Source organism: Leucobacter sp. BZR 635, assembly GCF_048061935.2.
Taxonomy (GTDB): Bacteria; Actinomycetota; Actinomycetes; order Actinomycetales; family Microbacteriaceae; genus Leucobacter.
Genome location: NZ_JBLUNZ020000035.1, coordinates 1 through 57,671, shown reverse-complemented (window position 1 = coordinate 57,671; position 57,671 = coordinate 1). Strand labels below are relative to the sequence as shown.

50 protein-coding genes (1 of these 50 running past the window's edge) are annotated in these 57,671 nt (G+C 65.3%); 15 read left to right on the top strand and 35 right to left on the bottom strand.

Annotated features, from left to right (window positions below; all coding sequences use genetic code 11):
- Positions 1 to 24, bottom strand: partial view of a hydrogen peroxide-dependent heme synthase gene (hemQ, locus tag ACI1US_RS06910; protein ID WP_461639281.1) — the beginning only. Its footprint begins 705 nt before the window's first position; only the first 24 of its 729 coding nucleotides appear in the window; it begins with the start codon at positions 22 to 24; its stop codon lies off the left edge, out of view.
- Positions 25 to 47: 23 nt separating this feature from the next.
- A complete protein-coding gene (locus ACI1US_RS06905) occupies positions 48 to 1,160 on the bottom strand; it encodes a ferrochelatase (protein WP_461639279.1) in 1,113 nt (370 codons plus the stop codon).
- Between the two features lie 126 nt (positions 1,161 to 1,286).
- Between ACI1US_RS06905 and ACI1US_RS06900 the strand changes: the two genes are divergently transcribed.
- The 4 genes from ACI1US_RS06900 to ACI1US_RS06885 all read left to right on the top strand — a co-directional run bounded on the left by ACI1US_RS06900 (position 1,287) and on the right by ACI1US_RS06885 (position 5,004).
- On the top strand, positions 1,287 to 2,297 hold the full coding sequence (locus ACI1US_RS06900; RefSeq protein ID WP_461639277.1) for a FecCD family ABC transporter permease: 1,011 nt from the start codon (positions 1,287 to 1,289) through the stop codon (positions 2,295 to 2,297).
- Positions 2,294 to 3,067, top strand: a complete 774-nt coding sequence (locus ACI1US_RS06895; RefSeq protein WP_461639275.1) for an ABC transporter ATP-binding protein — start codon at positions 2,294 to 2,296, stop codon at positions 3,065 to 3,067. The genes ACI1US_RS06900 and ACI1US_RS06895 overlap by 4 nt, the downstream gene beginning before the upstream one ends.
- A gap of 38 nt (positions 3,068 to 3,105) precedes the next feature.
- A complete protein-coding gene (locus ACI1US_RS06890; protein WP_461639273.1) occupies positions 3,106 to 4,128 on the top strand; it encodes an ABC transporter substrate-binding protein in 1,023 nt (340 codons plus the stop codon).
- 81 nt (positions 4,129 to 4,209) lie between these two features.
- Positions 4,210 to 5,004, top strand: a complete 795-nt coding sequence (locus ACI1US_RS06885) for a FadR/GntR family transcriptional regulator (protein WP_416549810.1) — start codon at positions 4,210 to 4,212, stop codon at positions 5,002 to 5,004.
- A gap of 854 nt (positions 5,005 to 5,858) precedes the next feature.
- Here the strand turns inward: ACI1US_RS06885 and ACI1US_RS06880 are convergent.
- From ACI1US_RS06880 to ACI1US_RS06855, 6 genes are all read right to left on the bottom strand, one after another.
- The gene (locus ACI1US_RS06880; RefSeq protein ID WP_416549811.1) at positions 5,859 to 7,112 is read right to left on the bottom strand and encodes an alpha-hydroxy acid oxidase; all 1,254 of its coding nucleotides are present in this window, start codon (positions 7,110 to 7,112) and stop codon (positions 5,859 to 5,861) included.
- Positions 7,109 to 7,840, bottom strand: a complete 732-nt coding sequence (locus ACI1US_RS06875) for an ABC transporter ATP-binding protein (protein WP_461639270.1) — start codon at positions 7,838 to 7,840, stop codon at positions 7,109 to 7,111. The genes ACI1US_RS06880 and ACI1US_RS06875 overlap by 4 nt, the downstream gene beginning before the upstream one ends.
- A 2-nt stretch (positions 7,841 to 7,842) precedes the next feature.
- Positions 7,843 to 9,585 (bottom strand): branched-chain amino acid ABC transporter ATP-binding protein/permease, encoded by a 1,743-nt coding sequence (locus ACI1US_RS06870; protein WP_416549812.1) that lies wholly within the window; start codon positions 9,583 to 9,585, stop codon positions 7,843 to 7,845.
- A 3-nt stretch (positions 9,586 to 9,588) separates the two neighbouring features.
- A complete protein-coding gene (locus tag ACI1US_RS06865; RefSeq protein ID WP_416549813.1) occupies positions 9,589 to 10,464 on the bottom strand; it encodes a branched-chain amino acid ABC transporter permease in 876 nt (291 codons plus the stop codon).
- A gap of 29 nt (positions 10,465 to 10,493) precedes the next feature.
- On the bottom strand, positions 10,494 to 11,666 hold the full coding sequence (locus ACI1US_RS06860) for an ABC transporter substrate-binding protein (RefSeq protein ID WP_416549814.1): 1,173 nt from the start codon (positions 11,664 to 11,666) through the stop codon (positions 10,494 to 10,496).
- Between the two features lie 169 nt (positions 11,667 to 11,835).
- A complete protein-coding gene (locus tag ACI1US_RS06855) occupies positions 11,836 to 13,416 on the bottom strand; it encodes an ATP-binding cassette domain-containing protein (protein ID WP_461639267.1) in 1,581 nt (526 codons plus the stop codon).
- Positions 13,417 to 13,615: 199 nt separating this feature from the next.
- Between ACI1US_RS06855 and ACI1US_RS06850 the strand changes: the two genes are divergently transcribed.
- The 6 genes from ACI1US_RS06850 (at position 13,616) to ACI1US_RS06825 (ending at position 19,493) form a co-directional block, all read left to right on the top strand.
- Complete coding sequence (locus ACI1US_RS06850) at positions 13,616 to 14,401, top strand: helix-turn-helix transcriptional regulator (protein WP_461639265.1); 786 nt, start codon at positions 13,616 to 13,618, stop codon at positions 14,399 to 14,401.
- Between the two features lie 128 nt (positions 14,402 to 14,529).
- Positions 14,530 to 15,543: an ABC transporter substrate-binding protein gene (locus ACI1US_RS06845; protein WP_461639263.1), complete on the top strand. Its 1,014-nt coding sequence runs from the start codon at positions 14,530 to 14,532 to the stop codon at positions 15,541 to 15,543.
- Positions 15,540 to 16,415, top strand: coding sequence for a siderophore-interacting protein (locus ACI1US_RS06840; protein WP_461639262.1), 876 nt, complete (start codon positions 15,540 to 15,542; stop codon positions 16,413 to 16,415). Before ACI1US_RS06845 ends, ACI1US_RS06840 begins: the two co-directional genes overlap by 4 nt.
- Positions 16,412 to 17,542: a FecCD family ABC transporter permease gene (locus tag ACI1US_RS06835; protein WP_461639260.1), complete on the top strand. Its 1,131-nt coding sequence runs from the start codon at positions 16,412 to 16,414 to the stop codon at positions 17,540 to 17,542. The genes ACI1US_RS06840 and ACI1US_RS06835 overlap by 4 nt, the downstream gene beginning before the upstream one ends.
- Positions 17,539 to 18,594, top strand: a complete 1,056-nt coding sequence (locus ACI1US_RS06830) for a FecCD family ABC transporter permease (protein WP_461639258.1) — start codon at positions 17,539 to 17,541, stop codon at positions 18,592 to 18,594. The genes ACI1US_RS06835 and ACI1US_RS06830 overlap by 4 nt, the downstream gene beginning before the upstream one ends.
- Before the next feature lie 23 nt (positions 18,595 to 18,617).
- Positions 18,618 to 19,493, top strand: a complete 876-nt coding sequence (locus ACI1US_RS06825) for an ABC transporter ATP-binding protein (protein ID WP_461639256.1) — start codon at positions 18,618 to 18,620, stop codon at positions 19,491 to 19,493.
- Positions 19,494 to 19,663: 170 nt separating this feature from the next.
- Here ACI1US_RS06825 and ACI1US_RS06820 read toward each other — a convergent pair whose 3' ends face one another.
- The 3 genes from ACI1US_RS06820 to ACI1US_RS06810 form a co-directional block, all read right to left on the bottom strand.
- Complete coding sequence (locus ACI1US_RS06820) at positions 19,664 to 20,677, bottom strand: aldo/keto reductase family protein (protein ID WP_461639254.1); 1,014 nt, start codon at positions 20,675 to 20,677, stop codon at positions 19,664 to 19,666.
- 37 nt (positions 20,678 to 20,714) lie between these two features.
- On the bottom strand, positions 20,715 to 21,545 hold the full coding sequence (locus ACI1US_RS06815) for an SDR family oxidoreductase (RefSeq protein ID WP_461639252.1): 831 nt from the start codon (positions 21,543 to 21,545) through the stop codon (positions 20,715 to 20,717).
- Between the two features lie 322 nt (positions 21,546 to 21,867).
- A complete protein-coding gene (locus ACI1US_RS06810; RefSeq protein ID WP_461639293.1) occupies positions 21,868 to 24,699 on the bottom strand; it encodes an FAD-binding and (Fe-S)-binding domain-containing protein in 2,832 nt (943 codons plus the stop codon).
- A 124-nt stretch (positions 24,700 to 24,823) separates the two neighbouring features.
- On the opposite strand from ACI1US_RS06810, the gene ACI1US_RS06805 reads away from it, so the two are divergent.
- The gene (locus ACI1US_RS06805; RefSeq protein ID WP_461639250.1) at positions 24,824 to 25,534 is read left to right on the top strand and encodes a GntR family transcriptional regulator; all 711 of its coding nucleotides are present in this window, start codon (positions 24,824 to 24,826) and stop codon (positions 25,532 to 25,534) included.
- Between the two features lie 59 nt (positions 25,535 to 25,593).
- Here ACI1US_RS06805 and ACI1US_RS06800 read toward each other — a convergent pair whose 3' ends face one another.
- The 6 genes from ACI1US_RS06800 to ACI1US_RS06775 all read right to left on the bottom strand — a co-directional run bounded on the left by ACI1US_RS06800 (position 25,594) and on the right by ACI1US_RS06775 (position 31,348).
- Positions 25,594 to 26,424, bottom strand: coding sequence for an SDR family NAD(P)-dependent oxidoreductase (locus ACI1US_RS06800; RefSeq protein WP_461639248.1), 831 nt, complete (start codon positions 26,422 to 26,424; stop codon positions 25,594 to 25,596).
- A 21-nt stretch (positions 26,425 to 26,445) separates the two neighbouring features.
- Entirely contained in the window at positions 26,446 to 27,345 is a 900-nt protein-coding gene (locus ACI1US_RS06795) for a PCC domain-containing protein (protein WP_461639246.1), read from the bottom strand.
- Between the two features lie 76 nt (positions 27,346 to 27,421).
- Positions 27,422 to 28,201, bottom strand: coding sequence for an SDR family NAD(P)-dependent oxidoreductase (locus ACI1US_RS06790; RefSeq protein WP_461639244.1), 780 nt, complete (start codon positions 28,199 to 28,201; stop codon positions 27,422 to 27,424).
- The gene (locus ACI1US_RS06785) at positions 28,198 to 29,673 is read right to left on the bottom strand and encodes a TRAP transporter large permease (protein ID WP_461639242.1); all 1,476 of its coding nucleotides are present in this window, start codon (positions 29,671 to 29,673) and stop codon (positions 28,198 to 28,200) included. The genes ACI1US_RS06790 and ACI1US_RS06785 overlap by 4 nt, the downstream gene beginning before the upstream one ends.
- Positions 29,666 to 30,262 carry a TRAP transporter small permease gene (locus tag ACI1US_RS06780; protein WP_461639240.1) on the bottom strand — a complete coding sequence of 199 codons (597 nt, stop codon included), beginning with the start codon at positions 30,260 to 30,262 and terminating at the stop codon, positions 29,666 to 29,668. Before ACI1US_RS06780 ends, ACI1US_RS06785 begins: the two co-directional genes overlap by 8 nt.
- 66 nt (positions 30,263 to 30,328) lie before the next feature.
- Entirely contained in the window at positions 30,329 to 31,348 is a 1,020-nt protein-coding gene (locus tag ACI1US_RS06775) for a DctP family TRAP transporter solute-binding subunit (RefSeq protein ID WP_461639238.1), read from the bottom strand.
- Positions 31,349 to 31,668: 320 nt separating this feature from the next.
- Here ACI1US_RS06775 and ACI1US_RS06770 point away from each other — a divergent pair, with 320 nt between their 5' ends.
- Together ACI1US_RS06770 and ACI1US_RS06765 are read left to right on the top strand one after the other, a co-directional pair.
- Positions 31,669 to 32,832, top strand: coding sequence for an acetyl-CoA acetyltransferase (locus tag ACI1US_RS06770; protein ID WP_461639236.1), 1,164 nt, complete (start codon positions 31,669 to 31,671; stop codon positions 32,830 to 32,832).
- An 8-nt stretch (positions 32,833 to 32,840) separates the two neighbouring features.
- Entirely contained in the window at positions 32,841 to 34,409 is a 1,569-nt protein-coding gene (locus tag ACI1US_RS06765; protein ID WP_461639234.1) for an AMP-binding protein, read from the top strand.
- A 37-nt stretch (positions 34,410 to 34,446) separates the two neighbouring features.
- Here ACI1US_RS06765 and ACI1US_RS06760 read toward each other — a convergent pair whose 3' ends face one another.
- Positions 34,447 to 36,288: an ABC-F family ATP-binding cassette domain-containing protein gene (locus ACI1US_RS06760; protein WP_461639232.1), complete on the bottom strand. Its 1,842-nt coding sequence runs from the start codon at positions 36,286 to 36,288 to the stop codon at positions 34,447 to 34,449.
- 186 nt (positions 36,289 to 36,474) lie between these two features.
- Here ACI1US_RS06760 and ACI1US_RS06755 point away from each other — a divergent pair, with 186 nt between their 5' ends.
- The gene (locus ACI1US_RS06755; protein ID WP_461639230.1) at positions 36,475 to 38,247 is read left to right on the top strand and encodes a lipase family protein; all 1,773 of its coding nucleotides are present in this window, start codon (positions 36,475 to 36,477) and stop codon (positions 38,245 to 38,247) included.
- A 557-nt stretch (positions 38,248 to 38,804) separates the two neighbouring features.
- On the opposite strand, the gene ACI1US_RS06750 is transcribed toward ACI1US_RS06755, so the two are convergent.
- From ACI1US_RS06750 to ACI1US_RS06720, 7 genes are all read right to left on the bottom strand, one after another.
- Positions 38,805 to 38,990, bottom strand: a complete 186-nt coding sequence (locus tag ACI1US_RS06750; RefSeq protein ID WP_461639229.1) for a hypothetical protein — start codon at positions 38,988 to 38,990, stop codon at positions 38,805 to 38,807.
- 80 nt (positions 38,991 to 39,070) lie between these two features.
- Positions 39,071 to 39,748: a DsbA family oxidoreductase gene (locus ACI1US_RS06745; protein ID WP_461639227.1), complete on the bottom strand. Its 678-nt coding sequence runs from the start codon at positions 39,746 to 39,748 to the stop codon at positions 39,071 to 39,073.
- 363 nt (positions 39,749 to 40,111) lie between these two features.
- Complete coding sequence (locus tag ACI1US_RS06740) at positions 40,112 to 41,044, bottom strand: 4-(cytidine 5'-diphospho)-2-C-methyl-D-erythritol kinase (protein ID WP_461639225.1); 933 nt, start codon at positions 41,042 to 41,044, stop codon at positions 40,112 to 40,114.
- 21 nt (positions 41,045 to 41,065) lie between these two features.
- Complete coding sequence (gene rsmA, locus ACI1US_RS06735; RefSeq protein WP_416549817.1) at positions 41,066 to 41,926, bottom strand: 16S rRNA (adenine(1518)-N(6)/adenine(1519)-N(6))-dimethyltransferase RsmA; 861 nt, start codon at positions 41,924 to 41,926, stop codon at positions 41,066 to 41,068.
- Positions 41,919 to 42,857 carry a TatD family hydrolase gene (locus ACI1US_RS06730; protein WP_416549818.1) on the bottom strand — a complete coding sequence of 313 codons (939 nt, stop codon included), beginning with the start codon at positions 42,855 to 42,857 and terminating at the stop codon, positions 41,919 to 41,921. Before ACI1US_RS06730 ends, rsmA begins: the two co-directional genes overlap by 8 nt.
- Positions 42,854 to 44,449, bottom strand: coding sequence for a methionine--tRNA ligase (metG, locus tag ACI1US_RS06725; protein ID WP_416549819.1), 1,596 nt, complete (start codon positions 44,447 to 44,449; stop codon positions 42,854 to 42,856). The genes ACI1US_RS06730 and metG overlap by 4 nt, the downstream gene beginning before the upstream one ends.
- 41 nt (positions 44,450 to 44,490) lie before the next feature.
- Positions 44,491 to 44,994 carry an OsmC family protein gene (locus tag ACI1US_RS06720; RefSeq protein WP_416549820.1) on the bottom strand — a complete coding sequence of 168 codons (504 nt, stop codon included), beginning with the start codon at positions 44,992 to 44,994 and terminating at the stop codon, positions 44,491 to 44,493.
- 45 nt (positions 44,995 to 45,039) lie between these two features.
- Between ACI1US_RS06720 and ACI1US_RS06715 the strand changes: the two genes are divergently transcribed.
- Positions 45,040 to 46,380, top strand: coding sequence for an aminotransferase class III-fold pyridoxal phosphate-dependent enzyme (locus ACI1US_RS06715; protein WP_416549821.1), 1,341 nt, complete (start codon positions 45,040 to 45,042; stop codon positions 46,378 to 46,380).
- Between the two features lie 311 nt (positions 46,381 to 46,691).
- On the opposite strand, the gene ACI1US_RS06710 is transcribed toward ACI1US_RS06715, so the two are convergent.
- From ACI1US_RS06710 to ACI1US_RS06665, 10 genes are all read right to left on the bottom strand, one after another.
- Positions 46,692 to 47,489 (bottom strand): triose-phosphate isomerase family protein, encoded by a 798-nt coding sequence (locus ACI1US_RS06710; protein ID WP_461639221.1) that lies wholly within the window; start codon positions 47,487 to 47,489, stop codon positions 46,692 to 46,694.
- Positions 47,482 to 47,955 carry a ribose-5-phosphate isomerase gene (locus tag ACI1US_RS06705; RefSeq protein ID WP_461639219.1) on the bottom strand — a complete coding sequence of 158 codons (474 nt, stop codon included), beginning with the start codon at positions 47,953 to 47,955 and terminating at the stop codon, positions 47,482 to 47,484. Before ACI1US_RS06705 ends, ACI1US_RS06710 begins: the two co-directional genes overlap by 8 nt.
- A gap of 23 nt (positions 47,956 to 47,978) precedes the next feature.
- Positions 47,979 to 49,712, bottom strand: a complete 1,734-nt coding sequence (locus ACI1US_RS06700) for a dihydroxyacetone kinase family protein (protein ID WP_461639217.1) — start codon at positions 49,710 to 49,712, stop codon at positions 47,979 to 47,981.
- Between the two features lie 61 nt (positions 49,713 to 49,773).
- Positions 49,774 to 51,300 carry a four-carbon acid sugar kinase family protein gene (locus ACI1US_RS06695; RefSeq protein WP_461639215.1) on the bottom strand — a complete coding sequence of 509 codons (1,527 nt, stop codon included), beginning with the start codon at positions 51,298 to 51,300 and terminating at the stop codon, positions 49,774 to 49,776.
- A 145-nt stretch (positions 51,301 to 51,445) separates the two neighbouring features.
- Positions 51,446 to 52,798 (bottom strand): MFS transporter, encoded by a 1,353-nt coding sequence (locus tag ACI1US_RS06690; RefSeq protein ID WP_461639213.1) that lies wholly within the window; start codon positions 52,796 to 52,798, stop codon positions 51,446 to 51,448.
- 195 nt (positions 52,799 to 52,993) lie between these two features.
- Complete coding sequence (locus ACI1US_RS06685) at positions 52,994 to 53,764, bottom strand: SDR family NAD(P)-dependent oxidoreductase (RefSeq protein WP_461639211.1); 771 nt, start codon at positions 53,762 to 53,764, stop codon at positions 52,994 to 52,996.
- A gap of 30 nt (positions 53,765 to 53,794) precedes the next feature.
- The gene (locus tag ACI1US_RS06680; RefSeq protein WP_461639209.1) at positions 53,795 to 54,784 is read right to left on the bottom strand and encodes a 3-hydroxyacyl-CoA dehydrogenase family protein; all 990 of its coding nucleotides are present in this window, start codon (positions 54,782 to 54,784) and stop codon (positions 53,795 to 53,797) included.
- A gap of 25 nt (positions 54,785 to 54,809) precedes the next feature.
- A complete protein-coding gene (locus tag ACI1US_RS06675) occupies positions 54,810 to 55,757 on the bottom strand; it encodes a sugar phosphate isomerase/epimerase family protein (protein ID WP_461639207.1) in 948 nt (315 codons plus the stop codon).
- 253 nt (positions 55,758 to 56,010) lie between these two features.
- Positions 56,011 to 56,754, bottom strand: coding sequence for a GntR family transcriptional regulator (locus tag ACI1US_RS06670; RefSeq protein ID WP_461639205.1), 744 nt, complete (start codon positions 56,752 to 56,754; stop codon positions 56,011 to 56,013).
- A gap of 178 nt (positions 56,755 to 56,932) precedes the next feature.
- Positions 56,933 to 57,671, bottom strand: a 739-nt coding sequence (locus ACI1US_RS06665; protein WP_461639203.1) for a TetR/AcrR family transcriptional regulator, incomplete at its 5' end; no start/stop codon positions are given.

Genomic DNA, 57,671 nt, shown 5'->3' with positions numbered 1-57,671 from the left:
GACGGGGCGAGCGTTCTCAGTCATTGTCGATCTCCTAGATCCTTCAATTAATCCTGGGTCCCGGCGATCACCGGGATTCCGGTGACCTCTCCGTGACGCATCCGGCAGCTCCCGGGGGGAGCGACGTCTGGGAGCGCGGGGAACGCGCCCACGGTGCGAGCGGGGGCGTCTTCGCCGCGCTCGCGAGCCGCACGCTCAACCACCATGTCAACGAGTCCGCTCACGAAGCGGTCGCGCACACCCACGGTGTCTGCCCGGACGGCCTGGATGCCGTGTTCGGTAGCGGTCTCGAGCGCCTCGGTGTCGAGGTCGAAGGCGACCTCCATGTGATCGGAGATGAAGCCGATAGGCGCGATAACGACCTTGCGCACGCCGGCCTGGGCGAGCGCCTCGAGGTGATCGTTCACGTCGGGTTCGAGCCAGGGGGTGCGGGGGTCACCGGAGCGCGAGCAGTACGCAAGCGAGGACTCGAAGGTCGGCGCGACGTCGCCTGCGAGCAGGGCGTTGATCGTGGCGAGCACGTCTTCGTGCTGCTCGCGGTAGCCGGGGCCGGTCTCGGCCGAGGCATCCTGCATCGCGTCGGGAATGGAGTGGGTGACGTACACGATGTGGGCACCCGCGAGTCCCCCATCGAGCTGCTCGGCAGCTTCAGCTACGGCGTCGGCGTTCGCGATCACAAAGCCGGGGTCATTGAAGAACGGCCTGACGATATCGATTTCGGGGGCGATGTCGCCGAGCTCTGCTACTGCGGCGGCGAGGTGCTCGCGATACTGGCGGCTGCCCGAGTACGAGGCGTAGGCGCTCGTCACGATCGTGAGCACGCGCTTCGCGCCGAACGCCGCGGCATCGCGAAGCGTGTCGACGGTGTAGGGGTGCCAGTTGCGGTTGCCCCACACGACGGGCAGCTCGATGCCACGGCGGGCAAGCTCTGCCTGCAGCGCGGCCATGAGCTCGAGGTTCTGCTCGTTGATCGGGCTCTTCCCGCCGAAGTGACCGTAGTGCTCACCGACCTCGACGAGACGGTCCTCGGGGATGTTCTTCCCGACGGTGACGTTGCGCAGGAACGGCAGTACGTCGTCCGGGCCGTTCGGGCCACCGAAGGAACACAGAAGCAGGGCATCGTAAGGAGCCGCGAGCGCGGCAGGCGAAATCTCAGTCACGCTCCGTACGCTATTCGACCGAACCTGAACGTCTGATGTGAAAGGTCTGACTTATCACGTCAGACCTATGGCTAGAGTAGTTTCGGCGCCAACCGACGCCCAGCCCCAACTCGCAGCAGGAGAACCGTGAGCCGCACGCGACACCCCGTCATGTGGACAGCCCTCGTCGGCGTACTGGCGCTCAGCGTCGCCGCGGTCCTATCCCTCATGCTCGGTATCGTACGCCTGAATCCTGCAGACACCTTCATCGCGCTCTTCACCCCGCAGCACGCCGACATCCAGGCGTCAACGGTGGTGTGGTCAATTCGCCTCCCCCGCATCGTGGTGGCGGCGCTCGTCGGTGCCGCCCTCGCGGTTGTCGGCACGGTCATGCAAGCGATCCTCCGTAACCCCCTCGCCGAACCCGGCATCACCGGCGTCTCCGCGGGAGCCGCGGTCGGCGCGGTCGCCGGCATCACCCTCGGTTTCTCGGGCACGAACCAGTGGGGGATCCCCCTCGCCGCCTTCGCGGGGGCCGCAGCGGTCGCCCTCGTGCTCCTCGGGGTGCTCCGCAGCCGGCGCGACCTCGGCCCCGGCACCATCATTCTCGTGGGCGTCTCCATCAGCGCCCTCGCCGGGGCCCTCATCAACATTCTCATCGCGAACGCGAAAGACGATTCGCTCGTACGCAGTGCAATGTTCTGGCTCGCCGGCGACCTCGAACTGCGCAGCTGGGATCACGTACTCCTCGCCGTCGTGCCGATCGTTGTCGGGCTCGCGATCCTCGCCACCCGCGTCCGCGCGCTCGATGCCCTCGCCCTCGGAGAAGAGATCGCAGCAACGTCCGGGGTGAACGTCACCCGCGAGCGCACCGTGCTGCTGCTCGTGGCGGCACTCGTGACCGGGGCGGCGGTCGCCGTCAGCGGCATCATCAGCTTCGTCGGCCTCGTCGTGCCTCACTTCCTCAGACTGCTCGTCGGGGCATCGCACGCCCGCCTGCTGCCGCTTGCGGCACTCGGCGGCGCCCTGTTCCTCATCGTCGCCGACACCATCGCCCGCACCGCGTTTGGTGCCGTCGTCGTGCAGACCGGCGTGGTCGCGGCGCTCGTCGGGGCCCCGGTATTCCTGTCGCTGCTTCTCCGAAAGAGTCGCGCATGATCCCCGCCCCGCAGACACTGCTGCCGCTCACCCTCACCGACTTCGGTGCGGTGCGCGGAAGCGTCGCGCTCAGCGACCCCCTGACGCTGACCCTCACGCCCGGAACCGTGCTCGGCATCGTCGGCCCCAACGGCGTCGGCAAGTCGTCACTGCTCGGCGCGATCGCCCACTCAGGGGTCGCGAGCTACGGTTCCGCGGCGTTCGGTGACGAGGAGATTTCGAAGGCCCCTGCCAGGCGTCGCGCGCAACTCGTCTCGCTCATGGCACAGGATCACGGTGCCCCCGGCGAACTTCGGGTCCGCGAGCTCGTGGGCGTGGGTGCGTGGGCGTCGGGACGAGAGGATCCGGCGGAGGCCGTCGATTCCGCGCTCGCGCGCGCCGGCGTCGCTCATCTCGCGGACCGCCGCTACAGCGTGCTCTCCGGCGGGCAGCGCCAGCTCGTGCAGCTCGCGCGCGTGCTCGCGCAGAACACCCCCCTGGTGGTGCTCGACGAGCCGACAAGCGCGCTCGACCTCTCCCATCAGCGGGCCGTCGAGCAGATCATGCGCGGCCTCGGAAACCAGGGGCGCATCGTGATCGCCGCGATCCACGATCTCAGCCTCGCACTCAACGCGTGCACCCGCGTGCTGCTGCTCGAGCCGGGCGGCACCTCACACAACGGCACGCCACACGAGGTGCTCGGGCCAGACCGCGTATTCGCCGCCTACGGCGTCCGCACCACAATCCACACCACCCCGCAGGGTCGCCGCATTCTCGCGGCGGATGACTAGCCGACGGGCGCAAGACGCGCACCTCGCGAAAGGAAAAGATGTCCATCACCAAAGCATCGACCGCGTCCGTGCTCGCGGCTCTCACGCTGCTCGCGCTCACGGGCTGCTCGCCGACAGCCGAGGCGCCCGCAGCGCCCGCCGCTGCGGAGCCCAAGGTTGAGGTAGCCGAGCAGGGCTTCCCCCGGACAATCGAGGTGCCAGCGGGCCGGGGCGGCGCAGGCTACAGCCTCACCGTCGAGGCCGAGCCGCAGGCGATTGCGGCGCTCGACTACGAGAGCGCCGAGGCCATAGCCGAACTGGGTCTCGCAGACCGGCTCGTGCTCGTTCCCGAGGCGGTATTGAACCCCGCGCTCGGCGGTCACGTCGAGGAGATGGCGAAGGTGCCCGCAACCTTCCCGGTGGCGATGAACCTCGACACCGAGACCGTCATCACGACCTCCCCCGACCTGGTCGTCATGAGCCCCCGTCACGGTGCCGAAGACTCCATCGGTGCAGTGCTCCAGCAGGCGGGCCTCACGACGCTGCAGTTGCCCGACCCGTGGTCGAGCCCCGAGATCCTCTCCCAGAACGTCGAACTCATCGGCCAGACCACCGGCACCGAGACCGAAGCAACCGCGCTCATCGACGATATCGAGGCAGGGTTCACGAAGCAGGCGGCGAAGACCGCCGGCGCAGACAACCCCGACGCGCCCCGGGTGCTCGTACTCACCAACCAGGCCGGGCGACCATTTGCGACCGCGGGCGGTGCGTTCCCGCTGCACCTACTCAACCTCGCCGGCGCCCAAAGCGTCAGCGACGAGCTCGGCATGGAAACGACCGGCCCGATCAGCGCCGAACAGATCGTCCAGGCGAACCCCGACGGCATCGTGTTGATCGACATGAACGGCTCGGGAGACCGGATGTATTCGGAGATGCTCGCGAACCCCGCAGTCGCCACTGTCCCCGCCGCGGCCGAAGATCGCCTCATGCGTGTCACTGGCCGCGACGTGCAGGCCCTCGGCCTCGGAGCGACAGTCTCCGGGCTTGAACAGCTCACCGAATGGGTGTCGACACTCGGCTAACCCGCCATACTGCCGACTTTCCCCGGCACTCCCTGAGCGCGCGCCGCCCCTGATTCGGCGCGCGCTCGATACACTCGGTGCATGTCCTCCACACAGCTCGGTTCGCACAAGGTGCGCGAGGCTCATGTTTTTCTCCGCTCCCGCATCAGTAGCGGCGAGTGGGCTATCGGCCAGCTCATTCCGAAAGAGCCCGAACTCATGGACCTCATCGGCGTCGGCCGATCAACCGTGCGCGAGGCAGTCCGCTCCCTCACGACCCTCGGCATGCTCGAGCCCGTGCCCGGTGTCGGCACCTTCGTTCGCGCGCGCACACCCGTGAGCTCACTGCTCACCGAGTTTCTCGGCGAGCAAGATCTCGAAGAGGTACTGATCTACCGCCGCTCGCTTGAGATTGAGGCGGCGCAGACCGCGGCCGTGAAGCGCAGCGACGAGCAGCTCGAGAGGCTGCGGGCAAGCTACCAGCGCAGTCTCGCCTTCGACGAGGCACCCGAGGGTGCCGCAATGGATCCTGCGAACTGCGAGCGCTGCAACGACATCACCAGGCCAGATTCCTTTCACCGCCTCATCGTCGAAGCCAGCGGCAGCAAGCTCCTCCTCGACCTTTACACCGGGGTGATGACGGTGCTCGGCCGCGCCGTTGCGAGCGGAGTCGTGTTTCTCGGGATCTCCTCTGACACGATGCACCTCGACCACGGCGCTCTTCTCAAAGCGATCGAGGAGCGCGACGTGCGCGATGCGGCGCACTCGATGGCGCTGCACGCCGACCGCGACCTCGGGGTGCACGCGGACATGCTCGACCTCAACCCGAACACGGAGCGGGCCGAGAGCCTCATTGAAGCGGGCTACGATCCGCAGACGGTGAGCGAAGAGGCCTAACTTCTGGGCCTCTTGGCCGGTGACCGCTGCTCGTCTTGAGGGGCCTGCCGCGGGGAGTCTGGCGCCGCTCCGACCAGGCGTTACCCCGACCCAGCGGCCCACATAACAGGCTCTGCACAATTGAGCGTGTAGACCTCCGTGATGCAGCACGCTCAACACCCATGACCTCAGCGAGGTCATGATGTTTTTCCGGTAAATCACTCCTGACTTCGCTGAAGCCATAGCTTGTGAGCGAATCAGGGGACGTTCGTGCTGCCGGCTGCCGCGGGCGCTTCGCGCCCTTGCCGGACAGGGCAGATGGGTGCGCGGCGTGTGCCTGGCGGAGCTCCCCATGTGCGTTCGTCGCGTCAGGTGGTTCTGGCCTTTCAGCGAGTGGGGAAATTCCGCACACGTTACGACTCCCCGCCGATGCTTTACATCTTCAACTGCGAAGAGCCACTTCACACGGCCTATCTCGCCGGAGCACCCTCTTCCTGCACGGGGCATCACACTTGAGGGTGCCCTGACAGGACAGAGCAGCAGACGTTTCCAGTCAACTGCGTGAGCGTGCGCAGATCGCTGGGAGCACCCGGCGGCGTCAGCTGCGAACCGACCGCGGGAGCCCCGCAGTGTTCCGGCCCGGAGGCGCCCCGCTTCAGTCGCGGAGCGAAACACCCGGGCGGGCGCTCGTGCTCCGGGCTGCTGCGCGAGGGTACGCCCCCATGCGAAGAGCCACAGCGCCCCGTGTGATCTATTCCACCCCGTATTTGGCCCCCGCAAGGGACGGTTTGAATTAATCGGGGCAGTGAGGATGCCAACGGGGTGCCGGGCGCACCGAGGCCAGCGACCAGCAGCCAGCAGCGCGCCCGCTACGCCTACCTGGCGTCGCGGAGCGAGACGCGGCCCCGCAGCTCCGAAACACTGTCCACGCCCGTGAGCTGCATAGTCCGCAGCGCCTCAGAGCGCATAATCTCGAACATCCGGTCGACGCCGCGCTCTCCCCCGGCCATGAGGCCGTAGAGGTACGCGCGCCCGACCATGCAGGCGTCGGCCCCGAGGCCCACGGCCGCGAGCACGTCAGCGCCCGACAGAATGCCGGTGTCTAGGAAGATCTGCGCCTGCCCGTTCACGGCGTCAGCGACCTTCGGGAGCAGCTCCAGCGGCGTTGGCGCGCGGTCGAGCTGGCGCCCACCGTGGTTCGACACCACGACCGCGTCGACGCCGAGGTCGACCACGCGCTTCGCGTCATCAACCGACTGGATCCCCTTCACGACGAGGGATCCCTCCCACTCGTCGCGCAGCCACTGCACGTCGTCGAGGCTCAGGCTCGGGTCGAACATCTGCCCGACGAGCTCGGCGACCGTGCCGTCGAACGACTTCAGGCTCGCAAACTCGATCGGTTCGGTGGTGAGAATGTTCGCCCACCAGTTCGGGTACATGGCGAAATCGATGAAGGTCTTCATGCTCAGCGACGGCGGGATCGTGAGCCCGTTGCGGGTGTCACGCAGCCGGTTGCCCGCGACGGGCGTGTCGACCGTGAGCACGAGCGTGTCGTAGCCAGCCGCGCGCACCTGCTCGATGAGCTGGCGGGTCGCGTCGCGATCCTTCCAGAGGTACAGCTGGAACCAGTTGTCGCCGCTCGGCACCGCGTCCTGCAGGTCACCGGGGGCGGTCGTGCCCATCGTCGAGAGCGTGTACGGAACGCCGGCGCGGGCAGCGGATCGCGCAACCGCGATCTCGCCCTCGTGCTGCATCATGCGGGTGAAGCCCGTCGGCGCGAGGATGAGCGGGAAGCTCGCCTCCTTGCCGAGGATCGTCGTGTTCGTCGAAACGTTTGCGACGTCGTGCAGCACGCGCGGCTCGAACTCGACGCGCGAGAACGCATCGCGCGCCCGCCAGATGCTCAGCTCGGCCTCTGCTGCCCCGTGCACGTAGTAGAACACCGACTTCGGGGTGCGCTTGCGCGCGGCCTCCGCGAGATCCTTCACCGTGAGCGCGCGCTGAAGCCTGCGCTCGACCGGATCAAACTCGGGCTTCTTAAAGCCGAGCAGCGGCGAGAAGTCGCTCCACTTCGGAATCGATCGCGAGATCTTCCGCTTGCCGAGGTCGCTGTTGGTGCTACCGGTCACTTCGTACTGCCACCCGTTCCGAGGTATGCCTGAATAATGCTGTCGTCTGCGAGGAGCTCTGCCGCGCCGCCGGAGCGCACAATCGAGCCGTTCTGCAGAATGTGACCCTCGTCTGCCGCCTGCAGCGCGCGCCGAGCGTTCTGCTCGACGAGCACGACGGTGGTGCCGCCCGCTCGGATCTCCTCGATAACTTTGAAGACCTCGTCGACGATCTTCGGCGCGAGCCCCATCGAGGGTTCGTCCATGAAGATCACGCGCGGCTCAGCGAGCATGGCGCGGCCGATCGCGAGCATCTGCTGCTCTCCGCCCGACAGCGAGCCTGCCGCGAGGTGCTTTCGCTCTCCGAGCACCGGGAACCGGTCGTAGATGCCGTCGATCGCAGCGGCAGCTGCTCCCGCGCCGCGCACGAGGCGGGCACCGAGCTGGAGGTTCTCCGCGATCGTCAGCGTGCTGAGCACCTGGCGGCCCTCGGGCACCTGCACGAGGCCGCGCCTCACGAGCTTGTGCGAGCCCGTGCGCGTAATGTCGTCGCCGTCGAACAGGATCTTGCCGCTCGCGGGCTTCACGATGCCCGCGATTGCGTTGATGATCGATGACTTGCCTGCACCGTTCGCTCCGACGAGGGTCACGAGTGCGCCCTGCTGCACCTCGAAGGAGACGCCGCGCACGGCTTCAACCTTGCCGTAGGTCACCTTGAGGTCTGTGACCTGAAGAATTGGATCGGCCATGCTTATGCCCTCCCGTCGCTCGAAGCAGGATCGGTGCCTTGCACGCCAGCCTGCTCGGCGTCGTCGTCTTGTGCGGCCCCGAGGTACGCGTCGATGACGCGCTCGTCGGCCTCGATCTCGGCCGGCGTGCCGCTCGCGAGCAGCTGCCCGAAGTTCAGCACTGCGATGTGGTCGCAGGTGCCGAGCACCATGCCGACGTTGTGTTCGATGAAGATGATCGTGAGGCCGTCGCTCGCGAGCGAGCGGATGAGCTGCGAGAGCTCCTCTGCTTCGACGTGGTTCATTCCGGCTGCTGGCTCATCGAGGATAAGCAGCGAGGGGTCGGCGGCAAGCGCACGGGCGATCTCCAGCCGGCGCTGATCGCCGTACGACAGCCCCTTCGCCTCGACGTTCGCCTTGTCGATGAGACCGACGCGGTTCAGGCAGCGAGCGGCCTGTGCGAGCGCCGCCTGCTCATCGCGGCGGGCCGACGGGAGCCAGAGCAGCCGCCGCAGGAAGGTCGGCTTCGCGACGAGGTGCGTGCCGATGAGCACGTTCTCGAGCGCGGTGAGCCTGTTGAACAGCTTCGAGTGCTGGAAGGTGCGGGTCACGCCGGCGGCCGCGATGCGGTGCACCGGGGTCTTCCCGACCTCGACGCCAAGCACGGTCGCCGAGCCGCTGGAGGGCGGAATCAGGCCGCTGATCATGTTCACCAGTGTCGTCTTGCCGGCGCCGTTCGGCCCGATAAGCCCGACGACGTCACCGCTGCGGATTGTGAGGTCGACGCCCTGCACCGCGTGCACGCCGCCGTACTCCTTCGCGAGCGCGTTGAGCTCGACAACGATCTCACCCTTCGCGGGGTGCGAGCGCATCGACACTGGCGAGGCATTGCCCTCGCCGGCGGCGAGGCCGAGCGCCGCGACATCGATCTTCTGCTTGCGTCGCGGCACCAGGCTCGCGATGCCACCGGGGAGGTAGAGGATCACGATGAGCAGCAGCAGCCCTGAAATGAACGGGCGAAGCCAGCCGGCCTCGATCCCGATCGACCGCTGGATCTCGGGGAGCAAGGTCTGGAAGCCGCTACCGAGGATCGGGCCGAAGAAGTTGGTGGAGCCGCCCACAACCGCGGTGACGAGGCCGTCGATTGCGGTCGAGAAGCTGAAGTCTGCGGGTGTGATGATGCGCATGAAGTATGCCCAGAGCACGCCGTAGAGACCAGCGATGGCACCCGCCGACACGAATGCGGTGAGACGGTGACGCCCCACGTCGATGCCGATCGACCGGGCTGCGAGTTCGTCCTCGCGGATGGCTTCGAGCGCGCGGCCGTAGCGTGAGCGCCCCTGCCGCCAGAACCAGTAGGCGACGACGACGAGCAGTACCCAGGCGATCTCGGGGCCGACGACCTTCGGCACCGAAATGCCCTGCGCGCCACCGGTCCACGACTGGTTGAGGATGAAGATGCGGATGCCCTCGGCGAAGCCGAGCGTCGCGATCGCAAGGAAGACGCCGCGCAATCGCATCGTGGGGAGTCCCAGGATGACCGCTGCAAGCGATCCGACCACCATGCCGATAACGATGGCGATGATAAGTGTTGGCACGGGGCCCCACGACGCGGGGGTGGGCGCGAGGGTCGCGGCGACAAACGCCGCGATGCCCGCGAAGCCTGCCTGGCCGAGGCTCAGCTGGCCCGCGACGAGTACCGCGTAGAACGAGTACGCGAAGATGCCGTTGAGGGCAATGAATACGAGAACGGATTCGGTAAACATGGTTTAGACCTCACGCACCTTCCGCTTGCCGAAGATGCCCTGCGGCATGAGCAGCAGAATGACAAACAGGAGCGCGAAGGCGATGAAGTCGCGCCAGCTCGAACCGATGTACTGGATCGCGAAGACCTCGGCGACGCCCAAGATAAGTCCACCGACGAGCGCGCCCGGGAGCGATCCCATGCCGCCGACGATGATCACGGCGAGGCCCTTGAGCTCGATCGCCGTTCCCATGCCGAGCTGCGCGCTGTTGACGTTGAGCGCGAAGAGCACGCCGGCGACTGCGCCGAGCGCGGAGGAGATTGCGAAGGTGGTCGCGGTGACGCGGTCGACGTTGATGCCGAGCACGCGCGCCGCCGTCGGGTTCTCTGCGACCGCGCGCATCGACCGGCCGAGCGAGGAGCGCTGCACGAGCACGTTGAGCGCGATCACGAGTCCGATACAGATGACGACGATGGCGATCTGCACGTAGGTGGCGCTCGCCCCGAAGAACTCGACCTTGCCCGCGGGCGCGGTGCCCTCGGGGAAGCGTCTCGTCTGCGGCCCGAAGAATGCTTGCAGCACGGCCACAATCATTCCAGCCATCGCGATCGACGCGATGAGCCCGGCGAAGTGCGCATCTGGCCGGTTCTTCAGCGGGCGGAAGGCCACCCGCTCAATGACCAGGCCGAGCACCGCGCCGAACAGGAACACGAGAACGAGGATCACCCAGATCGACAGCTCGAAGGCTTCGGCGAGGCCGATGCCGACGAAAGCTGACGCGGCGAACACGGCGGGGTGCGCCAGGTTCAGACGGTCAAGGATGCCAAACACCAGGGTGAATCCGATGGCGAATAGCGCGTAGATCGAGCCTATGAATAGGCCATTAAGCAGTTGCTGCATGGGTGATCCTCGTTCGGTGTGATGCGGGGTTAGCGCAGGACGGCGAACTTGCCGTCTTCGACCTGCTGCACGACTGCGGGGTGCTCAGCGTCGCGGTCCGAGTTGATGCTCACGGCACCAAGCGGGGTCGCGATGTCCTTGAGGCCAGCGAGCGACTCGCGCAGGTCACTGCGCTCAGCCGAGCAGTTGCTGCGAACAGCCGCGTCGACAAGGTAGAGAGCCGAGTACGCCTGCGCCGCGAACTGGTCAGGCTGCGAACCGAACTTCGCCTCGTAGGCCGCGAGGAACGCGGTGTTCTCGGGGTTGTCCGACGCCGAGTTCCAGGCTGCGCCCACGACGACGCCCTCGGCTGCCGCGCCAGCGTCAGCCATGAGCTTCGGGTTGTTGAAGCCGTTACCGCCGACGATCGGCTGCTCGATGCCGAGCTCGCGCGCCTGGGTGACGAGCGGGATCGCTGCCTCGATGAGCGCCGAGACGATGATCGCGTCAGGGTTCTTGTCCTTGGCCGCGGTGAGGAGGCTGCGGAAGTCAGTGTCGGACTTCGAGAAGGTGAGGGTGTCAAGCACCTCGACGTCGGTGCCCTCGAGGGTCTCGGCCATGACCTCGTAGCCGGACTCGGTGAAGGCGTCGTCGTTCGAGTACATCACGACGACCTTTTTCGCGTTGAACTTCTCGATCACTGCGTCGACGGTCTGCGGGATGACCTGTGCCTCGGTGAGCGAGTCACGGAAGACGTACTCGCCGATCGCGGTGATTCCGCTCGCGGTCGTCGAAATCCCCATGACCGGCATCTTGGCGTCGTTCGCGACGGGCATTGCGGCCTCGGCGGTCTGCGACAGGGTCGGGCCGAACACGATGCTCGTGCCGTCGGCGACGAAACTCTCCATGACGCTCATTCCCTGACGGGGCTCTGACGCGTCATCTTCGACGTTGAGTTCGTAGGTGATGCCGTCGTTTGCCTTGAGCTCCTCGAGCGCGAGCTCGAGGCCCTCCTGCTGCGACACACCGTAGCTGCCTGCGGCACCGGTGAGACTCAGGGCTGCGCCGACCTTGATGGGGCTCTCGATGACACAGCTGTCACCCGAACCGGTTCCGACGAGGCCACCGGCTTCGCCGCCACCGCCCTCACCTGTTGTGCTGCAGCCGACTAGCAGCAGGGCCGATGCTGATACAACGGCGGCGGCGCGAAGCTTCATCTTCATTGAGTTCTCCAGAGCAGTTCGGGCACGCTTAAGCGTGGGCTAAAAGAATGATTCCTATCCAGTTAACGCTGGCATACCGACCAGGAATTCTCAAAGGCGCGCCGGAGCCCGCAGTGAGATGTGCCCAAATCGCAACATATGCGGCCTGGTGGGATCCATACACTGTGCGCTAAGCGGCCTGTTTCGACGCGACTGAGTGGTGCGCTGCACCCCCGTCGCGCAACCGCGGCGGGAGCTCCCGGTCGAGCTGGAGCTCGCGGCCGGTCACGGCCCGGGCGACGTCAGAATCGCGGGTGATAAGGATAAGGGTCACGCCGGTTGCCTCTCGGACCCGGCCGCAGAGCTCCACGAACTCGTCGGCTCCGCGCCCCGCAGCCTGCCCGTCCCAGATCAACACATCGGGGTCGCCCGCAAGGGTGCGGGCGAGCGCCACGCGGTGCGCGGCTTGGGGCGAGAGATCGCACAGCCGCCGCAGCTGCCCCTCGGCTCCCAGCCCCACGAGTCGCAGCAGGGAGGCGACGCGGGCACCGACCGCGCTCGGTGTTGCCGTCGGGCGAGCCCGGCGCACGGCCCGTCGCAGCTGCGTGCGCACCGTGTGGGTCTCGACCGGAGTTCGCTCGGGGTCGTACGAGATGAGTTGGATCGCACGCCGTTCCTCAGGGGTTCGCGCGGCTGCCCGCGGCGCCTGCTGCTGACCCCCGAGCAGCAGCTCACCGCTGATACGCAGCGCGCTGCTCGGCCGCAGTCCACCCACGAGCGCACGTGCGAGCATGCTCTTACCGCTGCCCGCCGGGCCGGTGATTGCGAGCCCCTCACCTGCTGCAATGCGCAGCGTGAGCGGCCGTGCGGCCTGCTGACCGTTGGACAGCAGCACCGAGAACTCGCGCAGCTCAAGGAGTGCCCGCTCGGGCGACCGACTCGCCTGGAGCAGGGCCCGCGTCGCGGGCCTCGCGGTTCGAGTGGTACCCACGGCCGAGCCGGCTCCCAGCCGGGCAGCGTCCCACGCAGCGGCACGCAAGCCCGCGCGTGGCTGGTTGACCGCCCGCTCCGGCGTGAAGGTCTCGACGATCTGCCCGCCCTCGATCACCGAGATCTCGTCGGCGAGGCGCTGTGCGAGCACGAGGTCCCGTGTGAGCAGCAGCACGGTTGCTTGGATCGCGCGCCGCGTCCCAGAGAGCGCGGCGAGCACCTCGGCCGTGGCGGCGGCATCGAGGCCGCGGAGCGGCTCATCGAGCACAACGAGCTTCGGCTGCTGCACCGTCGTCGGTCGCGCAAGTGCGATGGCGAGCCCTACGCGCCGGAGCATCGCCGGGCTGAGCACCCTGGGGTGCTGCTCCAGCATCCTGGCATCGTTGATCCCGAGCCGGGCGAGCGCGGCAACGAGCGTGAGGTCGTCGCAAGGTTCACCGGGGAACCGCGTGCTGAGCACGCTGCGGAGCCGCTCCCCCACGGAGGCCGAGGCGAGCAGGTCAGTCTCACACGCCTCGCCAAACCAGGCAACCTGATGGGCCGCGGCCCGCTCCGGTGTGACCGCGGGCTCTCGGTCGTCGATCCTCACCACGCCAGTGCGCCGCTGCAGGTTGGGGGCGAGCGCCCCCCGCAGCACATCGCCAAGCATGCTCTTCCCGGATCCTGGCCCGCCGACGACCGCGCGCAAGCGGCCGCTGTCGACAGCGAGAGACAGGTTTCGCAGAACCGGCGCGCTCGCTCCGCCACGGGCCACCACTGTCAGCTGTTCACACGTAAACATGGGTCTCCCTGCCCGGCGCTCTTCCGCGCCGATGCTCGCAATTATTTGGCTGGACTTGCACGCCGGCCGAATTCATCTGATGATTAATCTATACGAGATGCTAGCACCCTTGTTAGGTAACCCTCAGTCACATCTGATGTGATCGTTCTGCGGGCACCACCGGCCGCACGACACACACCCAAAGGCAGCTCCCACCACCATGACTGAAACGATGGAGATCCCCCGGATCCCCCGAGGCTTTCTGCTCACCACCCTCGAGCACGACGTGAGCACCTCGACCGACTGGCACGAGCACTCCCACGAAGCCGACGAGCTGCTGTGGTCGGAGGGCGGAATCGTCACCCTCGAGGCCGGCGGCAGGGTCTGGGCTATTCCCCCAGCCCTGGGGGTGTGGATCCCTGCGCGCACCCCGCACCGGGCCGCGACCGTCGGCGCGGCGCAGGTGCGCGCAACGTACCTCACCCACGATCCGATCGCGAGCTCCGCGATGCCGGCGATCGTGACGGGCGTCGCGCTCAGCGATGCGCTTCGCGCACTCCTCCTGCACAACCACCGGGCCCAGCTCGATAGCGCCGCCCGGCTACGCCTCCAGCACGTCATTCTCGACCTGCTAGCACCGGCACCACAGACCTCCTTCGGGCTCAGCATGCCCACAAGCGGCCACCTGCGCGCGATCGCCGAAGCGGTGCTCACCCACCCGGCCGACAAGCGCACAACCGCCGACTGGGCCCAACTACATGGCATGCACCAACGCACCCTCGCCAGGCAGTTCGAGGCAGAAACGGGCATCACCTTCACCCAGTGGCGCATCCAGGCCAGACTCCAACTCGCGATCCGAGAGCTCGCAAACGGCGCGGCGGTCGTGTCCATTTCCCGGCGCCTCGGGTACCGCAACCCCTCGACGTTCATCGAGCACTTTCGCACGCTCACCGGCCAAACCCCAACGGAGTACGTCCGCGGCGATGCTGGCTCGGCCGCAGCCTAGGGCTCCCAAAACCGGCACAACTTGTCACCAAAACGGGACAGCCCATCACTACCGTTAGTTAGGTTGCCCTTACCAACATCGGATGTGACCCGCAGGTCCCCGACTCCCGCCTTCTCACCAGGAGCCCCATGTCTCTCTTCAACGCTGCCAGAACTCCCGGCAGGATCGCACTCTCCGTCGTCGCCGCAACCGCCGCGCTCGCGCTCACGGCCTGCGCCGCTCCCGCAGCGAACTCCGAGGCTCCGGGCGGCGCCCGCGTCTACGAGAACGAATTCGGCTCTGTCGAACTCCCCGAGACTGTCGAGCGCATCGTCTCGGTCGACTTCTACACCCCCGCCGCACTGCTCGACGTCGGCGTCACGCCCGTCGGAGTGGTGAACAGCTATTTCACCGACACCGAGGGCCTCGCGATCCCCCTGAGCTACAGCGAGCCCATTCGCGAGTCAGACGCGCAGTCCATCGGCGAGTACTACGAGCTCAACCTCGAGGCCATCGTGCAGGCAAAGCCCGACCTCGTCGTGGCCACCCAAGACTTCCTCCCCCTCGACGACCCAATGCGCGCCGAGATCGAGAAGATCGCCCCCATCATCACCTTCAACGCCCGCGACGGCGAGGCCTGGCGCACCCGCTCGGTCGAACTCGCAAAGATCCTCGGCAAGGAAGATCTCGTGCTGCCACTCGAAGAGAAGTACAACGATCGCCGCGACGAGATCAAGGCGAAGTACAAGGACCTCCTCGCAGACAACACCGTCACGCTGTTCGCCCCGATGGAGACCGAGTGGGGCACCTACTCCGACAAGCACTTCATGACCCCGATCCTCCGCGACCTCGGCGCGAACTTCCGCGAGCAGCAGGACGACGAGGTGAACCCCGACGGCTTCCCCGAGTGGTTCTCGTACGAGGAGCTCGGCCGGCTCGCGAACGCCGACATCGTGTTCACGCTCATGAACACCCCCGAAGAGCAGCTCGCCACCCTCGAGAAGAACACCCTCTGGAACAACCTCCCCGCAGTCAAGAACGGCATGGTCTTCGAGTACATCAACCTCGGCCCGACCGGCTCGTTCGGCTGGGCGATGCAGAACCTCGACAGCCTTGACGAGCGTCTTGGCGAGGTCCAGGCGAAGCTCGACGCGCAGTCGTGACCCAGGAACTCTTTGTCGCAGAAGTGACGCGCACCGCCCGGCTCACGCCGGGCATGGTGCGCGTCACCTTTGGCGGATCAGACCTTGCCGCGTTCACCACGACGGGCGTCGGCGACGAGTTCGTGCGAGTGCGCTTTCCCGGGGCCTCCGGCGAGCTCAGGCTCCCCACCCTCGACGAGGCTGGCGTGTGGCATGAGCCGGAAAACGACGACTCGCACATCGAGCCGTACACGATCCGCCACCACGACCGCGCCACCGGCGAGGTCACCATCGACTTCGTCGTCCACGGGCACGGCAAAGCAGGTGCGTGGGCGAGCGCCGCGACTCCAGGCGACCGCGTCGCATTCAACGCGCCGCGCGGACTCTACCAGCCACCGGTGGGCGCGCAGACGCAGCTCTTCGTGACCGACGCGACGGGCATGCCCGCGCTCGCCAGGCTCGCCGAGCAGCTCCCGGACGGCGTGCACGCGGTCGCCGCGATCGAGATCGCAGATGCCTCGCACCGGCTCGACATCGGCGGCGAGCGCATGCAGGTCGAGTGGATCGTTGGCCGCGGCAACGGCGTAGGCCCGAGCGCGATGACCGAGGCACTCAAGGCCATGCCGATTTCCGCCGAGTGCTACGTCTGGGTCGCGGGCGAGGCCGGCGCGCTGCGCGATGCCAGGCGCTACCTCAGACACGAGCGGGGCCTCACCCCGGATCGCTACGACGTCATCGGGTACTGGCGCGACCGTCAAGAGGAGTGGCTCGAACACTACGAGGCACTCGACGAGGACACGCTCACGGCGCTCGCGGCAATCTGGGAGTCGAGTGACGACCACGAAGCGAACCGCGACCGCTACGACTCGCGGCTCGCCGAGCTCGGGCTGTGAGCGACGCAACCTCAGCCAGGCCTGAGGGCCCGGCCCCATCCGCGCGTTCCGCCTCGTCCGCGAACCAGGCGCTGGGCGAAGGCCGTCAGGGCGGCAGGCGTCAGGGCTCGGGTCGTCAGGGCGGCTGGAATCAGGGTCTGAAGCGGGCGCTGTTTCTCGCAGCGGCCCTGGTCCTCCTCGCGGCGACGTTCATGCTCAGCCTCTGGGTGGGCGTGCGCGCGATCGAGCTGGAGACGCTGTGGCAGCTCCTCTGGCTGCCCGATGGCAGCGAAGAGGCGTACATCGTGACCGAGCTGCGTGCGCCGCGCGCGGTGCTCGCGCTCGTCGTGGGCGCGGCGCTCGGCGTCGCGGGAGCGCTCATTCAGGCGCTCACCCGCAACCCGCTCGCCGATACCGGCATTCTCGGCGTCGGCGCGGGCAGCAGCTTCGCGGTCGTCGTCGGGATCGCGTTCTTCGGCGTCACGAGCCTCTCGCAGTACCTGTGGCTGAGCTTCGCGGGAGCCGTCGTCGTGACCGTACTCGTCTATGCGCTCGGCTCGATCGGGTCGATCGGCGCGACCCCCGTGCGACTCACGCTCGTGGGCGTCGCGCTCGGGGCGCTGCTCGGCGGCTTCTCATCGGCGATCACGATGCTCAATCCCAACGCGTTTGACGACCTGCTGCGGTGGAGCGCAGGCTCCCTTGCGGGCCGCGGCTGGGACACGCTCGCGCAGGTGTGGATCCCGATCGCGATCGGCCTCGCCCTCGCCCTCGTCGCCGGTCGGCCGCTCAACGCGATCGCGCTCGGCGACGACGCCGCCCGTTCCCTCGGAGCCGGGGTGGTTCGCACCCGGGTGCTCGTGATCGTCGCGGTGACGCTCCTCGCGGGTGCCGCCGCGGCCGCCGCCGGCCCCATCGGATTCGTGGGCCTCATGGTGCCGCACGTGGTGCGTTGGTTCACGGGCCCCGATCAGCGCTGGATCATCCCCTTTTCCGCAGTAGGTGCCGCGCTGCTCCTCCTCGCATCTGATGTCTTAGGCCGCGTGGTGCTCGCGCCGAAAGAACTCGAGGTGGGAATCGTCACCGCCTTCGTCGGAGCGCCCGTACTCATCGCGCTCGCACGGCGCAGAAATGTGAGCGCACTGTGACCGCGCCTCGTACCGTCGACTTCGGCTACCCGACGCTCGCCACGCAGCGGCCACGCTTGTCCTGGCATGTCTCCCGGCGCGGCGTGTGCGTCGTCGCAGTGTTGCTCGGGCTCACCGTTGCCGCGATCCTCCTCTCCATTGCCACTGGCACCTACACGCTGTCGCTCCGCGAGGTCCTCGGCGGGCTGCTCGGAACCGGCGACGCGGGCACACTCCTCGTCGTGCGCGAGTGGCGGCTCCCCCGCGCACTGCTCGCCGCGCTATTCGGCGCGGCGCTCGGAATGAGCGGCGCGATCTTCCAGTCGCTCACCCGCAACCCACTCGGATCCCCCGACATCATCGGATTCGCCTCAGGCTCCTACACGGGCGCGCTCATCGTGATGCTCGTGACGGGCGTCGGCTACTTCGCGGTCGCCGCAGGCGCGCTCGGCGGCGGCATCATCACCGCGCTCATCGTGTTCGCGCTCGCCTACCGGCGCGGCGTGCAGGGGTTCCGACTCATCATCGTCGGCATCGGTGTCTCGGCGATGCTCGCCGCACTCAACACGTTCCTCATGCTGAAATCGACGGAGAGCGAGCAGCTCACCGCCGCCGTGTGGGGCTCGGGATCGCTCAACGGCCTCACCGTCGACACACTCGGGCCCGCGGTCATCGTGTTCGCGGTGCTGCTCGTGCCGACGCTGCTGCTCTCCCCCGCGCTGCGCGTGCTCGAACTCGGCGACGACGCTGCTGGCTCACTCGGATCCAGACCGAACACCGTCAGGCTCTGGGCAATCGTCACCGGCGTCGCGCTCGTCGCGCTCGTGACCGCATCAGCCGGGCCGATCGCCTTCATCGCGCTCGTCGCCCCCCAGATCGCGCGCAGACTCACCCGCTCCGCGGGCGTCGGCATCATCGCCGCGGGAGCCACCGGCGCGCTCCTGCTCGTGATCAGCGACTTCATCGGGCAGCGACTCTTCGCCCCCATGCAGCTGCCCGTCGGCATCATCACCGTTTCCGTCGGTGGGCTGTACTTCGTGTGGCTGCTCATCCGCGAAACCCGCCGCCGCTAATGACCCCAGAAGAAAGACTCCGCATGGCTGCCCAGCTCTCAACCACCCACGCCGCGCCCCGCGGGGCCACACGCTTGCACGCGGACGGTGTCACCCTCGGGTACGACGAACGGGTGATCTCCGACAAGCTCACCGTGCAGATTCCCGATGACTCGTTCACCGTCATCGTCGGGCCGAACGCGTGCGGCAAATCGACGCTGCTGCGCTCGCTCGCCCGGCTCCTGAAACCCGCCGCGGGCGCGGTCGTGCTCGACGGGAAGTCGATTCACGAGCGCAAGGCCAAGGCGTTTGCGCGTGAGGTCGGGCTGCTCCCGCAAACGTCGCTTGCGCCCGACGGTATCGTCGTCGCCGACCTCGTCTCGCGTGGCCGCTACCCTCACCAGGGCATCGTTCGGCAGTGGTCGCACGACGACGCCCGTGCCGTCGCGGAGGCGCTCGACGCGACGAACACGACGGAGCTCTCGACGAGACTCGTTGACGAGCTCTCCGGCGGGCAACGGCAACGGGTGTGGGTGGCGATGGCGCTCGCGCAGGAGACGCCGCTGATCCTCCTCGACGAGCCGACGACGTTCCTCGACATTGCCCACCAGATCGGGCTGCTCGAGCTGTTTCGCGCGCTGCACGCGAGCGGCCGCACGCTCGTCGCGGTGCTGCACGACCTCAACCATGCGGCCCGCTACGCGACGCACATCATCGCGATGAAGGACGGCCGCGTTGTCGCCGAGGGGCCGCCTGCCGAGATCATCACGCCGGAGCTTGTGCGCGAGGTCTTCGAGCTCGAGTGCGTGGTGATCGCCGACCCGGTCACGGGCAGTCCGCTGGTGGTGCCCCTCGGCACGGCGACCGACACTTCGCCGTTCCGCGCGCCGCTCCCCCGCACGCTCCCCCGCCCCGAGTAATCCTCTGCGAGTCTTATTCGGCTTTGGAAGGGGTCGGGAAGGAAAAGACGGAGCGGTGTAGATGGCCCGAGAGCAGCGGGGCTGGGTGGCGGTGCAAGGCTCGCCTGCGCGGCGCGGCTCAGGCAGCGCGCGGCTCCGGCACCGCGCGGCAGCAACCCTGGGAGGCCCAACTAGCTCAAGCGAGTACGCGGGGCAATGTTGTAAGTGTCTTCCGCATCACGATTTACGACGTCACCAAGTGCCGTGTCGATCGCCTGGAGAGTATCGCCGTCGAGGGTGATGCCCGAGGCCTTCACGGTGTCAGCGAGCTGCTCTGGACGCGACGCCCCGACAAGCGCTGCGGAGACGTTCGGGTTCTGCAGCACCCACGCAATCGCGAGCTGCGGCATCGTGATGCCTGCTTCACGCGCGACGGGCTTCAGCCGCTGCACTGCCTCGAGCAGGTCGTCGCGCATGAATGATTCGATGAAGCGCGAGCCGCTGTGCGGGTCGGTGGCGCGGGATCCCTCGGGCCTGGGCTGCCCCGGCAGGTACTTGCCGGTGAGCACGCCCTGCGCCATCGGGGACCAGACGATTTGTGAGATCCCGAGCTCTTCAGAGGCGGGCACGACCTTCTCCTCGATCACGCGCCAGAGCATCGAATACTGTGGCTGGTTCGAGATGAGCTGTACGCCGAGCTGCTGCGCGAGCGCGTGCCCCTCTCGCAGCTGCTCGGCGGTCCACTCGGAGACACCGATATACAGTGCTTTACCCTGCCGCACGATGTCGGCGAACGCCTGAAACGTCTCTTCGAGCGGGGTCTCATAGTCGAAGCGGTGCGCCTGATACAGGTCGACGTAGTCGGTTCCGAGCCTGCGGAGCGAGCCGTGGATCGACTCGAACATGTGTTTCCGGCTCAGACCCGTATCGTTCGGGGCCTTCGCGCCCACCGGGAAGTAGCACTTCGTGAAGATCTCGAGCCCCTCGCGGCGCTGCCCGGACAGAGCATTGCCGAGCACGACCTCGGCCGCCTGGTTTGCGTACGAGTCCGCGGTGTCGAACGAGGTGATGCCAGCATCAAGCGCGGCATGCACCGTCTGCACCGCGGCCTCGTCGCCCACCTGCGAGGCGTGCGTCACCCAGTTGCCGTAGGTGATTTCCGAGACCTTCAGACCACTGTTTCCGAGATAGCGATAGTTGACCATGGCCCCACGCTAACCCGGTTTTGCTCGGTGCGGGCTCTTAGTTCAAGAAGATGTCTGGGAAGAGCCGCTCGTCGGGGGTACCCGGCACCGCAGCGTAGCCCGAGAAATCGGTGACGCCCGCGGCAGAGAGCACGTCTTCGACGATGAGAGTCTGGCCGGTGTACGCGGCCGACGGCTGCGTGAGGACCGCGTAGGCTGCGTCTGCGTAGATTGCGGGCGTCCGGCTGGCAGCCATGACCTGGTCGCCGCCGAGGAGGTTCTGCACCGCGGCGGTTGCGATCGTCGTTGCGGGCCAGAGCGTGTTCGCCGCGATCCCCGCCCCCTCGAACTCAGCCGCGAGCCCGAGCGTCGCCATCGTCATGCCGTATTTCGCGAGCGTGTAGCCGGTGTGCGCGCCGAGCCACTTCGGTGTGATGTTCAGGGGCGGCGAAAGCGAGAGGATGTGCGGGTTCTCCGCATTTTTCAGTGCCGGGATCGCCGCGCGGGAAAGCATGAAGGTCCCGCGCACGTTCACGTCCTGCATGAGGTCGTACTTCTTCGGGTCGAGCGCGCTCGAGGGCGACAGGTCGATCACGCTCGCGTTGTTCACCACGATGTCGATGCCGCCAAATGCCGCGACGGTCTCTTCGACTGCACGGGCGATGTCGTCGTCGCTGCGCACGTCGCCAACGATGGCGAGCGCCTGCCCGCCAGCTGCGCGAATCTCCTCCGCAGCGGTGTGGATCGTGCCCTCAAGCTTCGGATGCGGCGTATCCGTCTTGGCGAGCATCGCGATATTGGCGCCGTCGGCTGCCGCCCGCAGCGCAATCGCGAGGCCGATGCCGCGGCTGCCGCCCGACATGAGGATCGTTTTTCCTGCGAGGTTCATCGCTACTCCTTTGTGCTGCGCTCTACCCGTTGTGGATCGTTGACCCGTTGTGGATCGTTGACGCCAAGCTAAGCAGACGGGAATGGGGAGCTGCAACGTTTTCTATTTCCTTGCACGAACTCCCCAATCCCTGCGCCATCGCAGGCTCACTCGCAGTAGCCGGTTGAAGTGCGATACTCTTCGCACGTCCGCGCGGCTCAGTTGCGATGACCGAACACGACAATCCATGTTTCGTTCAGCCCAGATTCAGCCACAGACCTCGACTGTTCCACTCCAAAAGCTCTCTGCAGGCTCTAACGGCGCTTAGTTCGGTAGCGCAAATCTACGTCTGCAATCGCGTCGCCTGCTCGAGCAGCTCAATGACATGCAGATACTCTTGGCCAGTTGCCCGTGTCATGCCGATTTCACAGGTGCGGTTGCATGATGCGTGAGCCTCAGCGCCGAGCCCACGCACTTCCTCAGCTTCGGCCGCTGTGGCGGACGCTGTGAGCTCAGGGTGGAGCATCCCACGGTCACCCGCAAAGGCGCAGCACCCCCAGGCATCAGGCACGGTGACCGTCTTCGCGACAGCTGCTCCTAGCGACTCCAAAGCCGAATTGAGGCCCATCTGCTTCGACGAGCAGGTCGGATGCAGAACGAGGCTCTCGGCAACTGGCAGGACTTCTCCAAGCCGTGGCAGAACCACCCGTTCAACGAAAGCGACCGCGTCCTCGACGTGTTGCGTAACACCCGCTGCTTCGAAAACATGCGCGAATCCTTCGGTACAGCTTGAGGCATCGCTCACTATCGTGAGCTCTCCTTCCCGTGTCTCGTGCTGTAGCAACGTGACAACCCGCTCCGCCATTACCTCATGCCCGGCGGCGAGGCCCTTCGAGCTCCACGGCGTGCCGCAGCATATCGACTCGATTCCCTCTGGAACTATGACACGCACACCGGCCCGCTCGGCGAGGCGGACGAACGCCTCGGTGACGCCCAGCCCTTCCCCTCCACCTCCAAACATCGAGTTAACGCACGCTGGGAGGTACACGGCAACGGGTTGGCCTGTGCCGCCCCCCTGCTCCCCTGCGTACCTCGCGCGACTCTTCCCGCCGCGTGGCAGGTCCGCGGAGTACTCCGGCACAGTGTCTGCGCCCAGGAGCTTGCGCCCCACACTCGTCATAGCCTTTACCGGAGCTACCGGTAGCCGGTCAGCGACCGTAAGCGCAGCTGCCCCCACACGAGTAACGGGTCCCCAGTTCTTGGCGGCGACCTTCCAACCAGTCGAAGAAACATGGTCTTGCGTTTCCATTCGCAGCCGCCGCACAAGGTCACCCGTGTTAATCAACACCGGGCAGACAGTCGCGCACATTCCGTCAACGGCACAGGTATCCACGCCGTCATATGAATAATCACGCTCTAATTCTGTGGCCAAAGCTGTGTCCCCCAGCGACTCAGCACGCGCAATTCCTCGTTTCACGACGATTCGCTGCCTGGGCGTGAGCGTGAGGTCTTTCGAGGGGCACACCGGCTCGCAGTACCCGCACTCCACGCAACGGTCAACCTCTTCTTCGACCGGCTCGGCGAGCTTAATATCACGCAGATGTATGTCTGGTTCATCGCTGATGATCACCCCAGGGTTCAGTATCCCTGCAGGATCGCACAAACGCTTGATCTCACGCATCACCTCGTAGAGCTCGTCGCCGTATTGCTGGCGTACGAAAGGAGCCATAGCGCGCCCAGTGCCATGCTCGGCTTTGAGATTACCTTCCGCGCCGAGTACTGCCGCAACCAATTCATCGGTGAATCCGGAGAGCCTCCCCAGAGCAGCTTCCCCTTCGAACCTGTCTGTGAGCATGAAGTGAATATTGCCGTCCTTCGCGTGCCCAAAGATCACGCTATCGACGTAACCAAATTGTGTGAACAGCTCCTGCAAGGTCTCACAGGTAGCTGCAAGTGACGAGACCGGGACGGCAATGTCTTCCAGGAGAGCCGTCGTTCCTTTTGGCCTCGCACCTGCAACAGTCGCATAGAGCCCTTTTCGGAGCTTCCACGCGAGCGCGCGGTCTGCAGCATTCTGCGACAACGCGGCTGGGAAGCGTAAGGGCAGCGTCTCGAGCGTGCCGGTAGCGCCAGTCACTAGCTCGTCGAGCTCGCCCTGCTGCATGGCCTGGTATTCGATAAGCAGGGCCGCCTCGTTGGAGACCTCGAACCCGCGCACTTGCGGGGGTGCGTCGGCGAGGCGTTGGCCCACTCGTATGCTCGTGGAATCCATGAGTTCAAGCGTGGCCGCGCCAGTATCCACCAGTTCGGGCAGCGCCCGCATTGCATCGTCGAGCGAAGAAAACAGTGCGAGCGTGGTCGCCGCTACGGGCTTAATAGGAACCGTTCGGTACGTGGCTTCCCCGATAAAGGCCAGCGTGCCTTCACTGCCGATAATGAGACGCTCGAGGATCTCGACCGGAGTCTCAAAATCGAGAAACGCGTTAATCCCGTAACCAATTGAGTTCTTCATCGCGAACTGCCTGCGGATAATCGCCACGGACCGCTGGTCATTTAGGACGCGACGCCGCAACCGAACGATGCCTTCGAAGAGCTCGGGTTCTGCGTCGCGCAAACGCTGGTTTGCGCCGGGATCTTTCGTGTCAATCACTGTGCCCGTCGGGAGCACGAAGACCATCGATTCGAGCGTTCGATAGGTGTTTTCGGTGATGCCACAAGCCATTCCACTGGAGTTGTTCGCAACGATTCCGCCGATGGTGCAGGCTGCTTCGCTCGCCGGGTCGGGACCGAGGCGATATCCGTGTCGAAGAAGTCGCGCGTTCACCTGCCGGAGCGTAGCCCCCGGCTGAGAGCGCACGCGCTTCCCTGAGTCAAGGACTTCAACGCGACGAAACCCTTTGCGGGTATCGACGAGTATCCCCTCGGTACTTGATTGACCAGAAAGGCTCGTCCCGCCCGAACGAAATGTAACCTGCGAACCGCTTGCGGTTGCCCCCCGCATGATGGCCGCGACCTCCTCGGTGTTTGAGGCAGTGACCACGGCCTCTGGCGTCAGGAGGTAATGCGACGCATCAGAGGCATAGGCGACGCGATCAATTGCGCGGTTTGTGTATCGGGCGGGGTCCGCCAAACCAGCTAGTATCTCGGGCACCACAGACGAGGAAATCACACTCATTCCGCAATTGTCTGACAAGTGAGCAAAATAGTCAAGTTTACATTCCGTGGCCTTCGACATAGAATTAGTGCGATAAGTTGCCTAAAATAGCGGGAGGAGTACACCTGGCGTGGAAGGCGGGCGAATGACAGCAGCAGCAGTAGGGGTCGTGTCAATCATTGATGCGGTCGCCGCCGACCTACGGAGCAGGGTACTGGCCGGCGACCTCGAGCCGGGCAGGGCCCTCGCTGAGGTCGAAGTCGCGTCGATGTACGAGGTAGCGCGCCCCACAGCGAAGGCGGCGATCGAAAACCTCGTTCGCGAACGCCTCCTTTACCGCAACGCACACAAAACCGCGCGCGTGGTCCGACTCACGCCGGAGGATGCTCGCGACATTTACCGTAGTCGTGCACTGATCGAAGCCGAGGCCCTTCGCCAGCTGGCGAAGCACCGGACTGTACCTTCGGCCGCACGCGAGGCAAACTCCGAGATAGCTTCGCTTAAATCAGCATCACCTCGCGATATTGTGGACCCAGATATGCGTTTTCACGTGAGCCTTGTCGACGCACTTGGAAGCGAGCGAACGAGCAGAATGTACAGCATGCTGGCATCCGAGGTCGTGCTCTGCATGTCACAGGTCCAGGACGCATCGCTCCTGTCCGTCGACTTGATTGTCGCCGAGCATGAGCAGATACTCCGGTTCGTTGAAGCGGGTGAAGCAGACGCAGCCGCGACTCTACTTGCGGAGCACCTCGGCAGGGCCCGCGAACGCCTTGTCGGTAGGCTTGGCGGAACTCCGGGCCCGGAGGCTGCTGCTCCCTCTTCAGCAGTCGACTCAGCGATTCCCGAGTACTGAGCCGGTAACGCAACGGCCCGCTGCCACACTCGAGGACAAACGGCCGGTGTGTTGAACTACTAGTACCCTGAATCCTGCGCCAGAGCTGTGCTCTGGGATAGCCCGCCGTCTACGGGAAGACAAACCCCATTGATGTAGCTAGCCTCATCGGACGCCAGAAACAGTGCGGCATTCGCAACATCAAACGGTGTACCCATTTTTCCAGTTGGTGACAGCGCATCTCTGGCGGCGATAAGCTCAGCGGGCGTCTCGTTAGCACTACCTATTTGACGGTGGATGAGCGGCGTCTCAATATAGCCAGGGGCAATCGTGTTCGCTCGAATACCCTTCGCCGCATATTGCAACGCGAGGCTTTGCGTGAACTGGATCACTGCGCCCTTCGAAGCCGCGTAGCTCGGGTAGTTATACCCGACGTATCGAAGGCCTCCAACCGAACCGATGTTGATGATACTCCCAACTCCCTGTTCGATCATGTGGGGCAGCACGTACTTGCACGTCAGAAACATGCTCGTGAGATTTACATTCAGCGCAGCGTTCCACTCGCCAAGAGACTGCTCTATCGGCCCCCCGGCCCTGACGACACCGACATTGTTATGCAGAACATCGATTCGACCAAACCTCGCAATCGTCTGGTCGACCGCGTTACTCACAGAAGTCTCGCTGGTGACGTCTCCCACGATCCCAAGCAATGAGCATTCAAGCCCGAGCCCTGCGCACTCGTCACGCACTCGTTGCAACGCCCCCTGCACGGCAGCCTCGCTCACATCTACGATCACGACGTTCGCCGCTTCCCGCGCATAGGTGACGGCGGCAGCGAGGCCGTTGTTGACCTCGCCGCCCTCAGATCCTCCGCCGAAGATGAGGCACGTTTTTTCGCGTAGTCTAGTCATGAGCACGTCCTTTGTGTCTCGTCAGTCAGCGACGATGGTAGATGCACCGATGTTCTGCACGGTGAGGTCAAATGTTGCACCCACAAGATTTTCGCCTGGAACGAGTTCGCCCGAGTGGATAACCCCGTGACGATCAACCAGCGTGGACGTGAGTCGCACCGTGAGTTCTCCGTCCTTAGTGCGCACGTCACCAAACAACGCGATCACTTCGGTCGCAGGACCATCAATTGTGAGATGCCCTCCGCGAACGCGGTCGAGCAGTGTGGCCCCAACCAGGCTGCCGACGCCAGCCCGAATACTGGCGCTTGCGAATCCGGCCTCGCGGCAAACCCGCAGTACCGCTTCAGTGATGTCAACGTTCGGCAGCACACGCGCTACCACTGTGTCCGGGTGTGAGCCCTGCTGATCTTCCATAGTTGTCCTTTGTTCGACCGGGGTGAAGACCGGTAATCCAGTTTCAATGTCAGGCGCGTTGCGCCACTGCGCACCATAAATGGCGGTAACCACGGCGACAGGGGCAGGATCCCCAACCTTTGTCTCAGGCCACAAATGGCCCCCTTCCACCGCTCCGGTCGGTGTTTGCCACATTGAGTGGGAGTGCATGAAAGCAGCACCGTCACGCACTCCGAGTGTCACAGAGCCGTAGAGCAAATGCACCCGGTCACGTTGCCGGGTCTCAGAGAAGCTCATGGCGTGCTCGGCAGTCGCCACGTCTGGAATGCAGTAACTCAGCGGGGCGTACTCTCCACCATGGATTTCGGCGAAGCCGCTATCGGCTCCGAGTTCTGACAGGGCTCGGTGGAGCTGATCTGTCAGGGGCAGGCCTCCCAACAATTCACAAATAGTGCTTCGTGTCCACACGGGCACCGCTACTATCCGCTCCGGAGCGACAGGACCGGGATGAACGACAGGCTGCAACATAGTCTCCTTTGATTGCATGGGGCGCGCTGAATGTCATAGGTGTCATCATCAGCGACGAGGCATCCGGTGTGCGGATTCAGCTGATCGCTGACCCTCCACAGACTTTCAGCGTCTCGCCAGTGATATAGCTCGCTCCAGGCGAAACGAGAAAGGCAACAGCCTCCGCGACATCCTCCGGGAGGCCGATACGTTGAATAGGCTGAGCATCGATTGGGTAAGCCACACTCGCAGTGAGCCGCGTCGCGACCGGACCAGGCGCAACGCTATTGCACGTGATGCCCAGAGGTCCGACCTCCTTCGCAACCCAGCGAGTGAATGCAATAATGCCGCCCTTTGACGCAGCATAGGCTGGACCGCTTCGAGCGATCCTACTGTCGCCTGAAGGAGCACCGCCGATGATCCCCGACACTGAACTGATATTGACGATCGCGCCGCTACCCGCGGCAACCATATGCGGGTACACCGCAGACTGCGTCATGAGGAAAACACCTTTGAGGTTTGTATCGATGTCTTGGTCCCAGATCTCATCGGTTGTGTGTTCAAGACTCACCCGGGCCCCGGTTCCTGCGTTGTTGACCAGGATGTCTAGTGAACCCCAATCCGCGACGAGCCGATCTAAACTAACTTGCACCGCTGTGCGATCCCGGATATCGAGGATTTCGCTGCGGGATCGCACTGAGCCTCGGCCTAGCCCATCAATCGCTGCCACCGTCTCCGAACTGTCATTCACATCGAGCACCAATACATCCGAGCCTCGGGAGGCAAGCTCAATTGCGATCGCTCTTCCGATTCCTCCGCTCGCGCCTGTGACGACGCTGACTTTTCCTCCGAGCTCTTGACGCATTTTCTTACTCACAGTCCCAACATATCTGGGAGCCAATTGCTGATCGCAGGCACGAACGTGACAAGCATGAGTACCCCGATCCCCGCCACGACGAACGGGCCGATACCTCTCACTGCCTCACCGAAGGGGATCTTGGCGATGCTGGCCGCGACGAAGAGGTCAATGCCCACCGGAGGAGTGATGAGACCAATCGCCAAGTTCAAAGTCATCATCACACCAATGGTGGTGAGATCCATGCCGAGTTCAAGCAGTACCGGGAGAAACAGGGGAATGAACAGATAGAACGCAGAGATCGCATCAAGAAACATACCGGCGATGAGCAGCACCAGGTTGATGAGGAGTACTAACAGCACCATGCTGTCGGTGAGGCTCAACATCCAGTCCGCCACATGGCGCGCAATCTGGTTGCGCGTAATTACGTAGGCGAAAACCGTGGCGGAGGCAATGATCAGCATGATACGGCCCGACATAATGCCTGCCGACGTAAAGATCTTAAACATGTCGATGAGCTTCAGCTCACGAGTTACGAACACACCAACGACGAGGGCGTAGACCGCGGCGACCGCGGCTGACTCAGTTGGGGTGAAGATGCCGCCGTAGATGCCGCCGAGGATAATCACGGGGACAAGCAAGCCTGGAAGCGCCTTGAGAAAGGCCTTCAAAACGACACTCGCTGGGGCGCGTTCCGTTCGCATGCTGAGCCCGCCACCCATTTCAGCGTTCTCGGGGGTAACCTCATCGATCGTGATGAGCCCCGTGTTATCTGCTGTTCGCGCGATCGCACCGGTGGCCGTGACAGTGGGCTGAGCAGCGCGAGTGTTAGTCCCCATGACCTGGCTGAGATGAGCCGAGGCGTTCGTTTTGGCAACTTCTAGCTCACGCGGAAGGAATCGAGCGATGAGGTAAAGAACCACAACAAGTATCAGGCCGGGAACGACGCCGGCCATGAAGAGCCGCCCAATCGAAACGCGCTCGGACCCCGCATAGTCAGCGGCGACAACGGCAAAAACAATGTACGCGATACTCGGCGGCAAGATAATGCCCAGTTCGCCTGAGGTAGCTACAAGAGCCGCAGAGTGACGTTTGGTGTAGCCGTGCTTTGCCAGTGCGGGAATGAGTATTCCACCAATGGCAGCCACGGTCGCTGGGCCCGAACCGGAGATCGAAGAGAAGAGCAATGCTGTGAGAACCGCGGTCAGGGCGATTCCGTTCTTCATATGCCCGAAACACGCATCTGCGAATTCGACGAGCCTCCGAGATATCCCTGTTAGCTCCATGATGGTCCCAGCAAGAATAAAGAACGGAATTGCGAGCAACGTCTCCGAGGTCATCCCGGCGTATAGAATCCCTGCTGTTGGAGCGAGCGCCTTCATCCCTCCTGTGTAGACAATAGCCGCAAACGCCGAGACGCCCATTGACATTGAGATGGGCACGCCAAGGAAGAGGCAGACTAGGAAAGTTCCAAAAAGGATGAGTTCAATCATTGTCGAGGTTTCCTCTCGAAACTGGTGATGAATTGACTGCGGCGGCCCCGGGCCGGGTTTCAGAGTCGCCGTCAGTCTGCGCCGCTGCAGCCGCAAGCGCCTCTGATTCCTCTCCCACGAAAGCGTCTCCTCCTCGCAGCTCGATCACTGCAACCTGGATAGTTCTGATTATGCCGAGCAAGGCACCGAACGGTAGCGCAAGCGAAAGAAGTCCCTGGGGAATCTGCAGCGCGGGTGTAAGACGGCCGGAAGCAAACTGTCGCATGGCCATATCCCAGCCCATCCACATGAAGATGAGGAAGAACGTCAACATGATCAGGCATACGAGAGCGATCACGACTTTGTGTAGCCATCCGCGAGTCGAGTCCCGCAGCAGGCTGAAGCTGGGATGGGTGCCGAGGCGAGTCGCGGCAGCAGCTCCCACCATGGTGAGAAGCGCAGCTAGGTTGACGAGCAACTCACCTGTAAATGAGAAGGATGAGTGGAACACGTATCTCGCTACCACGTTGGCGAATGCCAAAAGCGTAATGAACAGAAAGGTGGCAGCGATGATCGTGTTCTCCACCCTGCGGAGAATAGCGTCGAGCATATGAACTCCTAAGTGTAAAACGGAAGGAGGCAACTATAAACTTCTGCCTCCTTCCTGTAGGGGAAGCTAGTTGGGCTGAACCGCTTCAGCAACCTCTGCTGTCCATTTGTCGGCATAGAGATCGTAAACGGGCCGCAGCGCCTCACGGAACGCAGCGATCTGTTCTGCCGAAAGCTCGGAAACAGTCATCGACTCTTTCATCTCAAGCAACTGCGCGGCTTCGGTCTCGCGAGTGAGTTCGATCTGGAATTCATTGGCCTCAGCTGCGGCTTCAACGACGATCTTCTGGTCATCCGCGCTCAGGCCATTGAACAGGTCAAGGTTCATGCCGAGGATCAGGGGATCATAGACGTAGTTCCAGACGCTCATATGCTCCTGGACCTCTGGCAGACCGTTCGCGTAGATGGCATCGATTGGATTTTCTTGGCCATCAATCGTGCCGTTCTGGAGGGAGGTGAACACTTCAGCAAAATTCATTGTGATTGGGTCCGCGCCAAGCTCACGGAAGATATCGAGGAACAGCTGAGAACCGGCGACACGAAGCTTCAAGCCGCGCACGTCTTCCGGCGTCGTGATCGCATGCTTACTATTGGTGATCTGTCGGAATCCTGACTCACCAAAACCAAGGAACTGAATGTCTAAGTCCTCAGTGAGCTTGGAATAGGCATCCGCTGCCTTATTTGCCAGAGTCTCGTCAGCCTGCTCGTGGCTTTCGTAGAGGAACGGCGCATTCACCGCACCAAACCTGGGGTCGACACCCGAATAGATGACCGTCGAGTAGTAGGCAAACGCTTTGTCGCCGTTGGTGAGCATTTCGAGACCCGCGACCTGATCACCGCCAGACAGCTGGTCACCCGCGAACACGCTCAGTGTCATCCGGCCGTCCGACTTCTCCGAGAGAAGCTCACCGAACTTCTCGGCCCCCGCCCACCACGTCGATGCTTCGCTCGACGAAATGGTCATGTCCCAGTTGTAGGTCTCACCTTCGGCGGGCGTGCCGCCACGAGCACCTTCTCCGCTTGAACACGCAGTTAGCGAGAGAACCGATGCCATGAGCGCCGCTACGAGTACCGTCTTTTTTTTCAACTTGATCTCCTCCTTGAGATTTCTGCCCTAATTCAAAGGTGTTCCACCACCGCAGCCAGCCTTCACTGCGAACCCGCGCTCTTGTGTCATGCAACTGATGTGCTGCCCATCGGCTTCACCGCCGGGACACATGTTAGACCAATATACAATCAGCCTGCTACTATGTATATCAGGTTGACAATCGGTTGACCAGTCGAGAAAGTCGCCTGGATCCCACCCAAAGGCGCGTGAACACCTGTAAGGGAATCAATGCTGATCCTCACTAAACATGTTGGACGTCCCGCAGCGAGCGAAAAGGCGAACGCATAATGGCAAACGGAATGACATCTATCATTGGCTGGAGCCACTCGCAGTTCGGAAAGCTCGTCGATCATCCTGACGTCCAGTCGCTCATTGGCTCCGTCGTGCCCGGGGCCCTCACTCATGCCGAGGTTTCGCCTGCCGAGATTGACGGCATCTTTGTCGGCGTGTACAACAATGGGTTCTCCCCCCAGGGGTTCGAGGCGGGCCTTGTCGGAATGGCTGTACCTGAGCTTTCCGCAGTACCGGCTACCCGAGTTGAGAACGCATGTGCGACTGGCTCAGCAGCACTATTTGCTGCGATTGACTTCATCGAGTCCGGGCGCGGCAAGATCGCGCTCGTTGTTGGCGCAGAAAAGATGACCGGGATACCGTCCAAGGACGCTGGGGAGCTGCTGCTATCCGGGTGCTATGGCCCCGAGGAGGCAATGGTTCAGGGCGGCTTCGCAGGAGTGTTCGCTGGGATCGCCTCTGAATACGCAGCGCGCTATGGTGACCCGAGCGAGACACTCGCGCGAATAGCCGCGAAGAATCATCAAAATGGCGTGTCAAACCCGTACGCTCAAATACGCAAGGACCTCGGATTCGAGTTCTGCAACACGGTCTCGGAGAAGAACCCTATCGTGGCAGCCCCTCTGCGACGTACGGACTGCTCGCTGATCTCCGATGGCGCGGTCGCGATGATCGTCGCCGCACCAGACGTGGCTGTCTCAGCTCCGCGACGAGTCGGGTTTCGCGCGCGTGCCCACGCGAACGACTTCATGGCACTGTCCAAACGCGACCCGCTGGAGTTCGCCGGAGCAAGGCGGGCGTGGCAAGCGGCTATCGAACAAGCCCGCGTCTCAACCTTTGACCTCGATTTTCTCGAGGTTCACGATTGCTTCACGATCGCGGAACTCATAGAGTACGAGGCGCTCGGACTCGCCGAGCCAGGCCAGGGCCACCGGGTCCTGGAGGAAGGGATCGTCGCACCAGATGGCAAGCTCCCCGTAAATCGCTCGGGTGGCCTCAAAGCCAAGGGGCACCCACTAGGTGCCACGGGCGTATCGATGCATGCAATTACCGCAATGCAGCTGAGCGGCAACGCTGGCGACATGCAACTGCCGAACGCCACACTCGGGGGAATCTTCAACATGGGCGGAACAGCAGTCGCAAACTACGTGAGCATTATGGAAGCTTGGTGACTAAATCAATGAAGCACACAACCGCTCAGGCGACTACAAACCTTGCAACACTGCTACGTCAAACGGCACGGAGGCTGCCGAATGAGCGCGCCATCGTGCGGGGAGCCACTGCCTGGACCTGGCGTGAGTTCGACGAGAGGGTTGACGCTCTCGCTGCCGCGTTCTGCGCATCCGGTTTCGGCGTGGGAAGCACGATCATGCTTCACGCTAATAACTCCCGGGACTACCTCACGGTCATGTACGCAACATGGCGCATCGGTGCCACGATCACACCAACCAACTGCAAGCTCACCCAATCAGAACTCACTGACCTTGCCGATGTGATCAGCCCAGACTTGATCATTCATGGAACCACCAACCAGATCGATCCTGCACTTGCCGAGTCTGCGACTGTATGGACCATTTCCGACGATGATCCTATTACCGGAGAACCATCGGTAGAGGGGCTCATCGAAGCCAACGCGGGTTCGCCCGTAGCAGATGCCCCCGTGGCAGTTGGCCAGCCAGCTTGGTACATCTTTACCTCGGGCACGTCTGGGAGGCCTAAAGCAGCAGTCCTCTCTCACGATCACCTGACATTCGTGATCAACAATCACATCGCAGATCTGATGCCCGGGCTTTCGAACGGCGATTCTACTCTCGTACTGGCCCCCCTCTCGCACGGAGCTGGCGTGCATGCGCTTATGCACGTAGCTCGCGGTGCAGGGATCATCATGCTTCCAGGAGACAGCCTCAATGTGGGCGAAGCATGGTCGCTGATCGCGGACCATCGCGTCTCGACGTTGTTCACCGTGCCGACAATTCTCAATCGCCTCGTAGAGGGGGTCAACGAGACTACTGACTTGTCCTCGCTCCGCTTTGTGATCCATGCAGGCGCACCGATCACTCAGCAGGATCAGCGCCGGGCTGTCGAGGTACTCGGCCCCGTCGTCGTGCAATACTACGGTCAGGCAGAGGTGACAGGAGCCATCACGGTGCTGCCTCCGGAAGGAAATCTCGATATTCCGACATACGAGGGAATCGTGAGCGCGGGCTATCCTCGGACCGGTATGGACGTAGTCATCAAGAACGAGGCCGGCGATATCCTAGGTTCCGGCCAGCGCGGCGAAATCTGCGTGATCGGTCCGGCGGTATTCTCCGGATACTTTGCGAACGATGAAGCGAACGCCAAGTCGTTCCGGGACGGCTGGTTCCACACGGGCGACTTCGGAATCCTCGATGAGCGGGGATATCTCTACATCACTGGTCGCGCCTCCGACATGTATATATCCGGCGGATCTAATATCGATCCCCGAGAAATCGAAGAAAAAATCCTCACGCACCCGCTCGTTCGAGCGGTGGGTGTGGTTGGGGCACCTGACAAAGCCTGGGGTGAAGTGGGATACGCCGTTGTAGTCGCAGAGAACGGGCTCACTCCAGAGGATCTCCTCGTGTGGTGTCGCGACATCATGGCGCGTTACAAGGTGCCAAAGACCTTCCATTTTGTCGTTGATCTTCCGACCACCGACTACGGCAAGGTCACGACCACAGTTCTACGCGATCTCCTGCGTGACGCGAACGTGTGGCCCGGAGAATAAGACGCCGCGCATGCTCGGGTAGGGTGTGTCACACTCCCTATCCGAGCAGCTCAGAGAGCTCGAGCCAGCGCAGTTCGAGCGCGTCAACGTCCGATTCAAGCGCGGTGATCTTCGCCATCTCCGCGTTCAGCAGCTGGTAGTCGCCCTGATCGAGCGTCGCGAGCCCGTCACGGCCCTTCTTGATATCGCCCTGCATGCGCGCAATCTTGCGTTCGACCGAGGCGATCTCCTTCTGCGCGTCGCGCAGCTCGCGGCCCGACAGCTTCGGCTCAGCCTTCGGAGTCGCCTTGGAGCCGCCCGCACCAGCGCTCGATCCACCGCTCGCGGCCTCTTCCTTCGCGCGCTCCTCGGCCTGGCGCAGCTTGAGGTATTCGTCGACGCCGTTCGGCAGGTGCCTGAGCCCCTTATCGAGGATCGCGTACTGCTGGTCGGTGACGCGCTCAAGGAAGTACCTATCGTGCGACACGACGATGAGTGTGCCTGGCCACGAGTCGAGGAGATCCTCCATCGCGGCGAGCATGTCGGTGTCGAGGTCGTTCGTCGGCTCATCGAGGATGAGCACGTTCGGCTGGTCGAGGAGGATCAGCAGCAGCTGCAGGCGACGCTTCTGCCCGCCAGAGAGATCCTTCACCGGGGTTGAGAGCTGCGCGCTCGTGAACCCCATACGTTCGAGCAGCTGACCGGGGGTGAGATCCTGCGCCTTCGATCCCGAGCCGACCGTGAAGCTCGTGCGGAGCCGTGAAATGACCACGCGCACGGGCTCGTTGAGGTGTGCCTCGAGCTCGTCGAGGCGCTGCGTGAGCTGGGCGACCTTCACGGTCTTGCCCGTCTTCACGATGCCGCTCGTCGGCTCAACCGCACCCGAGATGAGGCCGAGCAACGTCGACTTCCCCGCGCCGTTCACGCCGAGGATACCGGTGCGCTCGCCCGGGGCGATGCGCCACTCGATGTCCTTGAGCACCTCGCGGGGCTCACCCGTTGCGGGGTCCGTGTAGGTGACGCCGACGTCGAGGATGTTCACGACCTCCTTGCCGAGGCGCGACACCGCCATCGACTGCAGCGAGACCTTGTCGCGAATCTCCGGGACGTCGGCGATGAGCTCGTTTGCCGCGTCGATCCGAAACTTCGGCTTCGCCGTGCGCGCGGGAGCACCGCGGCGGAGCCAGGCGAGCTCCTTGCGCGCGAGGTTCTGCCGCTTCTGCTCGACGACGGAGGCCTGGCGGTCGCGCTCAACGCGCTGCAGGATGTAGGCCGCGTAGCCGCCCTCGAAGGGCTCGACCAGGCGGTCGTGCACCTCCCAGGTCTGCGTGCTGACCTCGTCGAGGAACCAGCGATCGTGGGTGACGACGAGCAGTGCGCCCTGGTTCGCCGGCCAGCGGCGCTTGAGGTGCTCGGCGAGCCAGGCAACGGCCTCGACGTCGAGGTGGTTCGTGGGCTCGTCGAGGAAGAGGACCTCCCAGTCGCCGACGAGCAACCGCGCGAGCGCGACGCGGCGGCGCTGGCCGCCCGAGAGCGAGTCGAGCTCGGCTTCCCACGGCAGATCCGCAACGAGACCCGCGATGACGTCGCGGATGCGAGGCTCGCCCGCCCACTCGTACTCCGGGGTGTCGCCGACAATCGCGTTGCCGACGGTCTCGCCGTCGTCGAAGCGGTCGGCCTGATCGAGCACGCCGATCGTGGTGCCGCCTCGGTAGGTGACGCGGCCCGAGTCGGGTTCGCGCCGCCCAGCAAGCATCATCAGGAGCGAAGATTTGCCGTCGCCGTTTCGGCCGACGATGCCGATGCGATCTCCCTCATCGACGCCAAGCGTCACTGAGTCGAAAACGACCTTCGTCGGAACTTCCAGGTGCAGGGCCTCGGCCCCAAGAATATGCGCCATAACCCTCTAAGCGTAGTTCAGTTCGATGTGGATCGGCCGCGTAGGCCGAAGCCACACGGTGCAGCGGGGCGATACCGGCAAGAGGTCGCTCGTACAACGATCAGCGTTCCCGGTATTCTTGGGAGCGTCGCCAGGTGCGGCGACCGAGGGCGCACGCCGTTCGGGGTGAGAAGGAAAGGCGTGACCGTGCCGCTGAGAACCACCGTTGCACAGGCGCTCGCGGGCTTCGCGGGCCCCCTCCGTGCGGTCATCGGGCTCGCGGCGATTGGGCTCGGCATCACACTCGTGCTCGCCCCACTCTCCACCCACCAAATCGCGGTCGTCACCGGCATCGGGCTCGCGCTCGCCGGGATCGCCGCCTATCTCCTCCCCACACTCGACGGGTTCACGAAGGTATCTGCCCGCGTCTTCGGCGCGGTCCTCTTCGTGCTCGGCGTGCTCATCGCGGTGTGGCCCGTCGGCGGTGCACCGTGGCTCGCGTTTCTTGTCGGAGCCTCGCTCATCGGGCACGGCATCCTGCAGACGGTGCAGGTGATCCGCCACGGCGGCGACCAGCGGGCCACGAGCATCATCATCGCGCTCGCGAGCATCGTCTTCGGCGTCGTCGCGCTCGCCTGGCCCGTGCTCACCCTCACGCTCTTCCGGCTCGGCGTCGGGGCCTGGTTCGTGTTCTTTGGGCTGCAGCTCGTCATGGCTGCGCTCTACCGTAACTCGCCGCAGCAGCCCCGCAGACGCGGCAGGGTCGCCCGCTGGTCGCGCACGATCGGCGCGAGCCTCGCGCTCGTGCTCGCCGTGGGCGTCGCGCTCGGCAGCGGATGGATCCTCGGCGGCGTGCCGCTGCCGCAGCCCGGCAAGTTCTACACCCCGCCCGAGAGCGTGCCCTACGAGCCGGGCCGGCTGATCCGCGCGGAGCCGCTCAAGGCGGGCCTGCCGAAGGGTGCGGAGGGGTGGAAGATCCTCTACACCACCACGAGCTTCGACGGATCCCCCGCCATCTCCAGCGGAACGATCGTCGCGCCGAAACAACGGGGCGACGATCCACTCCCACTGCTCTCCGTCTCGCACGGCACGACCGGCGTCGCTGCGAAGTGCGCGCCCTCGCTCAGCGCGAGCCCACTCGCCGACGGAGCGGGCGCGGCGCTCGAGCAGCTCGTCGTCGAGCACGGCTGGGCCGCGGTCACCTCCGACTACATCGGGCTCGGCACCGCCGGCGCGCACCCGTACCTCATCGGCGACGCTGAGGCGCGCAACGTGCTCGACGCGGCCCGCGCGGCGCAGGAGTTCGACGCGCTCGACGTCACTGCGGAGACGGTGGTGTGGGGGCACTCGCAGGGCGGGCAGGGCTCGCTCTGGACCGGCCAGGTCGCAGCAGATTACGCCCCCGATGCGCCGATTACAGGCATCGCCGCGTTCGCCCCGGCGGCCGACCTCTTCGGCCTCGCCGAGGTGAACAAGAGCGATGCGGCGGGCAAGACGGTTTCCGCTTACATCGCCGCGACCTGGGCAGAGCTCTACCCTGAGCTCGAGCTTGCCTCGCAGCTCACGCCGGGATCCGCGCGCGGCGTCGAGAAGATTCAGGATCTGTGCTTCAACGGCCAGGACGCGCTGTCCGCGATCCTCCACGGCACGCAGGTCCCGAACCAGATCTTCCCCGACGAGGTGCTCGACGGGGAGTTCGGAGATCTCCTCCGCGCGCAGACACCCACGGGCCCATTCCCGGCTCCGGTGCTCGTCGCGCAGGGGCTCGCTGATCCGCTCGTGAAGGCTGAGCAGCAGCGCGCGTGGGTGCGGGATCGCTGCGACGCCGGCATCGAGATCGACTACCGAGAGTTCGCGGGTCTCGACCACCTCTCACTCGTCGCCGAGGAGTCGCCCCTCACCCCGCAGCTTATTGAGTGGACGCTGGATCGCGCGGCGGGCCTTCCTGCGACCCCGAACTGCGACGCGCTGCCCGAGTAGCTGGCGGCGCGGCACCCTTCGCTTCCTCGCATCCTCGCATCCTCGCATCCTCCCCGACCCAATTAATTCAGACCGGCTCTTGCGAAGGCCGAAAACGCGACGGAATGGATTAAACGGGGACTGTACGAGCTCTGCGCAATTGCGGCTCTGGAGGCTACCGGTGTCGGCGAGGGGGCGTAATGCTCGCGCCACTGCCGGAATCTCCGGAAGGCCACCACGCTCAAGCGCAAGGGCCACAACCTTGGGGCTGCCAACGGCACCCGGCCCGGGCGTTCCACTCTCGTCTTGAAGCGAGGTGGCTCCGGTCGGAGTACTGCGGGGCCTCCCGCGACCGGAGCGCAGCTGACGGTGCCCGATTGCTCCCAGCGGTTTCCCGGTACCGCTGGGCCCGCAGTAAGGCCCCCGTTCCCTAGAGCAGTTAGCTGGCAAGCGAAGAACACTCATCTCTGAAGAGTCAGAGCGGTCAGCGGCGAGCGTCTCCCCCGAAAGCGACGAATGCGCGCCCGGGCCGGAGCCGGGGCGCGCATTCGTGGGTGGCGCGCGGTGCGCGCGGGTGGCTACTCGCTCGGGGCGCAGCAGCTTCCGCCGCAGCAGGAGCCGCCCGCTGAGTCTCCACCAAGCAGGTTGAGAATCTCCATGCTCTCGGCGCTCGCGAACGCCGCCGCACCGGCGATGCTTGCCTCGGGGTTCAGAGCCGCGGGCTGAGCTGCCGCCTCGGGCTGCTGGGTCTTCGTTTCGTTCATCATGGATCCTCTCGTCTGCGTGAATTCTACGCCGGGAGCGCGTGCTCCGTCCGGCGATCGACTGACCTCTCAGCAGAGGCTCAGTCGGGCTGATCGCCCTCGGCTTCGAGGGTAAGGACCTGTTCGAATGCGCTGACGAACATCTCAGGCTGCTGTGCACCCGAGACACCGTACTTCTCGTTGATGAGGTAGAAGGGTACGCCGGTGACACCGAGCATGCGGGCGCGGGTGATGTCGCGCTCGACGGCCTCGCCGAGGTTCTCGCTCTCGAACGCGTCTTCCACCTCTTCGGGGTTGAGCCCGACCTCGTCGAGCACCGCACCGAGCTGCGCGACGTCACTCATGTTTACGCCCTCTTCGAAGTAGGCCTTGAAGAGTCGCGCGAGCACCTCGTCGTAGATGCCCTGCTCCTTGGCAAGGTGGAGCACGCGGTGAGCGGCGGCGGTGTTTGAGTGGGCGACCTTCTCGAAGTCGAAGGTGATGCCCTCGGCTGCGGCCATGCCAGTCATCTGGCCGAGCATGTCTTCGACCTGCTCGCGCGGCATGCCCTTGTGCTTCACGAGGAAGTCGATCTCGCTGCCCTCGAAGTTCAGGGGGGTGTCGGGAGCGAGCTCGTAGCTGTGCCCCTCGATCTCGAACTCAACCTCGGGGTTGTCTGCCTTGAACTGCTCGACCGCGATGCGGAAGCGGTTCGCGCCGATGTAGCACCACGGGCAGGCGATGTCAGACCAAATATCAATGCGGATCGTATTGTTCACGTCCCGTGCAACCCGGGGAAGGCGAGAACTATTCCGAACTCACGCGAAATGGTTAGCTGGGGCAGCTGCCGCTTACTCCTGGTCACTTCACGCCAAGAAACTCCGATCCCTCGCGATTTCATGGCGCGAACTGACCAGCTGTGGAGCAAGGCCAGGGCTTCGCTATAGGCCGCGGGAGCCTCCGCACGAGTCGGTCTGAATTAATCGGGGCGGAGAGGATGGCGGGGGTGGCACCCCGCAAGACTCACGACGCACGCCTGCACATGTGAGGTGCCGCTCTGAGGCTTCGGAGATGGCAGTTGTTGTCGCTTCGGGGTCGCCGAAGCGACAACAACTGCCAACTCGGGCTCGGGGAGCGAGCAGCTAGCCCTCGATCACGCGGGCACCGTGCACCGGGCCCGTCGCGGTGAGGGCGCTCACACCCGCACGCATAAGCACTCCGCGGAGCTCCGAGGCCTCCTGCGCGCTCTCCATGAGAAACGCAACCGTCGGGCCGGATCCCGAGACGATCCCGGCGAGCGCGCCGCGCGACTCCCCCAGCTCAAGCAGTTCCGAAAGCTCGGGCGCGAGCCTGAGCGCCGCCGCCTGCAGGTCGTTGTGCATCGAGTCGGCGAGCGACTCGGCGTCACCGACCCGCACGGCCTGCAGCACCGCGGTCTCCACTTTCACGTACTCGGGCTGCTGCCCGAGCTCCACCCGGTGGTCGTCGCGGTGCCGATCCAGCATGTCGTACACCTCGGGCGTCGACAGCCCGCCGTCTGACAGCGCGAGCACCCAGTGGAAGGTGCCCTTCGCGAGCGCGGGGCTGAGCTCGTCGCCGCGACCCGTGCCGACGGCCGTGCCGCCCTCGAGCGCGAACGGCACGTCAGCTCCCAGCTCGGCAGCGAGCGCCACGAGCCCGGAGCGGCCGACCCCGGTTCCCCAGAGTTCATCGCAGGCGAGCAGCGTGGCGGCAGCGTCGGCTGATCCCCCGCCCATTCCGCCGGCGATCGGTACGCGCTTGAGCACCGTGAGGTCGACGCCCCCCTGGTAGCCGGTGTGGGCCGCGAGCAGTTTCGCCGCGCGGATCGCGAGGTTCGAGTCGTCAACGGGCAGGCCCGCGGTCTCGATCGGCCCGCCGAAGCGCAGCGTGAAAGTGTCGGAGAGCGTCGCCGTCACTTCTTCGAAGAGGGAGACCGCCTGGTAGAGCGAGGCGACCTCGTGGTAGCCGTCCTCCTGGAGCGCGCCCACCCGAAAGTACACATTGATCTTGCCCGGGGCACGCACGGTGATCGATCTACGTTGGTCGCTCCGCATAGCTCCTACGCTAGCGCAAAATTACTGCTGCTCGCTCCGCGCGATCGCGAGGAAGTCTTCGATGTGCAGTTGCTCGGCCCTGGCGGTCGGGGCGATCCCCGCAGCTTCGATGGTTTCGACGGTGCGTTCAGCGCCCAACACGGGCTGCAGCGCCTGCCGAACCATCTTGCGGCGCTGCGCGAATGCGGCGTTCACGAGTTCGAAGGTGCGCACGCGCTCCTCCTCCGTGCCGATGGCTTCGTCGCGCTTCGCATACGACACGAGCACGGAGTCGACGCCCGGCACGGGCCAGAAGACGCGGCGGCTCACGGTGCCGGCGATCCCCCACTCGCCGTACCAGGCGGCCTTCGCGCTCGGCGACCCGTACTCCTTGGAGCCGGGGCCCGCGGCGATCCGGTAGCCGACCTCGGCCTGCACCATCACGAGCCCGCGGTTCAGCTCTGGGATGAGCTCAAGCAGGTGCATGAGAATCGGCACCGACACGTTGTAGGGCAAGTTCGCGACGAGCGCCGTGGGCTGGCCCGGGAGCGTCGCGAGGTGCGCAGCCGAGAGATCGAGCGCGTCGGTGTGGATCACCCGAAAGCGATCAGCGGCCTCGGGCTGCATCGCGCGGATCGTGTTCGGCAGCTCGGCCGCGAGCCGGGAGTCGATCTCGATCGCGGTCACGTCTGCGCCCACCTCGGTAATACCGAGGGTGAGGGAGCCGAGTCCCGGCCCGATCTCGATGACCAGGTCACCGGATTCGACGCCGGCGAGCCGCACGATCTTGCGGACCGTGTTCGGGTCGATCACGAAGTTCTGCCCGAGCTTCTTCGTCGGCGAGACGTCGAGGCGTTCGGCGAGCTCGCGAACCTCAACCGGGCCCAACAGTGCGCTACTCATCGGTGTCCATCTCCCACGTGCCGTACACGCGTTCTGTGTTGGCGGCAAGCTGCTCGCACACGGCCTCAAGCGACTTGCCCTGCACCTCGGCAAGTCTGCGCACGGTGTGCGGTAAGAGGTACGGGGCGTTCGGGCGGCCCCGGAACGGCTCCGGGGTGAGGAACGGCGCGTCGGTTTCAACGAGCACGAGTTCGGGCCTTGCGACCTCGAGTGCCTCGCGCAGCGCGGGTGCGTTCTTAAACGTCATGGTGCCCGCGAACGACATGTACCAGCCGCGCTCGTTGCAGATGCGCGCGAGGGCTGCGTCGCCCGAGAAGCAGTGGAACACAGTGCGCGCTGGAGCCCCCACGCGGGTGAGGGTCGCGACGACCTCGTCGTGCGCATCGCGGTCGTGGATCTGCAACGCGATCGAGTTCGCCTTCGCGATCTCGATGTGCGTTTCGAACGACTCGTACTGCGCGTCGCGGCCGTCCTCGCCCGTGCGGAAGAAGTCGAGCCCGGTCTCCCCCACCGCGCGAACGCGGGGCTGCGTCGCGAGCCGCGCGATCTCTGACAGGTGCTCGGAGAGCTTCCCTGCCGCCGCGAGCCGTGGCGCTTCGTTGGGGTGTAGCGCGACGGCGGCGAGCACGCGGGCGTCGTTCGCGGCGAACTCGGCGCTCCAGCGGCTCGTTTCGAGGTCGGTGCCGACCTGCACGACGCCGCGCACGCCGACGGCCTCAGCCCGAGCGAGCGACTCGAGCGGGTCGAGCACCTCGCCGTCGAAGTCGAACTCCATGTGGGTGTGGTTGTCGTAGACGGGAAACGGCAGCGGTTCGGGGTTGTCGGGGCGCGGCTGCGCGCGATCCTTCGACGCACTCCCGCCGTCAGTGTTGCGCGTGCGCAGACCGCCAGCCGGGGTCTTGGAGGGCGTGCCGCCCTCGGCGGGGGTCACTTGCTATCGCCCTCGGTCTCGATCCGCGGGAAGAGCACGGCGAGGGGATGCTGCTGGGTCCCTGCAGGCAGGCGCCCCCAGGTGCCCGCCTCGCGGATGGGCTGCGCGTCGAGGTCGCCGAGCGTCTCCTCAGCTCCGAGCGCGTGCCAGAGCTTCGCGGTCGACTCGGGGATCACGGGGTGCAGCAGTTCAGCGAGCACACGCAGGCCGTCGGTGACGGTGTAGAGCACGGTGCCGAGCCGCTCGCGCTGGGCGTCGTCTTTCGCGAGCACCCACGGCTGCTGCTCGGTGATGTACCCGTTGAGTGCGTCGACGAGTTCCCATATCACGCTGAGCGCCTCGTGAATCGCGAAGTTGTTGATGTGCGCGTCAGCTTCGCTCGTGGCTCGTGCGGCGAGCTCGCGGATCGCGGCGTCTGCCTCAGTCTCCCCGCTCGCCTCGGGCACACGCCCTTCGAAGTACTTCACATTCATCGCGAGAAGCCTGCTTGCGAGGTTGCCGAAGCCGTTCGCGAGTTCAGCCTGGTAGCGTGCCGCGAGGTCCTCCCAGCTGAACGAACCATCGTGCCCGAAGGAGACGGCGCGAGAGAAGTAGTAGCGGAATGCGTCAGCTCCGAAGGTGTCGGTGATCTCGTTCGGCGCGATACCGGTGAGCTTCGACTTCGACATCTTCTCGCCGCCGACGAGCAGCCAGCCGTGCGCGAAGACGTTCGAGGGCACCTCGAGGCCGGCGGCCATGAGCATTGCCGGCCAGATCACGGCGTGGAACCGGAGGATATCCTTGCCGACGATCTGCACGGCGGGCCAGTGCTTGAGCTCGGCTGCCGGATCCTCGGGGTTCGCGCCGTAGCCGCGCGCAGTGATGTAGTTCAGCAGCGCATCGAACCAGACGTAGGTGACGTGCGAGGAATCCCACGGGATCGGGATGCCCCAGTCAAAGGAGGTACGTGAGATCGAGAGATCCTCGAGGCCCTGCTGCACGAATGCGATGACCTCGTTGCGCGCGCTCGCGGGCTGGACGAAGTCGGGGCGCTCCTCGTAGAGCGCGAGCAGGCGATCCTGGAACGCGCTCATCTTGAAGAAGTAGTTCTTCTCGTGGAGCAGCTCGAGCGGCTTCGAGTGGATCGAGCACACCTTCTCGCCCTCGTACGGACCTTCGCCGTCGACGATCTCGCTCTTCGGCTTGAACTCCTCGCAGCCGACGCAGTACAGCGCTTCGAACTCGCCGGCGTAGACGTGGCCGTCGTCGTGCAGGCGCTGCAGGAAGACCTCGACGCCGGCCTTGTGGCGCGCATCGGTCGTGCGGATGAAGTCGTCGTTCGAGATGTTGATGGTGTCGAGCAGCGGGATCCACGAGGTCTCGACGAGGCGGTCAGCCCACTCCTTGGGGTGGACGCCGTTCGCGGTCGCGGTGCGCAGGATCTTCTGGCCGTGCTCATCGGTGCCGGTGAGGAAGAATGTGTCGTCCCCCGCCTGGCGGTGCCAGCGAGCGAGGACGTCCGCTGCCACCTCGGTGTACGCGTGCCCGATGTGCGGGGCGTCGTTCACATAGAAGATGGGAGTGGAGACGGAGAACGAAGACGACTTGGCCATGGGTTCCATTGTATTGCCAGTGCGCGGTGCCCGAGACCGTATTACACGGTTGGCGGCTTTCCCGTCAATTCGGGCTGATTTTCGACGTGAATAGTCGGTGTGTGACGCACCGGGAAGTTCACGGAGCGAGCAATGAAGCAGTTTTCGTACGCCTCGGTGTGGGCAGCGAGGGCGGCCTCCACCATCGAAGCGTCTGCGACGGTGACCTCGGGCCGCAGCGTCACCTCAGTGAACTCGCCTCCGAGACCAGACTGCCGCATCACGCCGACGGCTGCGTCGGTGTATGCGGTGACGACGACCCCCGCCCGCACCGCCATGTGCAGGTATGACAGCATGTGGCACTGCGCGAGCGCAGTGACGAGTAGCTCCTCCGGGTTCCAGCGATCCCGGTCCCCGTGGAACGTAGGGTCGGCTGAGCCCGCGAGCTCGGCCTTCCCCTCGGCGCGAATGACGAGTTCACGGCCGTACTCGCGGTAGCCGCTGGTTCCCGAGCCGCGATTTCCACGCCACTCAACTTCAATGAGGTACTCGTGTTCATTACGCATAGCCCTATCGTAGAGTCCTCGGGGGTGCAGGAGTAAGGTTGAAGCATGAGCTCAGACATGTTGGAAGCAGAAATCACCCAGGAGCGGAAGCTCGTGACCGAGATCCCCGGGCCCCGCTCGCAGGAGATCCACGAGCGCCGCAAGCGCGTCGTTCCGCCCGGGGTGCACACGGTTTTCCCCGTCTACATTGAGCGTGCTCACGACTCGATCGTTGTCGATGTCGACGGCAACCAGCTCATCGACGTCTGCGGCGGCATCGGCGTAACCACCATCGGCCACACCGACGAGGCCGTTGTCGAGGCTGCCCGCGAGCAGCTCGGCAAGGTGACGCACACTCTCTTCACGATGAACGCCTACGAGCCGTACGTGCGCGTCGCCGAGCTGCTCGCCGAGCACGCACCGGGCACCGGCGACTACAAGACGCTGCTCATGAACTCGGGTGCCGAGGCCGTTGAGAACGGCGTGAAGATCGCGCGGAAGCACACCGGCCGCCCCGGCGTTGCTGTGCTTGAGCACGGCTACCACGGCCGCACGATGCTCACGAGCAGCATGAACCACAAGGGCGCTCCCTACGCGCTCGGCTACGGCCCGCGCGCCGGCGACGTCTACCGCGCACCGAACTCGCACCCGCTGCACGACGGCCTGACCGGCGAAGAGGCAGCGAAGCGCACGATCAACCACCTCGAGAAGACCGCGGGTGCCGCAGACCTCGCGTGCCTCGTTGTCGAGCCCGTGCAGGGTGAGGGCGGCTTCGTCGTTCCCGCTGACGGCTATCTCCCCGCGCTCGCCGCGTGGTGCAAGGATAACGGCATCGTATTCATCGCCGACGAGGTGCAGGCCGGCATGGCCCGCACCGGCAAGATGTTCGCCATCGAGCACTTCGGTGTTGAGCCCGACATCATCCTCACCGCGAAGGGTATCGCCGGCGGCCTCCCGCTGTCGGGCATCACCGGCCGCGCAGAGATCATGGACAAGTCGCTCCCGGGCGGACTGGGCGGCACCTTCGGCGGCAACCCCGTGTCGTGCGCGGCGGCCGTTGCCGTCTTCGAACAGATCGAAAAGCTCGACCTGCTCGCCGAGGGCCAGCGCATCGGGCAGACGTTCGGTGACGGCCTGCGCCAGCTGCAGTCCGAGTTCGACTGCATCGCGGAGGTTCGCGGCTTCGGCGCGATGCTCGCGATCGAGATCACGAAGCCGGGCACCCTCGAGGGCGACGCTGATCGCGTCTCGGCAATCATCGACTACGCCGGGAAGAACGGCGTGATCCTGCTCTCCGCAGGCCTCTACGGCGAGGCGATCCGATTCCTGCCGTCGCTGAAGATGACCGACGAGCTGCTGCTCGACGTCGTCAGCGTGCTGCGCGAGGCGCTCGCCGCGACCGCGTAGTTTCAACAGTACGAGAACCCCCGGACCAGTCGGTCCGGGGGTTCTCGTGTTTCGGGGCCCTCACAAAGGAGGGTCGAGCGGCCTCCGACGTCGGCGAGGAGTCCCGATGAGCGCGGCCTGCACGAAGCCGACGGTGCCCGATTACGCTGGGCCGCGCTCAGAAGCCATGACCTCAGCGAAGTCATGAGTGATCGGCAGCAAAAAGGCCATGACCTCGCTGAGGTCATGGCCTTTGAGCGCTCCTTATCGCTGAGTTCTGCACCTGAGTTGTGAGGAGCCTGTTTCGGGGCCGAGTGGGGCCCGGCGCGGAGCTACCGCACCGCGATCTCGTCGACGATGCCGGCGAGATCCTCGACCCGGTGCGCGAAGCGCCCGAGAAAGAGCCCGTCGACGCTGTCGCCGAGCTCCGCGAGCGTTCCCCTTTGGGCGCTGCCGCCGTAAATGATCTGCGCCGTTCCGGTAAAGTTCGCGTCGAGCCACCCACGCAGCTGCTCCGCAACGGCGCGCACATGCGCGGCCCCCGCTGGCTTCGGCTGGCCGATCGCCCACTCGGGCTCGTAGGCAACGACAATCTCGCTGCTACTCGACACACTGCGCGCATAGCCGAGGGCCTCTGACAGCTGGGCGATGCACTCCCGTGCCGCGTCTGCTGCAGAGCCCTCTGCAGCCTCGCCGATGCAGAGCACTGGGGTGATGCCGTTGCGGAACGCTGCCTCGAGCTTTCGCCCCACCACCGTCGCGTCTTCACCAAAGATGCGCTTGCGTTCGGCGTGGCCGACCTCGACGTAGCGGCACCCGAGCTCGGCGAGGTCCGCGCCGCTCACCGACCCGGTGAATGCGCCACGGTCTTCCCAGTGCAAATCTTGTGCACCCCAGGCAACGCCCGTGCCGTCTAGCTCGGTGCTACTCGCCGCAAGTGACGGAAGCGACGGCAGTACGAAGAGCTGTACCCGCCCGTCGGCAAGCGCCGGATGGGTGTGTGCAAGCTCGCCAACCGACCGCGCCCAGGAGCGGGTGCTCGCGACATCAAGATAGAGCTTCAGGCTCACGCCGAGGATCGGCCGGGGGCGACCACCCTCGACTGACGATGCAACTGCGGTACTACTCACAGCTACCGGTCTGCTCGTAGCCCTCGATCTCCGCGACTTTCTCGGCAGACGCCGACGCGGGGTCAAACTCGTAGCCGAGCCACTCGCGCGCGAGGCGACGGGCAAGCTCGAGTCCGACGACGCGCTGGCCAAAGGTGAGCACCTGCGCATTGTTGCTCAGCACGCTGCGCTCGACGCTGAAGCTGTCGTGCGCGGTGACGGCCCGGATGCCGGGCACCTTGTTTGCGGCGATGGCGACGCCAAGGCCGGTGCCGCACACGAGCAGCGCGCGGTCAGCTTCGCCGTCGCGTACGAGCTCGGCTGCAGCCACTGCGACCCGCGGGTACGGCGTGCGGCCGTCAGCTGCAACACCGACGTCGGTCACCGAGATGACCCGCGGGTCGTTCTCGAGATCCTGCTTCAGCGCTTCCTTGTACTCGTAGCCTGCTTCATCTGCACCGATAACGATGCGCCACTTGGCGGTCATGCTTCCTCCTGCGAGTTCTGGTGTTAGTTCGAGTTCGAGTTGTCGAGCACTGCAGCGATCGCGCGCATCGCGTGCACGAACGAGACGGCTCCCGGGTCGGGAGTACCGAGGCTCTTTTCCGTGTGCGGGCGCGCACGGCCCATGCGCGGCAGCAGGTCTGCTGTCGCGTCGGATGCCGACTGTGAGGCGGCAACGGCGGTGTTCCAGGCGGCGACGAGCTTCGCGCCTCCTGCGACCTCGGCGGTGAGCACGTCAGCGAATGGCACGAGGGCGTCGACGAGAGTCTTATCGCCGACCTCGGCCTTGCCGAAGCGCTGCACCTCTTCGCGAGCGGCCTGGGCCGCACGGGCGATCGTCGCGGCGTCAGGTGCGGTGTCACCGATCACGCGGGCCGCAGCACGCAGCCCGGCGCCCCAGAGTGCGCCCGAGGTTCCGCCGGCCTTGTCTGCCCACTCATCGGCGGCGTAGGCCAGCACCACGCCCGCGTCAGCACCAGCGGCTGCTGCCGCGTTGGCGGCGACGGCTGCGGCACGCGAGCCACGGCGCATTCCGATGCCGTGATCACCGTCGCCGGCGATCGAGTCGAGCCGACCGAGCTCGTCGGCCTCGCGCTCGATCACTGTCTCAATGGCGAGGATCGCGGCGGTCGCGGCCTCGCCCGCGGCGGCTGCTTCGGGGGTCGCGGCGGGTGCGAGCTGCACGAGTTCGTCCTCGCCTGCGGCAACCGCGTCGGCGAGCTCGCTCGCGGGCACGAAGCCCTTGCGGAACGCCGGTGTGTGTGCGGGGGCGCGCCACGCCTGCTCGAGCTCCTCGTCAAGCCACATGAGGGTGAGCGACAGGCCAGCCATCTCGAAGCTGGTCGCAAACTCGCCGACCTCGGGCTCGACCGCCTCGACGCCGTGTGCTTCGAGCTCACGTGCGACCGAGCGCCACACGACGAACAGCTCCTCCGACTTCACTGAGCCGAGGCCGTTGATGATCGCCGCTACCTTTGCCCCGCGCGTCTCGGTGACGCCCTCGGGCAGCTCGCCCAGCAGCGAGTCGACGAAGAACTTTCCGAGGTCATCCGCGCTCGGGATCGGACGCATCTCGATGCCGGGCTCACCATGAATGCCCATGCCGACGGCCATCTGCCCGGCCGGCACGGTGAAGACGGGCTCGGTTGCTCCGGGCAGCGTGCACCCGGTGAAGCCGACGCCGATCGAGCGAGTGCGGTCGTTCGCGCGCTGCGCAACGTCAGCGACTGCGTCAAGGTTGTAGCCCGCGCCAGCAGCCCAGCCTGCGACCTTGAAGACGGGGAGGTCACCGGCGATGCCGCGCCGGCGGTGCTCCTCACCCTTGGGGGCGGAGAAAATGTCGTCGGTGACGCGCACGGTGCGGGTGGGGATCCCCATCTCGCGCAGGCGCTCCTGAGCGAGATCGAAGTTCAGTGCGTCGCCCGCGTAGTTGCCGTAGCTCAGCAGCACACCGGCGGGGGTCGCGACCGAGCGGGCTGCCGAGAGCACCTGCTGGCTCGACGGCGACGCGAAGATGTTGCCCATCGCGGCCGCGTGGGCGAGGCCCTGGCCGATGAAGCCGGCGAATGCCGGGTAGTGGCCCGAGCCGCCGCCGATGACAACCGCCACTTCACCCTCGGGGGTCGCGCTTCGCCGGGCAGTCCCGCCGGGCACGAGACGTACCAGCGAAGCGTTGGCAGCGACGAAACCCTCAGCCGCTTCCTCTGCAAATGCGGCCGCGTCGTTCATTAGGTAACTCATGGTCCCCCTCCTGGGGTGTGGTGATGGTTGGTTTGAAGTTCTGGTCGGTGGGAGCGCGTGTTTAGGCGTGTTCTCGGCCCGCGGGGGCGCCCGCGCGGGTGTGCTCAGGGTTGTCGGCGAGGTTGCCCGTGAGCTTGGTCACGGCCGCGGCGAGGCTGTCGTCCGTGCCGACGTTGCCGGGGAACACGACGTAGGGAATGCCCTGGGCCGGTCCGTCGACCGCGCGCCACACCGAAACCAGTCCGGGGAAGAGGGATCCCGCGACCCAGGCGCGCTCGATACCGAGCCCCTTCGTAGCGATGTCGCTCGAGGTGATGCCACCCTTGGCAATCACAAAGCTCGGGCGCTGCTTGGCGAGAATTCCGCGGGTGACCGCGACGAGCGCCTCCGAGACGCCGCGCGCGATCGCAAGGCTCTCTTCTGGATCGCTGGTGCTGACAAGCGTCCGGCTCGTCTGCAGGATGACGTTGCCGGTTGCGAGCGCAGCAACGCACTGTTCGGTCGCGCGGCGGATCGCCTCGTGTGGATCGGCCGGGGCGATGAGCTCAGCGACGTTGAGTTCGATGGCAACGGCCGTGGGGTGCGCCGTGCGCAACGCGCCCAGCTGCCGGGTCGTGACCGCGGTGTGGGAGCCGACGACGATGAGGCCGCCGCCCGCGGCGTCGAGGCCGCCGCCCGTGGGGGCGTGGGATCCGCCCGCAGGGGCGAGGGATCCGGTGGTCGCGTCGTCGAGTGGGCCTTTGATGGGGGTGCTCGGTTCTTGCCCGATGCGGGCCCGCACGAAGGGCGGGCCTACCCGGTAGATGTAGCTGCGCCCCTCTGCCTCAACGAGTTCGAGGCCGAGCGCGAGCTGTCGCATGTCGTCCTCGACAACGGCGTCGGCGACGATGGTGCTGCCCAGAGCGGCAGCGCGCAGCTGTGCCGCGATGGCCTCGGCCCCGGCACGGATTGTCGTCAGCCGGAGCTCGACGACGTCGCTGGCTGCGAGTGATCCACCGCTCTTTTCCGACACCCAGTCGGCTAGCCGCGATGACCGGAACCCGAAGGTAGCGTCGCGGGCGAATTCGCTCTCTCCCACCGGTACCCACTGGCCGTCTTCGACGGTGTAGTGGATCCCGTCGATGGATACTCGCTTCGCCTCGGGGAATGCGGGAACCACGACGACGCCGTGCGGTCTCGTGTGGCCTGCGGCTTCGAGCGCGGCTGCGATCGTGTCTGGTTCGAGCGGGAAGTGCCCGCGCAGTGTCGAGTCGCCACGGCTCACAAAGCCGAGCCGCTTGCCGCGGGTCTCGGCGGCGGCGAGGGCCGCGGTCACCACCTCACGGTTGATGCGAGCTGCGGTCGCCTCGTCAAAACTCCTGGTATTCGTCAGCACATAGACCGCGGGAGCCCCGGTGTCGAGCGCCCACTCAAGATCCGCTGCCCGCCAGTTCGCGAGCACGGGGAGACCTGCGACTGCCTGCGTGCCGGTCGGGTCGTCGTCGAGCACAATGAGCACGCGACCGGACTGCGAGACGCGTGCCGCGACCTCTGCCGCGGCGACCGGGCGTACTCCCGGCTGTGCCGAGAGCAGGATCTCGAGGTTCATGGTCTTCTTTCTCCGTGGGGCACACTGGGCGCAGTCGCACAGTCGCGCAGTCGCACAGTCGCACAGTCGCACAGTCGCACAGTCACGCTGACGTGGGTGGTGGTGCGAGGCCCGGGTCTCCCCCGGCCCCGCACCACCCCGGGTACTACTTGTTTTCGAGCAGCAGGTCAGCCTTTGAGCTGAAGAAGCGGGTGCCCCACATCATTGCCGCTGCGAGGAACGCGAACAGGCCGAGCGAGACGACGCCCCAGGCACCGCTGTCGGTCGGAACCGACTCGTTGATCGAGGTGCGCATGATCGGTGCCACGAAGCCGCCAAGGTTACCCAGCGAGTTGATGAGACCGATGCCAGCTGCTGCTGCAGCGCCAGCGAGGAACGAGGTCGGGAACGACCAGGTGATCGGCCCCGTCGAGAGGAACGCCGAGACAGCCACGGTGATCGCCGCGATGCCGAGCAGCGCGTGCCCGTTCGCGCCGGCCCAGGCCGAGAGGAGAATCGCGATACCGGTGATGAGGAAGAACATCGTGCCCCAGTTTCGGCGGCGCACGATCGTGTTCGCGTTCTTGCCGACGTAGTAGCAGACGAAGAGGCCGAAGACCCACGGGATAGCGGAGACGAGGCCAACCTCCCAGCCGACGCTCTTGCCCATGAGGCCCGCAACCTGCTGCGGCAGGTAGAATGTGGTGCCGTACACAGCGATCTGGAGGCAGAAGTAGATGACGGTGAAGTACCACACCTTCCAGCTGAGCAGCGCAGGGAGAATGCCGCGGGGGCCGTCGGCGTCCTTCACCGCGTCTTCGTGATCCATGACGGCCTTCATCGCGGCCTTTTCATCGTTCGAGAGGAACTTTGCCTTCTGCGGTGAATCCACGAGGAAGAACAGCGCGGCGATACCGGCGACAACCGCCATCATGCCCTCAACGAAGAACATGACCTGCCAGCCGTGCCACGGCGTGAACTGGTCGCCGAAGCTGATGAGGCCACCCGAGAGGGGTGCTCCGAGCATCTGCGAGAACGGCTGCGCAAGGTAGAAGATCGCGAACAGCGCAACCCTGCGCTGGTTCGGGAACCACTGCGCGAGGAACATGATCACGCCGGGGAAGAGGCCCGCCTCGGTGACGCCGAGGAGGAAGCGCAGGATAACGAACGACGTGTCGTTGGTGACCCAGGCGAACGCTGAGGCCACAATGCCCCAGGTGATCGCGATGCGGGCCAGCCAGAAGCGGGCGCCGAACTTGTCGAGCAGCAGGTTCGAGGGGATCTCGAAGATCGCGTAGCCGATGAAGAAGATACCGGCGCCGAGCGCGTAGGCGCCCGCGGTGATCCCGCGGTCGATCTCGAGCGCTTCCTGCGCAAAGCCCACGTTGGTGCGGTCGAGGAACGCAACGAAGTAGAGAATGATGAGCATCGGCATGAGACGGCGGGTCGCCTTCTTGATGCCGGACGCGAGATGCGGGCTGCTCAGCAGCTCCTTCGCGTCGGTGTTGGTAGTTGACATCTGTGTGAACTCTCCTTTGAGATAAACCGGGACAGTAGTGAGAAGAATGGGGGTGGGTTGCCGCAGCCGGGGCTGCGGCAACCCGGTCAGATCATCGCGCGGATGAGCAGCACGGCTCCGATGGTGACGCACACCACGCCGATGGCGAGGAATGCGATGCGACCTTTGGTCCAGCCAGCAAACATAGCGATGCTCCTAGTGCATGTAGAGGCCGCCGTCGACGTTCAGGGTCTGACCCGTCACGAAGCCGGAGTCCTCGCTAATGAGGTATGAGACAGCAGCAGCAATGTCACGCGGCGAGCCGATGCGCGGCAGTACGCCGTCGGCAGCCATCGCGGTCTTGCGCTCATCGGTGAGCGTGCCGCCCATGATGTCGGTGTCGATCGGGCCGGGCGAGATGCAGTTCGCGGTGACGCCGAGCGGGCCGAGCTCGCGAGCGATCGAACGCATCAGGCCGATGACGCCGGCCTTCGACGCGGAATATGGCGTCTTCGAGAAGGTGCCGCCGCCGCGCTGCGCGGAGACCGAGGAGATCCCGACGATGCGGCCGACGCCGTTCTTTGCGAGGGTCTGTGCGACGCGCTGCGTGGCCCAGTGCACGCCGTCGAGGTTCACGGAGATGACCCGCTCCCACTCTTCAGGGGTGACCTCGAGGTACGGCACCGGCGAGGCGACGCCGGCGAAGTTCACGATCGCAACGATCTGCGGAAGCTCTGCCTCGAGCTTGTCGATCGCGGCGAAGGTTGCCTCGCGGTCAGCGATGTTGGCTCCGACGCCGAAGGCCTTGACGCCGTGGGTCTCTGCAACCTCTTCGGCGGTCTTCGCCGCTGCCTCGGCGTCGACGTCGAGGATGCCGACGTTCCAGCCCTGTTCAGCCAGGTAGAACGCCGTGTAGCGGCCGATGCCGCGCGGGCTTGCTGCGCCGGTCAGAATGACGGTGCGCTCTGCGGGGAAAATCTCAGTCATGTTGCTTCCTTTTGAATTCGCGGGCAGCGGTTAGCTGTCGGCCTGCGCCGGGTCAGCCGAGTGGATCGGGGCGGGCCCCAACTTGTCGATGAGCTTCTGCATTTCGACGTACGCGCGGTTGCGGTACGCGATGAGCTCGGGGGTGCGGTCTGCGGGGACGTCGAGGAAGCCTGCGCCGGTCTTCGTGCCGAGCTTTCCGGCCGATACGAGGTCGTCGAGGATCTTCGGGGTGGCGAAGCGCTCGGGGAACTCGGTCTGGAGCGAGGCGTAGCAGAACGAGTAGACGTCGAGGCCAGCCATGTCGGCGATCGCGAACGGCCCGAAGAATGGCAGGCGGAAACCGAAGGTCGTGCGTACGATCGTGTCGATGTCATCGGGCGTTGCGACGCCCTCTTCAACGAGCTGGGTTGCCTCGTGGAAGAGCGCGTACTGCAGGCGGTTGAGCACGAATCCGGTTGCGTCCTTCACACGTGCGGTCTCCTTGCCGGTCGCGCGCACGAGCGCCTCGACCGTGGGCAGGAGGCTCTCATCGGTGCCGGGGTGTGGAATGAGCTCCACGCCTGGGATGAAGGGCGAGGGGTTTGAGAAGTGCACACCGAGAAAACGCTCGGGGTGCACGACTGCTTCGGCGAGCTTCGCGATGAGGATCGTTGAGGTGTTGCTGCCGATGATGGCGTTGGGGCTTGCTGCCTCCGAGATCCGCTTGAGCGTTGCGTGCTTGATCTCGATCTTCTCGGGGACTGCCTCCTCGATGAAGCTCGCGCCAGTCACGGCGTCCTCGATGGTCGCGGCGGTGATGCGCTCGGCGATCTGCTCCGGGGCACCCTCGGGGAAGAGGCCGTCGGCGACGAACTGGGTGGCCTCGGTGATGAGGCGCTCGCGGGCCGCGGTTGCGACGTCAATGTCGATGTCGGCGATACGCACGTCGGCTCCTGAGAGGGCGAGGACCTGTGCGATCCCGCCTCCCATGTAACCGCTTCCGACAACCGCGTAGACCGGGCGGGTGCTCTGTTCAGTCATTGTCGAACTTCCTTTGCTGAATTGCTTACTTGGCTGCCGGGAGCAGGGTCTGCAGGTAGCGGCGGTTTGTTGCGCAGACGCCGAGGCTGTCGCCGCCGTACTGCTCCATCAGGAACGGGCCGTTGAAGCCGAGCTCAAGCGCGAGATCGACAACCGCACGGTAGTTGATGAGGCCGAGCTCCATGCTCGTTGGCGTCGAGGTGAACCAGCTGCCGTCAGCGGCCTCATCGCGCGAGTAGTTTTTCACGTGCCAGTAGTTCGCGTACGGCAGCGTCTTCGCGTGCATTTCGCGCCAGTCCTCGATCGGCCGGTGCAACCGAACCAGGTTACCAATGTCGGGGTTCAGGCCGACGTTGTCGAGGCCGATCTCTTCGACGAGCTGCACCGCGCTGTCGGCGGTGCCGAGGTAGGTGTCTTCGTACATTTCCAGCGACATCTGCAGGCCGACCGACGCGGCGTGCTCGCCGAGCTCACGGAGGCGGCTCACTGCGAGGGCGCGGGTGGCTGCGTCATCGGGGTCGACGGGGCCCTGCGCGGTCCAGAACCAGAGTGCACGCTGCTGCGCCTCGGTGAAGGGCTGGTGCAGGCCGGTCGAGAACACGCTCATCCCCTGCTCAGCCGCCGCGTCGATGGCGCGGTGTGCGTAGGCGAGGTTCTGCTCTCCCTTGCCCGGCTGGATCACGCTCTGGCGCTGAACATGCACCGAGATTGGTGAGACTCCGTGGCTCTTCGCGATCTGCACGAGTTCAGCACGGCGTGTGGGCTCGAGGTCGGCAGGCCGAATGTGGCTGTCTGCGATCTCGACTGCGGTGAATCCGAGCCCTGCGATGGTGCGGAACACGCGATCCCACTCCTCTGCCGGGGCATCGTGCAGGCGAGTGCCGTCAGGCAGCTGCTGGGCGAAACCGTGCATGCAGGTGGCAATAGGCCAGGTGTCACGGTTGAGGTCGATGTTCTTCGGCGTGGAATTCACTAATGCTCCGTTGGATCTAGCAGATCGAGTTCGTTGGAATCTCGCTCCATAGATCCTATAGGAAATATCCTGTAGGTCAATCGCGCCAAAAAAGGCCTCCTTCGGGCCAGCGCCCCCGCCGTGGGGAGCGGCGCGGGTGCCGCGCTGGAGCGACGCCGGAGCCGCGCCGGAGCCGCCAGGGAGTCGCGCGGCAGCCGCGCCGGAGCCTCGAGGGAGTCGCGCAGCAGCCTCGTCGGAGCCGCGTGGACGGGACCTAGACGCCTTCGGGGTCGAGCCCCAGAGCTCGTCGCCGCACCTGCTCGACGTGGTGTCGCATCGCTTCTTCCGGGGTGACGCCGTCAGCGGTGCCCTCGAACGCGCGCAGGATCAGCTCGTGTTCAGCGAGCGCCTCGCCCGCGTCTGGCACGCCGCTGTGCACCACCTGCCGCATCCGGTGCAGCTGCGCGCCGAGCGAGTCCGACATGCTCGACACGTAACGGTTGCCGCAGTGCTCGAAGATCACCCGGTGAAAGGCAGTGTCCTTCGCATAAAAGTCAGACGCGGCCTCAACGTCACCCTCGTTGGTGCCGTCGTCCACGTGGTCGAGCACCCGCTCGACAGTCACACGGTGCGCCTCGTGCGCTTCACGGAGGCGCTCGATGAGCCGCGGGGTAGCCGGCGTCGCGAGTCTGGCTGCGGTGGTCTCCAGCATGGTTCGGGCCTCAAGCAGCTCCCCGTACTGTTTCGCGCTGAGCGGCGGTGCCACCCGGTAGCCCTTCAGCGCCTCGCGGGTGACAAGGCCCGTGCGCTCGAGCTCGACGAATGCCTCACGGACGGGGGTGGGCGACACCCCAAGCTGCCTGGCGAGAGTGTCGATGCCGAGCCGCGTGCCCGGCGCAACCGTCCCCTCAAGCAGTAGCTTCAGAATGCGCTCATAGACGTGATCTCGGAGCCCCACCCGCGGCGCCGTCGGGCCGAGCCCAGCAAAGGCTTCAGTCTCCGGCAGATACGTGGTCATGTTGCCCTACTCACACTTCTTTCTCGCTGAGGATCCCCGCCCGTTCGGCGAATCTACCTTTGAGGTTACCGTGACGCAGGCAACTCTTCCGACCTTTGGCGCGCTGCGCCGCGGCCAGCTGACGAGCCTACCGGCTTCCTCCACCGCGCGAACACCCGCACCGCAGCGGCGAATCTCTTTACCCAGCCGCCTCGTTCAGCCCGAGCAACAACGTCCGGAACGTGAGCGCCGCGACCTGCGATTCATCGCGGTCAAGCTCACGCTCCGCCGCCCCGGCGAGGCCACCAAGCCTCCGGTCGGCCTCCGCAATCGCCGAAAGTAGGGCACTCACGATCTCGCGGACCTCCTCGCGTCGACCAGGAACTCGCTGGCCGAACAGCATCGCTTCGACCGAGAGCGTCACTGCCCTCGCGATCGCGGCGTGCTGCTCCGAGAGCTCACGTTGCTGCTCCGCGCCCGCCTCCTGCGCAGCCTCGGGGGCACCCGTGCGATCGCGCACCGGGTCATGCTGCGGCACCCCGACGCCACTGAGCGCCTCCGTGGCCTCCCGGAGCGCGGCGAGAAAAGTCTGCTCCTTCGAACCAAAGTGGCTGTACACGGCACCCTTGGTAAAGCCGGCGGCCTGCGCGATGTCTTCGAGCGAGACGCCCGCATAGCCGCGCTCCGCAAACAGTCGAGCGGCCTGCTCAAGCAGGCGCTCCTTCGTGCTCCGCGGGCGGGAGCGCTGCTCCACCCAGGCGCTCGCCTGGGCCAGCGCCTGCGCGGCAGCGAGCAGCCCCTTGGTGACCCCGGCCTCCGCCTGGGTTCCGGCCGCCCCGAACGACTGGCCGAACTGCCCCGCGGCGTCTGCCAGCGCGCGCGCCGCGTCCCGCATTCGCTGCTCACCGGTCGGGTCGCTGGGCCCGCTGTATTTCGAG

Coding starts and splice junctions, on each gene's coding strand:
- ACI1US_RS06895 (WP_461639275.1), top strand. CDS start 2,294: ATGATCCCCGCCCCGCAGACACTGCTGCCGCTCACCCTCACCGACTTC.
- ACI1US_RS06890 (WP_461639273.1), top strand. CDS start 3,106: ATGTCCATCACCAAAGCATCGACCGCGTCCGTGCTCGCGGCTCTCACG.
- ACI1US_RS06885 (WP_416549810.1), top strand. CDS start 4,210: ATGTCCTCCACACAGCTCGGTTCGCACAAGGTGCGCGAGGCTCATGTT.
- ACI1US_RS06875 (WP_461639270.1), bottom strand. CDS start 7,840: ATGGCCGATCCAATTCTTCAGGTCACAGACCTCAAGGTGACCTACGGC.
- ACI1US_RS06870 (WP_416549812.1), bottom strand. CDS start 9,585: ATGTTTACCGAATCCGTTCTCGTATTCATTGCCCTCAACGGCATCTTC.
- ACI1US_RS06865 (WP_416549813.1), bottom strand. CDS start 10,464: ATGCAGCAACTGCTTAATGGCCTATTCATAGGCTCGATCTACGCGCTA.
- ACI1US_RS06860 (WP_416549814.1), bottom strand. CDS start 11,666: ATGAAGATGAAGCTTCGCGCCGCCGCCGTTGTATCAGCATCGGCCCTG.
- ACI1US_RS06855 (WP_461639267.1), bottom strand. CDS start 13,416: ATGTTTACGTGTGAACAGCTGACAGTGGTGGCCCGTGGCGGAGCGAGC.
- ACI1US_RS06850 (WP_461639265.1), top strand. CDS start 13,616: ATGACTGAAACGATGGAGATCCCCCGGATCCCCCGAGGCTTTCTGCTC.
- ACI1US_RS06845 (WP_461639263.1), top strand. CDS start 14,530: ATGTCTCTCTTCAACGCTGCCAGAACTCCCGGCAGGATCGCACTCTCC.
- ACI1US_RS06825 (WP_461639256.1), top strand. CDS start 18,618: ATGGCTGCCCAGCTCTCAACCACCCACGCCGCGCCCCGCGGGGCCACA.
- ACI1US_RS06820 (WP_461639254.1), bottom strand. CDS start 20,677: ATGGTCAACTATCGCTATCTCGGAAACAGTGGTCTGAAGGTCTCGGAA.
- ACI1US_RS06815 (WP_461639252.1), bottom strand. CDS start 21,545: ATGAACCTCGCAGGAAAAACGATCCTCATGTCGGGCGGCAGCCGCGGC.
- ACI1US_RS06810 (WP_461639293.1), bottom strand. CDS start 24,699: ATGAGTGTGATTTCCTCGTCTGTGGTGCCCGAGATACTAGCTGGTTTG.
- ACI1US_RS06805 (WP_461639250.1), top strand. CDS start 24,824: ATGACAGCAGCAGCAGTAGGGGTCGTGTCAATCATTGATGCGGTCGCC.
- ACI1US_RS06800 (WP_461639248.1), bottom strand. CDS start 26,424: ATGACTAGACTACGCGAAAAAACGTGCCTCATCTTCGGCGGAGGATCT.
- ACI1US_RS06795 (WP_461639246.1), bottom strand. CDS start 27,345: ATGTTGCAGCCTGTCGTTCATCCCGGTCCTGTCGCTCCGGAGCGGATA.
- ACI1US_RS06785 (WP_461639242.1), bottom strand. CDS start 29,673: ATGATTGAACTCATCCTTTTTGGAACTTTCCTAGTCTGCCTCTTCCTT.
- ACI1US_RS06780 (WP_461639240.1), bottom strand. CDS start 30,262: ATGCTCGACGCTATTCTCCGCAGGGTGGAGAACACGATCATCGCTGCC.
- ACI1US_RS06770 (WP_461639236.1), top strand. CDS start 31,669: ATGACATCTATCATTGGCTGGAGCCACTCGCAGTTCGGAAAGCTCGTC.
- ACI1US_RS06765 (WP_461639234.1), top strand. CDS start 32,841: ATGAAGCACACAACCGCTCAGGCGACTACAAACCTTGCAACACTGCTA.
- ACI1US_RS06760 (WP_461639232.1), bottom strand. CDS start 36,288: ATGGCGCATATTCTTGGGGCCGAGGCCCTGCACCTGGAAGTTCCGACG.
- ACI1US_RS06750 (WP_461639229.1), bottom strand. CDS start 38,990: ATGAACGAAACGAAGACCCAGCAGCCCGAGGCGGCAGCTCAGCCCGCG.
- ACI1US_RS06740 (WP_461639225.1), bottom strand. CDS start 41,044: ATGCGGAGCGACCAACGTAGATCGATCACCGTGCGTGCCCCGGGCAAG.
- rsmA (WP_416549817.1), bottom strand. CDS start 41,926: ATGAGTAGCGCACTGTTGGGCCCGGTTGAGGTTCGCGAGCTCGCCGAA.
- metG (WP_416549819.1), bottom strand. CDS start 44,449: ATGGCCAAGTCGTCTTCGTTCTCCGTCTCCACTCCCATCTTCTATGTG.
- ACI1US_RS06720 (WP_416549820.1), bottom strand. CDS start 44,994: ATGCGTAATGAACACGAGTACCTCATTGAAGTTGAGTGGCGTGGAAAT.
- ACI1US_RS06715 (WP_416549821.1), top strand. CDS start 45,040: ATGAGCTCAGACATGTTGGAAGCAGAAATCACCCAGGAGCGGAAGCTC.
- ACI1US_RS06705 (WP_461639219.1), bottom strand. CDS start 47,955: ATGACCGCCAAGTGGCGCATCGTTATCGGTGCAGATGAAGCAGGCTAC.
- ACI1US_RS06700 (WP_461639217.1), bottom strand. CDS start 49,712: ATGAGTTACCTAATGAACGACGCGGCCGCATTTGCAGAGGAAGCGGCT.
- ACI1US_RS06695 (WP_461639215.1), bottom strand. CDS start 51,300: ATGAACCTCGAGATCCTGCTCTCGGCACAGCCGGGAGTACGCCCGGTC.
- ACI1US_RS06690 (WP_461639213.1), bottom strand. CDS start 52,798: ATGTCAACTACCAACACCGACGCGAAGGAGCTGCTGAGCAGCCCGCAT.
- ACI1US_RS06685 (WP_461639211.1), bottom strand. CDS start 53,764: ATGACTGAGATTTTCCCCGCAGAGCGCACCGTCATTCTGACCGGCGCA.
- ACI1US_RS06680 (WP_461639209.1), bottom strand. CDS start 54,784: ATGACTGAACAGAGCACCCGCCCGGTCTACGCGGTTGTCGGAAGCGGT.
- ACI1US_RS06670 (WP_461639205.1), bottom strand. CDS start 56,754: ATGACCACGTATCTGCCGGAGACTGAAGCCTTTGCTGGGCTCGGCCCG.